Here is a 57,671-nt window from a genome sequence, read left to right as displayed (position 1 = left end):
GAACTGGATGTATTGAATTATCTCAATGAGAATGATGTAAACGCCTCCATACCAATCGCTCGAAAAGATGGCAACTTCATAAACGAATTTTGGGTCACTGAAGGTGTAAAACATGGGGTCATGTTTAGTTTTGCAGAAGGTCATGAAAAGCCGATTCATACCGTAGAAGATAGCTATTTATTTGGACAGTCCGTTGCTCACATTCATAAAGTGACTGAGCATTTTAGAAGTGAGCATGCGAGAGAGAATCTGGATTTGGAATATCTAATAGATAGACCGCTTGATATCATCAAATTACATATGGGGCATCGTCTGGAGGATTACTATTTTATTCATAAACGGATCTCAGAATTAAAGGAACAGTTGGCGAACAAGATCGAAGAAGGTTTGGATTGGGGGATTTGTCATGGAGACTTGCATGGCAACACAAATGCAGCCTTTACAGACGATGGGCAATTAACACATTATGATTTCGATATTTGTGGTTATGGGTGGAGAGCTTATGATATAGCAGAGTTTAGATTGGCAAGAGAAATTCACAGTGGTCATGATAAGGATGAAGTAGAAAGACTGTGGCAAGCATTTCTAAACGGATACAGGCAAGTAAGAGATTTAAGTAGAAATGATGTAGAAGCGGTCTCTATATTCGTTGTACTCCGACAGTTGTGGCTCTTTGGCTTATGTTTTACTGAAGCAGAGCTGATCGGTGGAGCGGACTTTGACGATGGATTTATAGACAGCAAGATGGAGTATTTCAGGAAAGTGATTTTCTGATCGTATGCATCGTTTTTCCGTAAGATTAGAGCTATCTAAGAAGAAAGGATGTCGTGAATGCGGAAGCATTAGCTGGAATTATTATGAATGATAAAAGGATGAGGAAAATGAATGAATTAAAAAAGGCTATTGAGTTTAGAGAATCGGGAAAACTATTGGAATCTAAAACTCTGTTACTTGATTTATTAAAGCTTTATCCGTCTAATCCAGATGTCTGGTACCAATGCGCTTGGGTACATGATCTGCTGGAATTAGAAAGAGAAGCGATACCTTATTACCAGAAAGCATTGGAATTGGGGCTTCAAGATGAAGATAGAAAAGGAGCATTACTAGGGCTTGGGAGTACTTATCGAGTATTAGGAATGTATGAACAATCCAAAGTAATTTTTGAAAAGGCAATACATGAATACCCAGAAGATAACGAATATCGTGTCTTTTTAGCAATGGCTAAATATAACTTGAAAGAATATGACCAGGCGATGGAAATATTATTAAAGTTGCTTTCTGAAACGAGCAGTGACACAGGAATTCAATCTTACAAAAAAGCGATACAGTACTATTCAAATAAGTTAGACAAGGTATGGAAATAAAGATGAAGAAAATAATGTTTACGTTGCACTAAGATCCGGACGTCTGACATACACCAAGCCATGAATACAGGAATCTTAGCAGATACGCTGGGATTAACGAATAGGAGCTAATCAATAATGTTTGAATTTCCAAATCAAATTCAAATAAACGATGAGAAAATAAAATCATTTGTTAGCTATTTGAAAAAAGAAAAAGTTGAAAGTTGTTTGATAAGTGTCGGAACAGACATTGTGCTTCAATATTCTAGAAATAATAAATCAAAAGACAAGCTCCACAAAATCAACTCATGCACCAAGAGTATTACTTCATGCTTGATTGGAATAGCGGTAGAGCAGGGATTAATTTCGGATATTCATACGCCGATTGTTCATTACTTCCCGTCGCTTCAGCAGGATCAAGACATCCGCAAACAAAGCATTACCATTGAACACTTATTGAGTATGAGTGCAGGATTTGATTGGCCAGAGCTGGGAGAATGGAATGGATGGCCCGCCATGATACATAGTCCTAACTGGGTTGATTATATATTAGAGCGCCCATTAAACGCCGAACCTGGTGAAAGAATGAACTATAATTCGGGCTGTAGCCATCTGTTATTAGCCATACTTCAACAGGTGTCAGGCATGAGTGCAAAAGATTTCGCAATAAAGGTTCTGTTCTCCAGTTTGAAGATCAAAGATTTCATATGGCATACAGATCCCCAGGGAGTTAATATTGGTGGGTTCGGGATACATATGTCTATACAAGATATGCATAAATTCGGCAGCTTCTATTTAAACAAAGGGCGCTGTGGGAAACGGCAATTACTGAGTGAGGAGTGGATATCCACTTCAACTCAACCAAAGTATTTAACCTATGATGGTATCGGTTATTACGGTCACCATTGGTGGGTAGCCGATGATTCATTAGATCCTTCTTTTTATTTCGCTATGGGTATGGGCGGGCAGTACATCTGTGTAGATCATTCCCAAAATATAGTTGTCGCCTTAACCAGTGATACGTACGGCGATACCTTCAAACCATTAAGAGCGATTACAGAACTTTTGCGATAATACGAAGAAATCAGCGCTTCTGCTAACAAAATTTTAATTCAGGAGGATTTTATATGATATTAGAAAAAGTCATAAATAAAATTGAAATACAAAGCGAATACAAGGATTTTGTTGATAAGTATATCGATAACCTTCTTACTGAATTCAAAGGCAAGATTCATAGCATCTATATGTGCGGTTCCATTCCCAAAGGAACGGCTACACCATTTAAGTCAGATGCAGACTTTACGATTGTATGTGAGGATCCCAAAGAGATTGATTACGAAAGACTATCAAAGATTAAAGACAGACTTTTGCAAGAATATCCAATACTCACTAAGATCGATACAATCATCTGCTCGATGGAGGATGTATTAAGTAAGCCCAATGAGTGGGGGTTCTGGGTGAAGGTCATTTGTATCTGCGTATATGGTCAAGACGTTGGTGAACAAGTACCACCGATCCAGATTTCTCCAAAGTTTATTTTGGACTTAAATACAGATACCAAGGAAGAAGTAGCTCATATACACCGTTTACTATCTACTGCTAGTGATCACACAATGCAAGTCCGATATATAAAAGGTTACTCTAAGCGATTACTTCGTGCTTTATACTGTTTGGTTTTGGAAGATACAGGTGTATGGGAAGATGATATGGTTACGATGAAGAATGCCATATTAGATTATTGTGAGATTGATCCTGCTTTAGTTGATTATCTGTATGCTTGTTACCTCGATAGTAATGTAAGTGTGGAAGAGTTTCTGGGAATTGCAGATGAAGTATATCGTTATTTCGAGAACGCTCTACGTGTAATGGCTACTTCTCGAGCTTCGTTGGATTAAAACTATATTTACACTTCGGATGACTCTTGAAAACGAGAGGGTATATTCAGTTACTAACAAAGTGTAGGTGAAATGGTAGAAGAGTTCTTCATTTGCTAGCGTGTATAATAGGTTGTCTTTAGAAATGCAGAATGGAAATATTGGGACCTGTATATTTAATTTCCCACTCAGGGGTTCAGAAAGTATAGTAGAAATAAAAATGGAAGAGGTACGACATATTTATGCAAAAACTATTACATGAAATCAATAATCAATTCGAACTCGAGGGTGATTCAGGAGCAGCTCCTATCGTTTCTCTCGAGTTATTTTTTGATGGTAATGAGGAAGAATCATCCATTGGATGTAATTTGTTAAATCATCCGGGTATTGATGTATTCTACGAGACATTGAAGAGTACCAAACAATTAATTGAAGTCCAAGATGTATTTGTGGAAATCTATGAGGTTGAAGAAAACGGATGGCCATTCTCTGAAAGAATATATCTATTATCCACTTTACATCAAGATGAATTAATGGATCGATTAAGGGTTCTGGAACCAAGTGATATAGAAGAAGGATATCAATTTGGTGAGCCGAAAGTAGCGCCATTATTGGAAGCCGGAATGAAGGTTTACTCCGTGTGGTGGGATTAATAGATGATGAGAGTAAACCAAGTGGACTTTATTTAGTAAGGAATTAATGTATGCAGATAAACAAATTATCATGGAGTGATTTTCAATTACTGAATGGAAAGCTGCTAGAACACTATGATTTTACTAATCAAATGAGGGAAGAAATCAATAATAAAACGAATAAAGTTATTGATCTGGATGAGGTAAAGTCCATTGATGTATTAGAATTGGTTCCCCATGTGTTAGGGGATGTGGAATATGAAAAGCAAGTAATCAATGCACCGCTGAATGTCTTTCATTTTATGCAGATCGAAGGATATATTGAGACATCAGTCAATGTAGCAGTAATGAATTTACAACAATTATCTGGAAAAGAAAAAAAGGGACAACATACCATATGATAATGAAGGAGATAATGTATGAAGGTTAAGATACTTTTATTGTTTTTTATTACGATAGTATGCTCATCTTGTCAAAATAGTAGTCAATCGAATATGTCGAATAGCGAAACTAAATCAATAGTGAATTCTGAACTTTCTCGTGATGAAGTGAGTACAGCTGACATAACAGAATCGAACAAAACAACTGAAGTTCATTCCAATTCTTCCAATAATGAAGTTTTACCTTTGAGCATCGGAAACTATGATTTGAAAGGAGAATTCTATGATGAAATGCTTCGAAATCCTATAGATCAGGATTATGAAGTGGAATTTAATAAATTACAAAATTCCAAAGAGTTCTCGACATTGGAATGGAGAGCGTTGGAGAGCAAATATACAGAGATTTGGGATAAAGAATTGAATCAAACATATAAAAAGCTTCTTGCTAAGTTAGATAAAGAACCAAGAAAAGCACTAATTGAATCACAGAAAGAATGGTTACAGTATCACTTAAAAGAAACAGAATTTGTAGAGAAGGCATTTATTAATAATAGTTACCTTGGTTCACAAGGATCTGTAAGCCTGGGCACAAGTATACGAGAGAGAATCAGGGAAAGAACGATGCAATTATTTGAATATCGATATTTGCTGGATGGTAAAGTTGAGTTTGTATACCAAGGTGAAAAATAAAATTGTATATCTGTTCCGCTTGCCCGCTCCGCACCTGATTACTGTGCAGGGATAATACTACCTTACCAATCAAACTTACATACAGAAGAGCGCAGAAGGCGAATTCATTTGTTTTTTGAAGCGTATGTAATTCCTGTTCCTAATAAACTTAAACATCGGATTACTGAAAGATTGACTATGTTATGCGATACTTTAAGTAAGGGTGCTGCAGATGGGAACCCTACTTTTCAAAAGATAGTTGATGAAGGACACTTGGCACACAATGAGGAACCTGTTTGGAATGGAGTGTGATACATATGGAATGCTTGGGATGCAGAATCGCCAACAATATTGAACCTAATCTAAACATCATTTATGAAAATGAATGGATTACGTGTGTGCTGGATATTGCTCCTTTTAATGAAGGGCATACTCTAATCCTTCCCAAACGACATTACCTCGATGTTGATGAGATTGATCCACAGACTTCATATGCAATCATGGATGCCTCACAAATGCTCTCAATTGTTTTGAAGAAAGTATTTAAACCCGATGGAATAAGGATTTGCCAAGATGGAGGAGTATTTAATGATCTGACCCATTATCATATGCATCTCATTCCAAGATACCAGGGCGATGGATTTACTTGGGGTGAACCTCTGCATCCGGACGGAGCTGAGAACCGACTAAGCCAAACCAGAGAACGGATTTTAAGAGCATTGATAGAGTAGTGAAAACTGTATATAAACATGATTAAAGCATACTATTCATGCGGCATACCTAGGTCTAGGCAGAGCACTCTATGCTGTGGCGAGAATAAAGAAGCACTACCTGAGAGATACGCAATTCTTATAGATAAGGGTGATCCATTTGAGACAAGGACTCATTGTACTGCTTAACGGAACCTCAAGTTCAGGAAAGACAAGTATTTCCAATGAACTGATTAATCAGAAAGAGATTTTATTCCACCATTTATCACTGGATGAGTTTTTTGATAATTATAATGACTTTGTTAATAATAAGTTGATAGGTACATCTCCAAAAGAAATAGATCATCAAGTTGTCTCACAAATTGTAGATGATTCGGTATTCTCAGTGTATCATTCGACAGTTAAGCTCTTTTCGGAGATGGGTTTGAATGTAATAGCAGATACTGTGATGGATAGTGACAAGCGGTTTAATGAATGCCTCGATATGTTTGCTGATCAGTCTGTATTGTTCGTAGGTGTACAATGCTCCAAAGAAGAACTTGCACGAAGAGAACAAAAAAGAGGAGACCGAAATATTGGACTGGCAAGTTTTCAGTTCGATCACATTTATCGTTTTGACGAATATGATCTTGAAGTAAATACGGAGGCATTGAACCCAGCAGAATGTGCGAAAGAAATTTTAAACTTTATACAATCTGGTCAAGATTACTCAGTATTTAAAAAGCTGAATAAGAGAAATGTTAACAAATACGAATAAGTTGTGATGTAAAAGACGACATGAAACTAAATAGTTTAAAAAAGTTGTCTTTTACTATTTTAGTGCATGATATAGGAGCCGTTCTGGATGTTAAACAAAATGTGGAGGATCTAAAATGGATTTTGATATCATACAAGTTAATCAGAAGCATAAAGAAGTATTGGAAAATCTCATGCAATTTTATATTTATGATTTCTCGGAGTTTCTCCAATTTGACGTAGAAGATGATGGGCAATATAGTCCGTATCCTTTAGAAGAGTATTTTCAAGAAGGCAATCAACGATTTGCTTATATTATCAAAAAAGAAGAGAAGTATGTAGGGTTTGTGTTGGTTCATTTCATTGATTCTGCAGAACTGCGCTATTATTCCATTGCCGAATTTTTCATATTGAAGAAGTATAGACGAGAAGGAATCGGTAGGTCCGCAGCAGCTCATATATTCAATATACATAAGGGGTTATGGCAAGTACATCAGATTGAGAGTAATCGGCCAGCCCAGATATTTTGGAATAGCGTAATTAATGAATACACAAAAGGCCAATTTGAGGAACGGATCGAGAATGGTAAAAGAATACAAACGTTTACCAGCTGATTGAGACAGACACTTTACCATACAAGTTGCGAGTATGTATTATTTGATGACTGTTTGGCAGGCGGTTTGTCATATTGGAAAATTTCATCTTGGAATTATGCGAATGAAGATGAAGGATCAAAAGATTGTATAACACTGTATTCATCTCTCGGCCGTTCGTCTTCAGCCCAAATTGGCAGGATCACGTCGTATTAGTCCCATCAATATGTCGCAAAAGTACATGGTAACGCCAAGTATAGATCGTTTATACTCCCTTTATAGTCGATAATGAAAATCATTATCATACATAAGGGGGATTTACCATGAATAGAGAAATGAAAGGGCGAGCGTCCAGAAGCTGGGGAAATGCTGCCTACAAATCGAGATTAGGGATAGGCTTACTGCTGGTCCTTATGCTTATATTGACTGCCTGCGGAGCCGGAACCGGTGCGGATAACAGCAAGCCGTCTGCGGCAGCCGCTAAGACCCCTGCGCAAACAGACACAAATACAGAAGCTTTTCCCGTTACCCTCAAGCATATGAAGGGTGAGCTGGTGCTGAATGAAAAGCCGAAGAAAATTGCCGTACTGGATGTGAAGTTTCTGGATCAGATGTTGGCGGTTGGTGAGAAGCCGGCAGGCAGTGTGATCGCCGGAGGCAATACCGGTTTCCCGGAATATTTGGGCGATCAGCCGAATGGTGTACAGATTCTCGGTACCCGGGATGAGCCTAATCTGGAAGCTATTGTATCTTTGGAACCGGATCTGATTATTATGACCGATTTTCAGGAGAAACAGTATGAGAATGTTAGCAAAATTGCACCGACTCTTGTATTGGACTTTTATGAAGATTGGCGCGATACACTGTCCACGATCGCCAAAGTGACGGACAAGCCAGCCGAAGCTGAGAAGGTGCGCCAAGCTTACGAGGATAAAGTAAACGGGCTAAAGGCGAAGCTAGCTGAGAAGCTGGGCGATGAGACGGTAGCTCTGATTCGTCCGAGAAAAGAAGGTATTCGCATTCACGGGATTCAACATCGGACTGGCGAAATTCTGTATCGGGATTTGGGCTTGAACATGCCGCCGATGATTCAGAAGGTTGGCGAGGAAGGTTCACTTGAAATCTCAATGGAACAAGTTCCCTCAATCGGCGCTGATCGTTATTTTGTACTCTCGGACGAGCTGTTTGCCGCAGAGGCTGAAGCAATGGCGAACAACCCGGTATGGAAATCGCTGGATGCGGTCAAAAATAACCGCGCTTACGACGTGAATTCCACCTTATGGATTGCCTATTATGGCCCGCTTGCCATCAATCTGATCGTAGATCAAGCGGCAGAAGCCCTGCTTGGATCGAACTAAGATGGACCATTATCTCTCGAACGATTTGTGGAAACAGACGGCATCCAAACATTCGATTTTGCTGGGTGAGCCGCCTGAAAACAGTGTCCGTATCGTTGCTTTGAGTGATCTGTACGAAGAAGCGGCATGTCGGGATTATATCCGCTGGCTTCAGACGTATATCGATGCGCCTGACCTGAAAGTTGCAGCTTCGATGTTAGTCAAGCGCATCGGCTATCTATGGACCGCTCCGCTGATGACGGCCCTGACTTTTCATCATCGACATGTTTCTTTCTCGCTGCAAGATAGCTTTCTGTATCACCCGGCGCTCATTGAGGAGGGCGGGACCCGTTTTCCTTTTCTTGCAGTCAGCGGTCTTCGGGCAGAAGCGCTCACAACAAACCGGGAAGTCCAGCGGGAAAGGGCGCTGGAGGAGATATTTGCGTTGCAGCTGACTCCGCTGTTCAAGATGCTTGCTGCAATCGCGCCGCTTCCGATGAGTATCCTTTGGGAGAACATTATGGTGCGGATCGGTCCGCTGTATAAGCTTGAAGCAGGTGAGACGGGAGAGGAGCATCAGCATGTACAGGCAGATTTCAGCTATTTGACCCAGGAAGCGCCCGGAGCTTTATTTGACCAAAGACGGAATCCATTTACCCGATTTACAACATGCAAGGACCAAATTCCGATTGCCAAAAACGAACGAATTACCTGCTGCTTCTATTATCAGATGTCCGGGGAATATTGCAGAAAATGTCCGAAAATTGACACTGAGAATAAATCTCAATTAAAATGACAACAGCAAGCATGTTACTTTTGCTAATTGTCAGGAGATGAGAGAGATGCCGCTGCTGCAGCAGACAAGTCCATGGAGTGAAACGACAATCAAGATGCTTGACGGGTACAGTGATACTTTGCAAGCAGGCGGTGTTCTTAATGTTAATAAAACCGAATTCGCCTCGAATGTGCTGCTGCTAGCAGTAGGCGGGGAAGGGGAGCTTGCAATGAATGGGGAAGTTTGCCGCATTGGAGCTTCTTTTGCTTGTCATATTGTAAAAGGTACTTCGTTTAGGCTGACGTGCGGAACAGATGAACTTTATTATATGGTGATTACATACGAGGCTTTTGCCCTGGATGGAGCGTCACCTGCCATGCCTTCGTATCGTAAACATCCGCTGCAAATCTCTTTTATTCAGAGTGCGACCATTCATACACAGTGGGTGCAGCAAGCCGAGAAAATCATCGCCAAATGGCGCCGCGGCGAAGGGTTGGAACATTTTCATGCCAATGCGCTGCTGCAAAGCATGATCTATGAGCTGATTATGGAGTATGAACGCGGTCAAGGTGACGCAGAGTCGGACAGAGTGGATGTAGTCGCATCCTATATCGCCTCGCATTATCGCCGGAATCTGGAGCTGCAGGAGTTGGCAGACCTTGCAGGATGCAGCATCCGGCAACTCCAACGGAGATTCAAGCAGGAGAAGCAGTTGGGACCGATGGAGTATGTAAGCAAGCTGCGGATGGAGAATGCATCGCGGATGCTGCAGTATACAGACGCTTCCATTGGAGAAATCGCTGATCGAATCGGTTATCGTGATATGTATTATTTCAGCAGGGTGTTCAAAAAACATTACGGCGTCTCCCCTCTGCGTTATCGACTTGATCATGTTTCCAAAGCGGATGAAGAATACACGAAGGCTTTGCTGCGCAATCGAATAGCTTCGTCGTACGACTCGGCGGAAGGAACGGTCATCTGCCATATGCGGGGAGAATATCAAGTGAAGAGACCGCCACAGCGTATCGCTGTACTCGATGTGCAGTATGCTGACCATTTGCTCGCGCTTGGACTGTCTCCAGCAGGAAGTGTCGGATCCGGCAGTGTGTCGATCCATTTTCCGTCATCGATTCGGGATAGACTTCAGGGCGCTGAACTGCTCGGAACGTATGAGTACCCGGATCTGGCAGCTGTAGAGCAGCTATCGCCGGATCTAATCATTTGCACCGAGGTTCATGATCGTCATTTTGAAAGGTTAAGCCGGATTGCTCCCGTCCTCATGTTCAGGCGCAACGAGAGCTGGCAGACGATTCTGGGAGTTTTCGGTGAACTGACTGGCAAAAGAGCGGAAGCCAAAATCATCCTGGCGGATTATTACCGACGCACTGCGCTGCTGTCCGAAGAACTGGCTATCGTATTGGCAGAACAAAGTGTGGCTCTAATCCGTCCGCTTGATTCGCTCATTCGCGTTCATTCGGTTGCCCATCGTACGGGTGCTGTACTGTACAAGGATCTTGGTTTGCCTATTCCATTATTTGTGGCGGATACTTCGGATACGGCGTATCATATTTCCGTAGATAGACTTCCGGCTGTACAAGCCAGCCACTATTTTCTGCTTAGCAATAGGGCGATGCAGGCCGGTATATCAGCGACCGAGCAGCAGGTGCTGGACATGCTCGATAATCATGCGGATCAGCATATCCACTGCGTCGATGCGGTAACCTGGATTGGTTGTTACGGACCGATTGGGATCAATAGCATCGTGGATCAGATTGAGCAGGCTTTGTTGACTGGATTATAGAAAATAAAGATTTTGAGAATCGAAATGGTAGCCGACAGACCAGCCAATCGTATAGAGGAAGATACTTATACTGCGTTCATCAAACCATTGCTTGGTATTTCTCACTTGCTAGCACAAGCAGGTCGTAAACATGGAATAGGAACCGAGATACCTTCAAATATATAGATAATAAATTATAAAGAAGGGTGAATCATGAAACGTACTCATAATCTAAAGTTAGCTTTTCTGTTTCCGGAGATTGCATATGACATCATTCAAAAGCTAAAATACGAAGAAAGAATGGATCTGTTAGATCAAGTACCCGAACTCAACATCATCAGTCTATGTGGATGTGAAGATCCGAGTTGCGGATCATTCTACACAGTAGAGCCTTCTATAACAGAAAATGAATCCTTAAGCCATGAAGGATATGTAACAAAATCAGGACTAATGGAAGTATTTGATGGACAGATTGGGTTTTTCGAAATTATGCCTAGTGAACGGGGGCGAGAAGTCAGAAGTAAAATAAATGAGGCATTTCGAAGAATTGCTGAGCAATAGATAATATCGCATCAATATTATAATAAGAATAAGGCGAATCCAACATAATGAAGGAGAATTATTTTGAATAATATTCAACTAAAGCGAATAACGAGATTTGGATTTGTTGACAGTTATGTTGATGGAGAAATAAAAAAATGTGAATATAATACGGACTTTTATGACATCATTATCGATGGCAATTCATTATATAGTATTTTTGAAAGTTATGACTACATATCAGTGTTGGGACAAATTAATGAAGAATTACAACAAAATGAAATTAAAAAACTTTTATTAGAAAGTCCGTCAGAATTAAGAGCGGGGCGATATTTTATTTTTGTATGTCCAATGTGTGCGGATCTTGGTTGCGGAGCAATCACAGTATCTATCAAGCGAGAAGAAGAAAATATCATATGGGATGATTTTAGATGCGAGAATGATGAAACAAGCAAGTCTTTGAATATGGGACCCTATAAATTTTTTTGGGAAGATTATTTAAGAAGTATATTAAGTGCAAGTCTTTAAGAAATGAAAAATAGTAATCCTGAGAGAGAAAACTAATTAGAGCCTAGTAACATAGTCATGAATTCAATTCACATACCGATCTATTAGCCTGTCTAGGAAAAGGGATACATATGTACTCTTGCTAGACATACTTTAAAAAGAAGGTGTCCGCATAATGAATTTTAACAACACAATCATTTACTTTGTGAGACATGCAGATTCTACCTTCATTCCAGATATGGAAAGAGAAAGAGGAATATCAGAAAAAGGAAAGGCAGATACAATCAGAATAATAGAAATACTACGCAATGAACATATTGATCTGTTCATATCGAGCCCTTATGAACGAGCTATTGAAACGATCCGAGGATCTGCAATTGAATATGAGAAAGAAATCAGCATAGTTGAAGATCTTAGAGAAAGAGCAATTGGTGTTATTCCAGATAACGGATTTACAGCAGCCAAGAGACGGGTATATGACGATTTTAATTTTGCTTATCCGGGTGGCGAATCAAGTAATCATGCACAAAAGAGAGCTGTTGAGGCTTTACGAATGCTATTAGATAAACATCAGGGCAGAAAAATGGTGATTGGAACACATGGAGATATCATGACGCTAATGATGAATTATTTCGATAAGCAGTACAGCTACGATTTTTGGAGTTCATCGACGATGCCGGACATGTACAAAATGGAATTTAAGGGCGATATATTAGTTGAAGTAGAGAGAATATGGAGCTAATCAATATCTACTATATAAAGAAAGGAATGATTTTTTGAAAATCTATAATTTTGATAAAGATACAGGGAGAGAAATTACCAATTTTGATAGTAAACAATCTGTCTTCTCAAGAATTATTCAACATAACGAATCATTACATATAGGCTGTATGTTTATTGGACCCGAAGGAATAGTCGGCTCACATCCAGCGACGATCAACCAGTTATTTTTAGTCGTTCAGGGTGAGGGATGGGTAAAAGGTAAAGAAGGAATACAATACCAGATTGAATCTGGAAAAGCAGCTTATTGGGAGCCAGGTGAAGTGCATGAATCTGGATCAGAACAGGGAATGACTGTAATCGTGATAGAGGGGGAAGATCTGCAACCTTTGATGAGCGAAGTGAAATTGACCGTTAAAAACACTTTATAGCCAAGCTATAAATATAAAGGATGGAATCATATTGACTAGACCTCCTATTTTTTCAATACATTCAATCGTATCGACATCCAATGAGGCAATACGAGTAAAAGGCAGGGCACTCGACATCATTGAAATAAAGTCTAAAGTATTCGATTCGAATTCTAATATTGGTACGATTGAAGAAATCACGATAGAAGACATACAGGTTCGAAAGCTCGATATTATGTCAGAAGGTATAATTACAATAACAGGTATTACAAAAGATTTTCAGATGAAAGAATTGTTATATGAAGATCGATTAGAGGAGTATAAAGAGACTATAACTTTTGAACAGGCCAAGAATATGGCTGAACATATGAGTCGTCAAGTTTTATTGGATTATGTAGACAATCCCAATATGTCCTTTTTGGATGAGCTTGTATTAGAGGCGGACTGTTGCTGGTTCTTTTTTTATAATCCCCAGATCATTATTCCACAAGATAAGTGGTTATTGCACATATTAAAAGCCTATGCCATTTCGAAAAAAGGCAGCGTGAGTCATACCTATAATTACTTGGATGATCCTGTGGAAGCAAAAGACTATTTGCATGCAATGTCAGGATACTTTAGGAAGAGAGGACTTTAAAAAAAGAGTAAAGCCTGAAACATATATTAAATAAACGGAACTCTAGAGACTTATAATATCTGATTTAAAAGAGAATGAAAAATATGTCTAGAACAATAGTTTTAAATAAACTGAAAAAGAAAGATCTATTATTATCGAAATCGAAGAAGAACTGGATATATTGTAGCGCAACATCTATACTGGCTGTGTCCGCTATTTGATTACAGGAATACTATAGCCAAGAGCCGTCTTTGAAGTAGTATCTATTCGAGACAACCTTCATAATTAATAGTAGAGTCTATTTTAAAATTAAAGAGTTGTAATCGAATTATTATATCTTATGACAGGAAGGTGGATTCGTATGATTACATTCGAAAGAGATAATAATAAGTTTAATTTCAGAGTGGCAGGCATTGTTGTTCATAATAATCGGGTTTTGCTACATACTACATTAAAGGACGACTTCTGGAATCTTCCGGGAGGTCGTGTTGAATTCAATGAATCGACAGAGCAAGCCGTCTTGAGAGAAATCAAAGAAGAGTTGGATGTGGAAGGTGAGAATCCAAAACTCCTTTTTATTAATGAAGATTTCTTTGAATACGATGGTTTGCAATTTCATGAGATTGGTTTTTACTATCTGGTTTCTTTTCCAGGAGGACATGAAATCACAAAGCATACAGACGAATTTCCAGGAGTAGAAGACGATGGCAGACTTATTTTCAAGTGGTTCCCTATCGATGAATTGCAAGACTTGGAAGTCTACCCGGAGATTCTGCGGACTGAATTGCTCCAATTGAAAAGAAGCGATCATATTCAGCATTTTGTGAATCTTCGGTAAATCGTTTAGTAAATAATTCAAATAGATAAGAGGGTTCGTTAATGAGAGCATATATTCAAACAAACAAAAATGGGGAGTTCTACAATGTAAATGCGTTTGTGGCATATGAAGGATTCATGTCATTGGGTTGGGAAACGGTTAAATTTTATGAGGTGAAAGACATCAAGGATCACCATCAGGAAGATATTGTAGTCGGTGGAATTGGTAATGTGAGAAGTCGGCTGGCACTGCTTGGTATTGAGAGAAATAAAGAAGAAATTGATTATCCTCATTCGTTATCTCCTTATTTTGGTAGAAGGATATGGACAACAACGATCCAGGAGCTTTTCGAAAATAATCAGAACTGGAATGTATTTGTTAAACCCAAGGATATCACCAAGAAATTTGCTGGTAAAGTAGTTAGAGAATATAAGGATTTCATAGGTCTCATAGAAGAAGATGCCAATACCACTGTCTGGTGTTCCGAGATTGTTGATTTCAGAACAGAATGGCGCTGCTTTATTCGCTATGGAGAGATTCTGGATATCAGACCGTACAAAGGTGCCTGGGATTCAAAATTGGACCTTGATATAGTGAATAACGCTATCAATGATTTTGCCGATGCGCCAGCAGCCTATGGATTGGATTTTGGCATAGATTACGATGGAAATATGAAGTTGGTAGAAATTAATGATGGTCATTCTCTCGGAACCTACGGAATAGCTCCTGTAAACTATGCGAAATTCCTCACCGCCAGATGGTCAGAGTTAACGGGAACGACCGATTATTTGAGACATTTGTAAGCGTAGGTGAAGAGACACTTCTTCATAACAGCGGAGCTCCAAGCTCTACTTCCGGAAAGCGGCGATCTGCGCCTCTCATCAAGCTGTCACTTTGTCCCTTCAGATACTCATCGAAAAAATCGAGTACACAAGCATTAATCACCGTATTCGCTCTCTCCGGTACAATCTGTCCGGTAATACCTACCATGCGGAACAGTGGAGAAATGAACTGAACATCGGTGAAATTCAAATGTTCAGTATGCTCGATATAGAGAACCTGCCCTCCTTCACTAATAGTCTCGCGCATTCGTTGCAGCTCCAACTTTTTATCTGCCGCTACCTGATCTTCCCACTCTCTAGTTGAACCCATTTGCTCAATCTCTGCATCCGTATAAGGCTTGTTTTCACGCACTCTTTTTAATTTTGTGAATTCGCTTTGTGAGGTGATAAATAAAAAGGGCTTGTGCAGCTGCTGTCGATCACGGAGTCGATAGAGTCCGCCATCCAAGTCGATTCCGGCCGTAATCCGTGGATCAAAAGAAGCATCATAAGCGGTTGCGCCACCGATCGAATGACCAAATACGCCGATATGATCGAGATCTATTTTCCCCTGAAGCTTACTTACGATCTGTCCGGATTGGATCAACTCCAATTGATCCAGTGTAAAAGCTACATCATCCGTAAGCACTTTTCCCAATGTATCGCGATTGCTGCGTTCGGTCTGATAGTCATGGTCAGGTGAGAATAATTGATTAGTAGTACTGGTCGTGATTTTTCCATCTGGAAATTTGGTTGCAAATGTATTATAGGTATGATCGATGGCTGCTACGATATAGCCGTGACTGGCAAGCTCCTCGGCCTGCGAGGTGTGGAGGAACCTGGAAGAACCATTACCGGGATTTACCAGGATCAGAGGATAGGCAGCCTGCGCTGGAGAGATAACGGCGCCTGTGTACGAATGACTGGATACATACTTCAGATGCTGAAAAGTAAAATCAGGAAGACCATAGTCTGCTGCCATATAATCCAAAATCCGGGTGTCCGGAATCCAGGGAGCATAATCACCAGCACCTGCTTGAGCCGGGTACCATACCTGAACCATTAATTCCCGCTTGCTGTCTCCGGTTTCGCCAAAAGTCTCTTTTCTATTCGTATCCACGAAGTGAAAAGCCTGTGTGCCTACCTTGAATGAACCAGTAGGTGATGGTAACGGAAATAGAGGGAAAGCATACAGCAGTCCTGCCGTGATAACCAGGCTAACTGCCATAGCACTATAAGCTATACCCCGCAGGATTCGCGAGATTTTCCAAGGAGCTGCTTTCTGGAAATAGGCATACGCCGAAACTGCTAAACAAATAAACGTGATGCCATACAGGAAAAGTAGCTGAATTCTGTACCCTTCTACTACCCACTGAATGACTAGAACCAGTGCAGTAATGCCGCTTGCAAAGAAGAGCGGTACTCTGCGGCGATCTTTTCTCAACACAATGCTCAAAGTAAACAGTCCGATAATGGAAACAAAAAGCAGCAGCTCAAACAGTCTCATCCTGATCTCCTTGTGAAAATGAATTTGTGTGTTCTTATGTGATATTGCCGGATGTATTTAAGTTATTGAAATACCTCGTTAATACGCTGCAATGTCATCAAGTGATCTGTTGGTATAGAATAAAAGATAAGATGTCCGAGAGAAGTAGTTATTAGATTGTTGAACGCATTTACATGAAGTAAATAATTAAGCAGAGACATCCCGGTTCTCCTGTTAAAGACATTCAAGAAACAACCAACATGATGTAGACGAAGATTTTTTTCATTTTATAACATTCGTAACAAAGAAAGATTCGGCATCTCATGCTGATGAATAGAAAAGATGAGAGGCTGATTCGATGAGTTTTGATATAAAAACCTATTTAGCAACCTATTTTGAAGATATACAAATAAAGTGTCCTTTGTTTTATAACGCACCGGTAGGCATTCAATTTGAACTGGGAGTAACTTATCGTGGGGTGGATGATCCCAAATACTTCATGACGGTTCATCTGCGCGCCAAATTAATTGTAGAAGCTTTATTTGATGAAAAAGATGAAGTGATCATACTGGTCCAGACTTTTAAATATGTAGAACCGTTTTTAGATTTTCAGGTCGGTGATTCCGTATTTTCCGCTTCGTATATTAAAGGTAATCTCGAGGGAAGAGTGCAGTTATATGATGAATCCCCGCAGTATGACGAAGATGATGGAACTCTTATTGGCTATTCCCAAACATTCTACATACAGTGCCTATGGTCCGAAGTGAATAATTCCAATTTGATAAGGGCCATTGGCAATCAGGATTTTGCTAGAGAGCCATTTACCAGAGATGATATATTTTTGCTAAATCCCAAACGTCATACGATCTGGCACATGTATGATGATAGAGGGCTTGATGTGATCGCGAATAATAAGAGCGAGTTGAAATCGTTATATACCACATTTAATGATTGGATCCTGGATTACGACCGGGAGAGAATAGACCATATTATGATATGAAGCGAGGAGACCCACCATGAAAATAGATATCGCTGTCGATACTGACTATGATTTTATTGTGACCAGAGATCACCATATTGCCAAAGAGCTAGTCGAAGCCAAGATCCATGGAAATGAGATTTATATTTTGCGAGAAGCGGATCAAGAAATCGGATGGATGAGGTTTAATTATTTTTGGGACAATACTCCGTTTATGAATATGATATGGATTGATGAAGAATATCGGGGCAGAGGATATGGCGCTCAAGTGGTGAAGTATTGGGAAGATCTTATGCGAGAACAGGGATTTACAGTAGTCATGACATCTACCCAATCCAATGAAGAGGCACAGCACTTTTATAGAAAGCTGGGCTATCAGGATGCTGGATGTTTACTGCAAGACAATGAACCTTTGGAATTGATTATGTCTAAAAAACTGTAGTTATATATGAATTTGGTTAAAGCAATTTGTCATTGTCGTTCAAGATACTAGGACTTCAGCAGATGATTGTTAATCCAGAAATGAGGTACATATCCGCATGATCACATTACGAAAGATTACATTGGAAAATAGACGTGATATCTTTAATCTGGAGGTCTTGGAGGAGCAGAAGAAATATGTGGCATCCAATTTGTCGAGTGTAGCTTCGTGTTATGTGCTTTCGATCAATGGAGGGAATCCGTTTCCGCTGGCAATCTATGCAGAAGAACAGCCAGTTGGTTTTGTGATGATTACCTATGGAATTACCGGATACGATCTTCCCCGGATAGCAGAAGGAAATTACTGTATATTACGATTAATGATCGATCAACAATACCAAAATAAAGGATATGGACGCAAAGCTATGAAGAGAATAATTGAATTTATTCGTACATATCCAGCCGGACCTGCGAAATACTGCTGGATTCCATACAGCCCTGACAATACTTCAGCCCGAAAATTATATGAAAGTTTTGGCTTTCGGGATAATGGCGAGATTTGCCATGATGAATTAATTACTGTGCTGCAGCTTTAGGTCGCTGAGAATTGAGAAGGAACATCTTTATTTTATTCACATATAAACACAATATAAGATGAACGAACATGTTCTTAAAGAGCTAGAGATGATCCGACAGCTGCATTTACCGGATGGATATATTGCTGCCGGATATGTACGATAGATAACGATCAAAGAAAACTAATTGGATAAATAGGAGGAATAGTAAAATGGAACACTTTTTCGAGAAGTTTCAAAAACAACTGGTAGACGCGTTACGTTCCGATTGTGCGGGACTGATCAAACATATAGGTGCAGAGAGACTGTATGCGGTTGCGCTGGTTACAGACAGCGATGCGGGTAGCGTATATCTGGGCATGAATACCGAGGAATCCCTGCAGCGACGAGTGGAATACTATAATCGGGAAATGGACGGAGGTTATTCATCCGATCATCCAACATTGCGCTGGATGCCGGATGAATGGGGATATAGTGACAGCGATCTGGGACGTTCATGTCTTGTTGAAGTCAGTAATATGTTATTGAACAGGGAAGACTATAGTGACGAATCCCGTGCAGCGTTTTATGAGACGGCTACTCAGGCACTACAGAAGCTGGATGAGGAAGGTGTATTTGCAAGCATACCACGCAGCAGCTTAACTTTGTTCGTATCGGTTACAGACGATGATGAGACAGAGCAAGTAGAAGATTACTCGGCGAAGTTGCTGAATCCCCAGGAAGTATATCAGCAGTTTGCAGAGCGATTCGATGGAATAGAAGATGCAGAAGAATAGGCTGAAAGGCTGTAAAAGCCAATTTGGCATAACGAAAGGTGCATTCAAACATGGGATATTATTTTAATGGAATTCTGACTTCGATCGAAGCCTGGGATGCCTATAAAGGGAAATATTATAATATTTGCGCGATCGAGCTGTATCCAAATATAATCGCTATACCGATAAGTGATGATTTTTATGATGAAATCAATAAAGAGCAAATAACCAAGGTACAGGATTATGAATATCTGACTGATGCACTCAAACAGTTGTGCTCCGATTTCTCCAAGATTGCTAGAACAGCCTATATTGAGGCAGAATATTTTGGGGGTGTAGGTACACAGAACGCAATAGTATGGGAGGCATCCAATATTATTTTTGAAGAAACTTTGAGTGGGAATGCTATAAATAAAGCACTGCAGCAACTGTGCGTGACCAGAACAGATGACCGAGACGAATTCGATACCGTGCAGCTGGGAAGACACCGATCGAATGAACGCTGGTTAAAGGAAGAAAAACATGTATAATAACGATCCAGGCATTGAATTCAATCGACTATGCACATATTTTGGGTGTCAAACAGTCACAAATACTTGAATAGGATTTGCTGGGCAAGCAATCGCCACAAATCATACTTGAGTATAAATTCCGATAAAGGAGAGAATTACATATGCCCAAAAAGAAGAAGACTTTACCCGAAAACTTTGAAGAGCTTATTGAAGCTGGAGATCTATCGGCTTTGAAAGAGGTATTTACCTTATGTGAACTGGATGCCCGAGGCGGTTACAGCAAATCAACAGCGCTGAGCTTCTACAATGTGCCGGCCGATTTGGTTCGCTGGCTGGTAGAACAAGGTGCCGATATTAATGCGGTAGATAGTTACAAAAAAACTCCTTTGCACAGTCATGCGATGAGTTGGTGTGGGCATACCGAGCTTATGCTGGAACTGGGTGCAGATCTGGAAGCATTGGATTACCGCGGCGAGACGCCATTGTTTGCTGCAGTATCCTCTTACAAACCCGAGGCAGTTCGTGTGCTGATCAATCATGGAGCAAATGTGAATGCCAAAAATGGCATAGGGCAGACTCCACTTGAAAAAGGATTAGCATACTGCAGAAATAACAATATTTCCGATATGGCAGAAATAGCGGATCTGCTGCTTGCTGCGGGAGTAGCCGTCACCCCAACAATGAAAGATTCTGTTCAAAATATCGGTAAAGAATTCGAATTCCATCGGGAAGGATTTAACAAAGATTCTCTGAAGCAAACCGATAAGGCACTGCAGCATCTGTATGAGCTGTTCGATGTTGCACCGGTTGGGAAGCGGAAAATTCATGATGGTGTCTCCCCGATCATTGTCTCTGCACAGACTTGGCGGGAGCAGCATGATGAGCTGTGGAAATGGCTGATTCCATCCAAGGGACATGCGCACACGGTTCAAGGTGAAGTGATACGGATTACCGGCAAAGTCCTTTATGAAATTAGGGATAACGGAGGCGGTAACTGGGATAATCAATTTCGTAAAATGCTTAGTAGCTTGATTCATCACTTTAATTTGGGGAAGCCATTGGACGCTACTGTCATCCAGGAAGCAGAAGAGTTAGTTCAACATCTGCATAACGGAGACAACGATATTGAAGCTGAAATATTGTGTGAGCTAGCTGTACAATGGGTGCTCCGTAATCCCAATCCAATACTGATGGAAGAGCCTGACTACAAGCGGTAATAGAAGTTTGCCTTATTCATATGATTGCTTTATTCCTATAAAAGATAATGATTGTGTTATATTCCTTTTTCGAAGCCTATTCAGCCCAGAGAAAGGGATATTTTTTTACAGAGAACATGTACTTGTACTACATATGACTAACTATTTGCTACATGTCGTCGTTTTGTTCGATAACGGATAGAAGGAGGAGCATTTATGAAGGTGCGTCTTACGGAATACGATACTCGCTGGGTGAAGATGTATGAAGATGAGACCCGACTATTGAAAGCAATATGGGGTGAGAAAATTATTTGCTTTGAGCATTTTGGTAGTACAGCGGTGCCAGGAATGAAAGCAAAACCGGTTATTGATATGATGCTTATGGTTCGGGACATTGAGACGATCGATAGGTTTAGTACCCGAATGGTAACACTCGGATACGATGCAGCAGGAGAATGGGGAATACCAGGAAGACGTCTGTTTCGCAAAGGTGGAGAGCAGCGGACGCATCATATTCACATATACCAGTGGAATAACCCGCATATATCCAGACATCTGATTGTACGAGATTATCTTCGGATGCATCCCGAAGAAGTAAAACGTTATAACGCAATGAAAGAAGAGTTGGCACAGCTTTATGAGGATACGAGCGGCTACAGCCAAGCCAAAAAGCCTTTTGTACAGGACATGGAGACGCGGGCACTGAAGTGGTATGCTACCTAAAATCGATCATAATTCAAAAAAATATTTGGAAATTTGCGGTAAATAGTATGTATAATTGGACCAAGCGGGATATATCCTATTTTGGAGGAGTGGATGAAATGAGCCTGGCATTTCTGATTGTTGATATGCAAAAGATTCATTTGCATAACCAAGTGGAGCAACGGATGGTAGATCATGCTTGTGAATATATCAATTATGTTGCAGATCTGCTTCGTTCCCATAACCATCTTGTCGTACATATCCAGGACATAGAAGGGCGTGAGGAATCCAATCAGCAAGAATATGAATTTATTCCAGATATTCGCATGGAGGAGAGCGATCTGACCGTAACCAAAGAGTATTCCAATGCTTTTTGGCAAACCGATCTGGAACAGATTCTGTTGGATCATCATGTTGAATTGATTATTATTGCAGGCCTTGCAGCGGAGCACTGCGTATTGTTCACGTATAATGGAGCGACAGAAAGAGGATTTCGACCGGTGTTGCTGCAAAATGGAATTCTGAGTACGCATAGTGATATTATTACTTCCACGTACAGAGACCGAAACCTGATTTCCTATCCGGTCATCAAGTATATGGTAGATCAATAAAAGATAGGAACCTTCCGGATGTAACGGTCGTATCTGAGCGAATTTTAATGCATTTCTATATTAGTGGATATTGGGCAAATAATGGAGATGCACCCAAAGGGAAAGGGACAATAAATGAACACCAAATTGATTATGGTCGAAGGACTGCCTGGCTCGGGAAAATCCACCATTTCACAGCTTATAGCAGATATGCTCAGGGAACAGGGAATGAACGTTCAACTATTCCAGGAGGGCCACCTGGAGCATCCTGCGGATTATGAGAGTGTTGCTTGTTATACAGAGAAGGAACTAGATCAGCTGTTATCTACATATGAGGAATACGCGGAATTATTGAAAAGTAGAGTGATTCAGAATGGCAATGACTTCTTGGTTCCTTACCAAAAAATAAAAAATGAGTTGGGATTGGATGAGCTGAATCAGCTGTGGGATGAAATATCCCAAAAAGATATTTACGAGCTGCCTTTTGAGCAGAATAGGAGAATTATTACAGATAAATGGGATCGCTTTCAACGAGAGGCATTAATTAGTGACTCTATATTTGTCTTCGAATGCTGCTTTATGCAGAACCCGCTTACCGTAGGTACAGTGAAATATAATGTGCAGAAGCAGGAAGTTATTGATTATGTGATGCAATTGGGAGAGCTTATGAAGCCGCTACATCCGTTGTTTGTCTATATTGATCAACCGGATATTCGATCTGTGTTTGGAAAAGCAGTACGAGAAAGACCGAAAACATGGTCCGATGGGTTTATTGATTATTATACCCGTCAGGGATTAGGCAAGGCGAAGGGGTATCATGGTTTGGATGGAACGATCCAGGTTCTCGAAGAACGAAAGAATATCGAACTAGAGATTTTTGATTTGTTGGATATAAGCAAGGCAAAGATAGATAATTCTGAGTATAATATTAAAACATGCAAAGAAGAGATAACAAAAATCCTTAAAAGTATTTAAATAAGACTGATTAAATGAATGAGAAAAACGATGGAATGGTGGTAGGTAAAGATGCTTCAAGATAAAGAAATAACAGTGAATGAATTTCTTGGATACATCCGATCAGGACAGAAAAACTTTTATCGGATTGAGGTGTTGGATATTGGAGAAGTAAAAGGTGAAGTATGCGATGATATCGTATTTAAAGAATGTGGCATGGCGGTAGATTTTTCCGGGTCAAGTTTTAGAAATGCCAAATTTATTGATTGTAATATTAAGACCTGCAGCTTTAAAAACACCAATTTAACAAATGCTGAGTTTATAGGTAACGGAGTTTGTTCAGTAGAATTTTATAATGCACAGATCGAAGGAATCCTTTTTCAAAATAATTATTGGCATAGTTTTGAATTGACTCAGAGAGACATTATGAGAATGGTTAAAGAAGAATTTTACGTTGAATAATTTATAAAATCATCTATATTATCTTCTGTTTTAACATAATAAATGAACCCAATTTTATGATCGGTAATTCATATATCTGAGATTTATTGAATGACGGTTTTTAAATTGAAAACAGATAACAAGCATAGTGAATGTGATTTAATGAAGCAAAGCCTAGAATTCTAATATAAAAAGCGAGGTAACAACCTGGTTTGTGGTAAACCAGAATGCAAAGGAAATACTAAAAGAAGAAGAAATAAAGTGAAGCTTGTTAAATGACCATGATCCAAATACATATCAGATGAAAGCAGGCGAGCAGATGATCAGCAAACATAACGCACCTCATTACAAATGGGGCGAAAATTGTGATGGATGGCGATTAGTGGATAAAGCGAATAAAAGTATTATCCATGAACATATGCCTGCAGGTACTTGTGAGGCAAGACATTTCCACAATAAAGCCGAGCAATTTTTCTTTGTTCTGTCTGGCATAATGACGATTGAATTAGATGGTGCAAAGTATCAGTTGAGTGCACATGAAGGGATCGAAGTACCAGCTTTGTTACTGCATCAGGTATTTAACCATTCGAACAGCAGTCTGGAATTTCTTGTGATCTCTCAGCCTAATACACGAGGCGATCGAATAGCTGCTGAGTAAGATTATTTGCTGTCATTCATAGAGTCTGCTCTTATGACAAAGCAGCATAATATTACACAGGAAAGGACGAGCAGCAAGTGACTATTATCAGTATAGAAGGAGCAAGTGCAGCAGGAAAGACAACCACTTCAGCTACGCTTGCGATTCGCAACAACGCTCTTCATATTCACGAAGTCGCTGCCTGTTGGGAAAAGCCGGAGCCCATCTATCCCAAATGGTTTTTTGAACGACAAGTAGATCGGTGGAATATGGCCACCAGGCAAGAACCGACTAAACAGGTGATTATCGATATCGATTTGTTTCAACCCTTTTGGTATAACTGATCATTTGATTTTACGTTGTTCGATGGACAGAGTCTCGAATTTGTGGAGCAATTTTATAGACTGTTTATAAGCCGGTAGGGATTAGGCAAGGCGAAGGAGTATCATGGTTTGGATGGAGCAATCCAGGCTCTCGAAGAACGAAAGAATATCGAACTAGAGATTTTTGATTTGTTGGATATGAACAAGTGGAAAATAGATAACGCCGAGTACAATATGGATCAGTGTCAAAAGAAAATAAGAGCCATTCTTGAAATGGGAGAGCAACTAGTGAGAAAATACGCTTTTATAACGGATCAAAGCAAGATACAGAAAGTTATGATCTATGAGAACGATCAAGACGTCTATCTGTTCACTTACGATACGAAGGAAGATCTTCCCTGTATACACGACTATTGGTTCGATAATCTGGAAGAGGCAGAAGAATATTGTAGCGTATTATTCGGAGACGGCGTATTGGAGTGGATAGATGTTGAAGATCCAGGTCAGGAAGAAGCACATGATTTAATCATTTCCAGAAAGCGATAGAAGGGATATGAAATAGGGCTTGAAGATACTTTTTATATGCAGCCGTAATAAATGGCGCAGTTTAACAGCAGAGAAAGTTTTTGATGGATATAACGGCTATGAAGTAAGGTCTGCAGGAACCGAAGATAGTGCAAGAATCAAAGTGACCGAAGGACATATTGGCTGGTCAGATTTGATTTTTGTGATGGAGAAGAAACACTCAAGAAGATTAAAGATGAAATTTTCGGATAGGTTGGCTGATAAAACATTAGTCTGTCTGGATATACAGGATGATTATGGTTTTATGGATGAAGAATTGATTGAAATACTGAAAGCCAGAGTGAGTGAATATATCGAAGTACCTGAATAGACAAAGTATCATATGTAGTTAGCAAGAGAAGGGAGCGTTTATGAATCGTAAAGGTATACAAAGAACAATAGTACTATTAGCTCTTATATTTATAATCGTTTATGCGTTTAAGAACTCTGGTTACTCTCTGGTGGAACAGGCAGCGATCAGGAATTCCTTTCCATTTCAGGATGGCACAAAGGTCTATGAGAACGAAGAGACAGACAATCAAACGGTAATATGGAAAACGGATAACGGATACTATGCAAAGTTGGTGGAATCGAAATGGGGATTTCTCTACCATGTATCGAATGTATCCATGTTACAAGTCTTATCACCTCTAAATGGGAAAGAGGGAGATATCGAGCGAACATGGTCGGCCAATTTAAATTCAGATAATAAATATGATACTATATTTGCCGTCAAATCAAATAATCCTGAAATTAAAAAAGTGATTATAAGCAACGATAATATTGATGATAACATTTCAACAGATATTCATGAAATAAAGAAAGAATCTACTTTATTTATGGAATTGAATCTGGAAAATGGTTTTGCAGCAACGTATAAAGAGCTAAATGTAAACGATGCAGGCGGGTTTGTATTTAGAGGAGTAAACGAGAAAGGTAAAGTGATAGTATTAGGAGTCTAAAATTTTTTTTGAATACTACCTGGACGAAAATAAAGAAGATTAGAACCTATTACTATTAAAGCATGGATGATGACAAAGCAGCATAATATTACACAGGAAAGGACGAGCAGGAAGTGACCATTATCAGTATAGAAGGAGCAAGTGCAGCAGGAAAGACAACCACTTCAGCTACGCTTGCGATTCGCAACAACGCTCTTCATATTCCCGAAGTCGCTGCCTGTTGGGAAAAGCCGGAGCCCATCTATCCCAAATGGTTTTTTGAACGACAGGTAGATCGGTGGAATATGGCCACCAGGCAAGAACCAACTACACAGGTGATTATCGATATCGATTTGTTTCAGCCCTTCTGGTATAACTGGTCATTTGATTTTACGTTGTTCGATGGACAGAGTCTCGAATTTGTGGAGCGATTTTATAGACCGTTTATAAGCCGGCAGAAAATTGGGTTTCCTGACAAGTATTTTATTCTCCATACCGAAGAGCAGAATCTTCGGGAAAGAAAGGCTAATGATGCTACACGGTTAAGAAGAGGCTTTGAATTAAACCTGAAATTTATCGAACCACAAAAACGATATTTTCAGGCTTTGAATACGTTTTGTCCAGGGCTGGTATGTTTTGTGAATTCGGTAGATATTGAGAGTAATATAGAGAAGATTCAGCAGGAACTGCCTGGTTGTAACAATGATCATCGGTATTCGATGGAATTGTTTGACTTTATGGTGGATTGGCTTCGAACTAATCAGGCGCATAGTCATAACAGAGACGAATAACAAGCGAATGTTATATCCGGAGAAGGGGAATATGATGAGCAGAAGAGAGACTTTGGCTGCCGTTGCTGAACAATTAGCTTCAAAGCCTTTAATAGGAAACGAACATAAATATGGGCCGGATCTGGAGCCGATTCTTAGGTACTTTCCCAGAGAAGATCCCCATATAGGTTTTGATTGATGTGCTGCGTTTGTCTATCACTGCTGTATAGAAGCTGGTATTAAGCTGCCTGTCCGATATGCAGCACCTGTTACGCGCAACTTTGCCTGGGTAGAAGCATGGATGGAATGGGGGCAGCTATATGGGTTCTATCATCCGATCAGCGAAAGGTCTTTTGTACCGGCACGAGGAGATCTTATTGTATTTGATAATGTTGTAGAGAATGGACCGAATGATCATATTGGAATTGTAGTGAGAAGAGAAGGAGAATATATTATTACGGCGGAAGGCAATTATTATAACAAATCCGGTATATTTCAAAGAAGACTGGAACAAATAAATGGATATATCCGAATCGACGATACCTATAAGTACGCTTCAGAGTGACATTTGGAAGGGATCGGGAGGGAAAATGAATACAAAAGCCATATACCAACTACTTCGGGATCATCAAATCACTCTGGCACCCGGCCTGTCTGATAAAGAAGTTAGTCAGATAGAAAGTATCTATAATATTCAATTCCCGCCAGATTTACAGGAATTGCTGCAATATATGCTACCTATAGGTCGTTCGTTTCCTATTTGGCGGGATTTCTCTAAATCTACGATAGCTGATATTCGCAGACAACTGGATGCACCCTTGGAAGGAATATTATTTGATATTGAGCATAACCAGTTTTGGCATCATTCTTGGGGAACAAGACCGAATAATCTGAAGGAAGCCCAAAAAATAGCCTGCCAAGAGTATTTAAAAGTTCCTCCATTGATCCCTGTTTATGGACATCGGTATATTCCGTCGACTCCGGCAGAAGTGGGGAATCCGGTATTATCTGTGCATCAGACGGATATTATCTACTACGGAAGTAATTTGGAAGAGTATTTTAAAATCGAATATAGACTTAAAGCGCAGAGCGAATTGGATGACGCTAAAATAAAATACATAACATTCTGGAGTCAACTGATAGAAGGATAGAGAAACGCATTATTCGGTTTATATCCATTACTCAATTACAGGAGGAATACATATGCCATGGCCAATGGTTCATTTTGCCGTATCCTATCAGTTATATTCCGGTAAGCCTACACCTCATCTACTGCTTGGCAGCATTGCACCGGATTCACTGCATGCAAGAGGACAGACCACCCGAGAAGAGAAAGGTCGCACACATCTGGTACAGAATGATCAGCTTGCCAGTCCAGCATTGATTATGCAGACGCTGCAGTCCTATCTTGATGAGCGCCCTCAGGTAGAATGGAAAGACTATATTGTAGGTTACTTTACGCATATCTATACCGATATGAAATGGACGCACAATCTGTATGCAGAGTACAAAGAACAGTATCACGGTGAGGATATACGGCACTCCTATCATCAGGAGGCGGCACAGCTTGAATTTGAACTGCAGCGGATAGTGCAGGAGCAAAGGGATGACCCAGTGTCTATGCTTTTGCAAGCAGAGGGTTATGCGGTAGAGCCTCTGGTAACAGCCTCCGAAGTAACCAAGTATCGTGATATGAAGATCGAGTGGTTGAATGATGCTGCGAATGAGCCACATATTGTTCCGATTTATTTTACGTTGGAAAGAGTAGAAGAGTTTGTGAGAGTAACAAGCGAAGAGTTGCAGAAGTTATTCAAACAGCATGATATAGAGCAGTTGCTACAGCCCATAAAGATCGATTAATCGGCAATTGGGAGTTATTCCATAGAAAAACGTATTAGTTTACAGCTTGGGATGGAGCGAGTGTAGATGAACCCATTATTGGAATTTGAAATTATCTCCAAGCACCGGATGGTCAATCACTATTACCCAAAGCTATGTACTGCTCTCAATTCCCTGGAAGAAGACCAGCTATGGAGCCGAGAAGCCGGAGCAGCTAATAGCATAGGTGGAATTGTGGTACATATCGTAGAGCATATCAGGCGTAATACTCAGAGAATGTTGACCCCAGAGATTCGATATGAGACTGGTATCGAGTCGACGTTTACCGATCTGAATATCAGTAAAAGTGAGCTGCTGGCACTACTAGAGAGTACATTCAGATAGTTCGAACAAGTCATTCATCAGACGGCAGCTGTGAATATGTATGATATCTATCATCTGGTAGAGCATACAGGCTACCATCTGGGACAGATCATAGATCGTACACAGCGAATGACAGGTAGAAGCTTCCAATTCGTTCAGCAAGGAATCAATGAAAAAGCATTACAACAGTTGATAAAGCAAGATACTTATGATGAGGATCGCTAATAGGACATTCATCATAAACAGAGTAAAGTATAAAGCTATTTCAAAAATAGAAACAAAAAAAGGCAGCCGGAATGCGAATACATTCGGCTGCCTTTTCCAACTAGTGCATCATAACCATCCATATTTGCAAAGTCTACTTCCAGTTACAAAGATCTAAGCTTTATTTCAGAGAGAGCTGTTTGGACAGCTGCTCAAACTTTTGCAAATGCGGCGTTACCTGTGTAGTGATACTTTTCAGGTATTTGATCGATGCCTGACGTTCACGTTCTTTTTTGGCGGATTCTTCAGGGAATAGGGAATAGCTGTGTGACGTAGTCCCCTTTTTGTACGTTACACTGAACAGGCTACCTTTTTTCCAGAGTGGGAGCAGATTCCCCTGATTCTCCAATACATTCAGCGTCATGTTATTAGTCTGATAAGTGAAGCTGTATTCCGGATCGGCTTCGGCACGTGTAACACTATAGCCGGACAGCAGCGCATTGTTCTTAAATGTGCCAGTCTGGATTTGGTTCGAGACCATATGATCTTTTTCCAGAAAACGTTGTTCCGTTAAAGTACCATCACCATTCATCCGATCATTGTTCCAGGAACCGTTATATACGACTTTATAGCGGTAATCAGAATCGCTGTACTCGTTTATGTATTTCCCTGTCCCCGAGCGCAAGCCATTTGCAAATCTGCCGGAATAGGTTTTGCCATTAGGCCATTTGACTGTGCCCTTGCCATGGGCTTTCCCATTTTCGACCTGTCCGTAATAGGAGCCACCACCTACAAAAGTCAGAGATTGTTTGGCTGCAGCCGCATGTGTTGTGGAAGCAATAGGGGAAGCTATTGTTCCACCGAGAGCTAGCGCGATGGTTAAAGTGCAAAGAAGGGCAGAACGTTTTTTCATAAGTAGAGTCTCCTTTATCGTTTGAAAATTGGGCCGCCTTTGATCGGCACAATGGATAGACGAATAATATTCTGAAAATGTTACGTATTCGTGCAATATGAATTAGTAATAATCACAAAATAATATAAAGTAAAAAACTCGCCTTTACTCAGGCGAGTTTTATTTCATATCCTGCGCTTCTTGCTATTCAATCATATTCTTGCTGGCCTGGTACATCTTTTCAGTATAGGTATCAATATCATCCCTCGACATGCGCAGACGCTCTGCAGAACTGCCATATCCAATTTCAGCCAGTCCTTCTTTGAGTCCTGCAAAAATTCCATTTGCAAAAGCATCCAGTGGTTCACCATGCGTATGCAGCCCCGCGCCGCCCAGGTCGGTATTCACTGCTGGTGGTGCGATCTCGATCACTTCCACAGCTGTGTCTCCCAGCTGATGTCTCAGACTCATGGTAAACGAATGCAGTGCTGCTTTGGTAGCGGAATAGATCGGAGCAATTGCAAAAGGTGTAAATGCCAACCCGGAAGTAACATTGAGAATTGCGGCCTTATCCTGTGCTGCCAAAAATGGTGCAAACAGCATCGCCAGATGGATCGGAGCTTCCATATTAGTCGTGATCTCTCTGTTAAAGTCACTCCAATGGTTCCGGGCATCTGCAGTCAGTACATTAAAACGTTGCTGAATCCCGGCATTGTTAACCAGTACATTGACATCTGGATACTGGGTTGTCACCCAGTCAAATAAAGCAATACGTTCGGATTCATTATCCAGATTGCTCACCCGGGTAATCAGATTCGGATATTTAGTCTGAGCATTACGAAGCGCTTCTTCACGTCTTCCACAGATAATTACAGTATTACCGAGTTGCAAAAAGCGTTCAGCAAAAGCGAGTCCAATACCGGCACTACCGCCGGTAATCAGTATAGTATTTCCAGTAAGCTGCATGCCGATTCCTCTTTTCTAGATGTTTTGGTGTTCCATACGATTCAGATAACGGGAAATTTTGGAGTCGATCCCTGTAAGAGCATCGTTCATGACAGAGATCTCACTCAATACTGCCTGTTTGTGCTTTTGCATCATCTCCAGCCGTAATCCGGTGGTATGGTCTCCTTCAATAACCCAATCTACATACTGTCTAATCGTACGGATAGGCATATGGGTGTGTTTGAGATGGAGAACGATTTTGAGCAAGGTCATCTGTTCCTCCGAGAACAATCGTCTTCCGGCAGCATCTCGCTCTATAAGCGGTAGTAATCCTTTTTTCTCGTAATATCGAAGTGTAGATTCTGGTATGTCAAAATAAGCAGCTGCTTCGCCAATAGAACAATATTTCATATGAAGGCCTCCAGGGGTGAATATAGAACGTCGACAAGTTCATGATAGAACTTAAACCATAGTTCATGTCAATATTAATTCATAGAGAAACGGGAATATATGGAATCTGCAATTGATTCGGTGTATTCGATACTGATATACTTTTCGTATACTACTGCATTGGGGGTCATACCGTTGGCAATGTTGGCAGCAGTGCTGTGTTGCTCGTTCACTAGAGAGGCCTTGCGCAGAGCCTGAGTAGGGGCGAGTCTTTGTGCAGGGCGCGATTTCGATAGAGGATTTCGCCCAGTTTATTTTATTCGTTACCATGTGCAGGCTTTGCACCTTATGGATTGTCCAATACAAATAAGGGGCGGTTAGCTATGCAAACACCATTTATTCAAAATCACCAATTAAATGTGATTCACAAACAAGCGGATTTTCTGCTAAAAACGATGCGGACTGTAGCCGATCGTAAAGTGCTGGAGACCGTCAAAGGCACAGCTGTTATCAATGCTATTGACGCATTTGATCAATTGACGACGGAGCAGAAAAATCTGCTGGAGCAGATGTCCAAGTACGAAGCAGCCTACGAGCTGCAGAGCTATCTGGATGAGCTCGAGGCGCATGTAATTCCTTTTCCGGAAGTCACAGTCAAACAGATTCAAAAATTATTTCCCAAATCCAAAAAGCTGAAAACGCCGGATCTGGCATCTGTCGATTACAAACGTACAACGTATCTGAGATGGATGGATGTGGCTACGAATCGACTGTACATTGTATATCCATATCAGGGGCAGTTGCTTGGTATAGAGGGACAGATGACCTCCACCAACAAAAACGGATTCTGTATGTTCTGCAATCGGCATAGAGAACTGGGATTCTTCAATGTGAAGACCCGAGGCAGCGGACCGGATCAGTTTGCTTCGGCAGGTCAGTATATTTGTATCGATGATGAGGCTTGTAACCATAGTATTACCGATACCGCTCCGCTAGAGAGATTTCTTCTGGCAATAGGCAAATAAGACAGTCAGAAAATAATAAAAGTCGCTCTGCGGAGCGGCTTTTTGCATACGTAACTCTGGTGCTGAGAGTGATAAAGATACTAGCTGGTGTCGATTCCTGTTGGAAAGAACTTGGTACAGAAAAGTCCTTTTCTTCTTGGTAATTATCAGAGATCAAGACTACAAATTATATAAAAGAATGGAGGGTTATTATGCAAAAAATAGCAATCATAGGTTCAGGTGGATCGGGTAAATCCACCTTGTCCAAGAAACTGGCAGCCAAGCTGCATCTGCCTCTCTATCATCTAGATTCCCTGCACTGGAAAGCTGGTTGGGTGCCTACACCCGCTGCAGAATGGGATCAATTGCTCACAGAGCTGATAGCGCAAAAAGAATGGATTATCGACGGCAATTATGGAAGAACGATGGACATGCGCCTGCGGGAAGCAGATACTATCATCTATCTGGATTATCCAACGCGTATCAGTCTGTTCCGTGCAATCAAGCGGAGATTTCAGTATAAAGGCAGGACACGTCCTGATATGGCAGAGGGATGCGAGGAGAAGCTTGACCTGAATTTTGTAAAATGGATCTGGCGATACCGCAGGGATCAGCGGCCGAAAATAATAAAGAAGCTGGATCAGTTGAAAAATGGTAAACAGGTTTACATATTTACATCACCCAAACAGCTGGAACGATTCCTGAATGAAGAGCTCCCAGACAGAATATAAGACATACAGATATAATAATTGAACAATGACAGGCACTCTTTAAAAGGAGACAAAAGGATACTTATAATCGTATTCTTTGTACATATGAATGGTCTATTTAACAAATCTCAGACAGCGTACATTTATTAGGAAGCCAAATAAAAATATCATATCCATTTATTACTAAAGATGATATATTACTGGTGTTATTAGTTAATTGTTTTAAACAAACTATTATAGAAGGGCGATGATTTCAGACGTCAGTCAGATTGCTCGGCACATAATGCATACTATAATTGAAAAACGAGAGGGGTAAATTATGAAAATTTCTGCTTTTCGGCTTAAGAATCTGTCTGTCGCTGCTTTGGCACTGAGTCTGTGCTCTTCATTGTTCATTACAGGTCAGTCGTCTACAGCTTTTGCTGAGAATATTCCTGCCAATCTTGTGCCAGGCAGTGTACAGGTGAATTCTGCTGCCCTATCTGAATCGCCTCAGCCCGATGATACCGGACTCCATCTGGATTACGATATGTATTGTGCGTTTGGTTCTGTTTCTTCACCTCTTATTGCCAATGATATCAAAGCAGAAGGCATTACTCAGGTGCAATTTATTATCTTTCCTTTTCCGGGGCAAAATAAACAGGGTGTAGTGTTCAGTCTGGAAGCCGAAACAGAAAAGGGATGGGAACCTGTATTTGTCAGCACATTCCAGCCCAGCTCTAAAACACAGCAGCAAACGATGAAATTGCCGCGAAGTGACTACAAGAAATTCCGCCTTGTACTTACAAGTACCAACGAGAACTATATCGTCATGGAATACAAACAGTGGACCAATTAAGTCAATAAAACAAATGCTGCCTCAGATGCATAGGCAGATAGGAAATCAATCATTCTGCCTGTAAGGTACCAGCCATATTGCCGCATTATCGAAAAGGAGCTGATCTCAAAGACCAGCTCCTTTTTGATATCAACAGGTATCCTCAAAATGTATCCCAGTAGTTATTTGGCGTAATATCCGCCATCTACCGGCAGTTCTACACCTGTAATATAGGAAGACTCGTCCGATGCGAGGAACAGAACGGCATTAGCAATATCTTCAGCCTTGCCCAGTCGCGGCAGTGGAGTCTGAGACAGGAACCACTGGGTCATACGCTTATCCTTCATCAAGTCAGTCGTCATTGGTGTCTCGATATAACCGGGATGAACAGAGTTGGCCCGGATATTATGCTTGGCATAATCTACCGCCGTTGCTTTGGTCAGCATACGCACTGCACCTTTGCTGGCTGTATAGGGACCAGTACCGCTTCCGCCTGTAAGACCGGCAATCGAGGAAATATTAATAATCGAACCGCCGCCCGATTTGATCATATGCGGAATAACATATTTCTGACCTAGAAAAACACTGTTCACGTTGATCGCCATCGTCTTCTCCCAGCCTTCTAGAGTCAGATCCAAAAAGCTGGTCGCATTGGAGACTCCAGCATTATTTACGAGGATATCGATTTGGCCAAACCGGGCTATGGTTTCATCCACGATACGAATCCAGTCGGTCTCTGATGTTACATCATGTCGGAAACCGATCGCTTCACCGCCACTGCGGTTAATTTCAGCGACTACTTCCAGAAGCTTGTCTTCCTGTACATCGGAGATGGCTACTCTTGCACCTTCTCTGGCCAGTAGCAGTGCATCTGCTTTGCCCATGCCTCCGGCGGCACCAGTAATCATCGCTACTTTATGATCCAGTCTACCCATTTAGTGATCCTCCTCATCCAGCATATAGTCAAGTTTAAAATTCAATCGTTCTTGCAGACGCTTGACCATCTTGCCATATACAGACAGCAGTAAATCGGTCTCCTTCTCAGATAGATCATCCCATAATCCTGCAGTCAGTTCCTTGTAACGTGCCTGCAATCGATGTTCGGCTTCATGGCCTTGTTCTGTCGCTTGCAAATGTGTCTGGCGTCGATCCATCGTAGAAGGCAGGCGTTCGATATAACCTTTTTGCACCAATTTATTGGTCAGATTCGTAATAGCGGCCGGGGTAACGTCCAGCACCGATACAAAATTGGTACTGATCATCGGCCCCTGCCGAACCAGCATTTGCAAAATCAGATATTGTGGAGCCGACAGACTGTCATCGACTAACTTGGCATGCCCTGCTACGATCATCTGCATCTGGCAGCCGACTAACGCGGATAGTCGCTCTTGTTTGTTCAGCTTGGTTGCCTCCCTTGATAATGTTACGAAATTAAATATTTAACACCTTTAAAATAATTTTATTGTAAGTTGTGCAGATAGCAACGTCAAGTCGAGCACAAAAAGATACAGCGAAAATGAATTTAGGTATCTCTATATCATTAATAATGGTATATTGTTGGTTTGATTTATTGATTGAATGGGCTGGAGAAGCCTAGCGACGATAGAATGAGTAAATAGAGAAGATCCAACCGAAGGCTGAATCTGAAATATGTATTGAATCAGAACGACGAGAGGGGAAATCATGAAAACTTCAAATGGTGGATTCGCAATCTGTCGACAGCTGCTGTGGTTCTGAGTCTGGTATTTATGTTATCTGTTCCTGGTCATTTCTTTGCCGCTTTTGCGTAAAGTCTTCCATCAGTGTGCCGACAAGAACAGTTGAGTTGCTGATCCGTTGCAGTTTAATGATCTTATGCCTGATCTAAATTATTATGTGCATTATATTTGTATACAATGTAGAGGTTGATGTGAAACTTTTATTGAACAGTATAGCATGGTATAGTAATTTTACTAAAAAAAGGAAGGGATAAAAAGAATAATGAATAAAGAAGTACCTGAAAAAAAGTTGTTTTATTTAGATGGTGCGAGAGGTGTAGCAGCACTATCTGTAGTGATTTCACATTACATACAAGTATTTTATCCGGCTGCATTAAACGGAAATTCACAGCAAGCTCATTTTCAATGGGATACTTTATATGGGTATTCGCCCCTTAATTTATTTTATAATAGACAATTTGCTGTTTGCTTGTTTTTTGTACTGAGTGGTTATGTGCTTAGTGTAAAATTAAAGCAGCTATTTTTGATCCGTTTTTCTATTTTGATGCTTCTCCTTATAATCCTGTACTATGGACTATGAGTTATGAATTATCAGGTTCATTTTTGATTTTTGGATTCCTGGCTTTATTTGGGCGATTAAGGCGAAGATGGATAGCGTATGCTATTTTATCCATTGCTTTAATTCAAACTTATTTTATCGCCTTTTTATGGGGAATGCTATTAGCTGATCTGTTGAAATACAAATGGAACAACACTAAAACAATAAGAATATGTACTTTATTAATTGGAATATATTTGGGTTCGGCTCCTTATACCTCTTTAGGCGGAACTATATATGAACCTATAGAAATAGGCACGAAAATTATTAATCACTGGTTTCAATTTAATATCGATCCAAGGCAGTTATCACGAACTTTGGGTGCCACTATGATTTTATTTACTCTGCTTCGCTCAAGATTTCTACAGCATATATTTGGATCGAAGCCGTTTGCTTACTTAGGTAAAATTTCATTTTCTTTGTACCTTATTCATTTTACTTTCATAAATACGTTCTCTGCATTTTTGTTTAGTCAATTAATTCATAACTTCAGTTATAACCTAGCATATGCTATTACGTTTATGACATCTATACTTCCTTTATTTATTCTATCTCATTATTACATGAAATATATTGATCAAGGTGCATTAAAGCTGGCTTGGAAGTTCGATAAAAAAATGGCAGCGTCTCAACTACCTATACAAGAAAAAACACAATAAAAGTTAATAAACTAAGATAATATCTGCTAACCAACTATAGAATTTAAAACACTATAAGCAAGAAATCATACTATCGTTTTATAATTCTACATATAGCTAGGATACGATCATTACATTCGTCTCTGTTTATTTTCTATAAAATATGCAATTGAATTAATATATTAAGATAGATATTCATATTTATTAAACAAATTTACAAGTTGGATACAATTCGGTTCCAGGATCGATACATTTGGTGGGTAAGATAAGCACATACCAAGAAAACACATATACGAAGGAGATGGATGAATTATGCGTTACCCACAATGGATAGCAGCTTCTCTCGCCGCAGGCGTACTTTTGACAGGAACCGTATCTACTCCGACCGTCTCGGCGGCCAGCACGACCAGCAAATCAACAGCCGCCGCTACAAGCTCTGCTTCATCTTCGCAGAAAATGAATTTCTCCCTGAGCGACGTTCCCTACACCGCTGCTCAGTACAAACAAATTGTCAAAGCTTTTGCTGCCTTTGACGGATTCGAGACACCGTATGTACCTTCACGTATGATCACCGGTGATGCTTTCAAAAAAGTAGGCGTTGGTGGCGATAGTGTGACCTTCATTTTCAAATATATGAGAGTGTCCGTATCTCCGCGTGATGATTCCTACAGCTACAAAGGCACGGTAGTTACACTTCCAGATTCCAATAATGTAAAAGGCAAATGGTATAAAGTAAACGGTACCGATATGCTGACTTTCCCTCTAAAAGACCGCTTTGTTACCATCTATGCACCTGCTCATTCATTAAGCAAAACGAAACTTGAGCATGTAGCGGTAGACGTTACCCGCTATGCTCCGCAAGCCAAGTGAGTATCTAGAGGCGAGAACTTTGGAACATCGTGTGGTATCTGCAAATAGAATTGCATTTCCAAAATCGACAGTGTTCAATCCAAAAGAAGAAACCTGTGCTTACAGCAGGTTTCTTCTTTTTTATGTTTACCAATGCTATGTATTGTCCTGCACCGTCTTTGTTCTCTTGGTGCTTGTATTAGCATGCGACATCCATATAATGGTATATTGTTAAAGTGTCAAAAACAGAGAAGAAGAAAGGTGGATGAAATGATCAATCGATTCATAAAAACAGTAGGTATTACTACTTTGTCAATTATGCTTCTTGCTGGATGCTCCAGGCACAACTGAAGTCTTTGTAAATAATGATAACGTACCGAAAGTTCCATCTGGAGACTATATTATAACGATTTACGGTGGAAAGAATATGCCAAAAGGAACTATAGTACTGGAAAATAGTGAGCATCGCTTATAGAATTTGGCTGGAGAAGCTGTATAAACATGCGCAAAGTAGTAAATGATGCGTAGGCTACATAACTAGGAGAGCAAGCGATGTGATTTCCTACTGGAAAGGAGATTGAAAATAATGAGAAGAGTCGATGTAGCCTATTGCCTGATTACCGATCCTGCCCATTCCAAAGTGCTGATGGTGAAAAATATCGATGAAGCAGGTGATCGGTGGTCTCTTCCGGGTGGAGCTGTAGAAGAGGGAGAATCCCTGGAGCAGGCAGCGATTAGAGAAGCCAAGGAAGAAACCGGACTGGATGTTACTATTCATGGCATAGTAGCTATAAATGAATGTGTATTTTCCGCCAAGCAGGAGCATGTGTTATTTATTACGTTTAAAGCTGAAACATGCGGTGGTGACGAACAAATCATCAGACCGGATGAGATCGCCGAGTTAGCCTGGGTCGATCTGGAGGAAGCGGAGCAATTAATGCCTTATTATCAAGGTGGATTGCGAAAGATGATAGGCAGTCAAAGCGCCATCTATTTTAATGAAGGCGAGAAGTAGATGAGTAGATAATAGATGAGTAAGGAAGTGTATTTGAAAAAGATTTTGGTTAAACAGCTGCACGGCCAGATCATGATTCTCTGGCCGTGCAGCTGTTTTTTTGAGTAAATCAACATTCGTATTATAAAGATTAATCTGCTCACATAGATAGTCGCTTAAGATGTAGTCTGAGTCACTCGAATATCAGGAAGCTGCTGCTTACTGTCGGCGACATGACCAATATGAGCAAACAATTTGCGTAAAGGGCCAAAACTGGCAATCCGCAAAATGGTCTGTATGGTGCCTACGCCGGCTTTGCTTTGGGGGAAAAATAGATCTGGAGCGCCTGGAGGCAGTTTCTGGGCTTTATCTACCATGGGACGCATCCACTGCTCATACTTGCTTAGACAACTGTTTAGGCTTTCTGGTTGGTTGGACTCGGACTGAGACAGAAAGGCTGCAAGAACATATCCGCCAATCAATGCCAGCGATGAACCTCCTCCGCCTATAGGGGTGACACACCATGCTGCATCGCCAGTGACACACACTCTGCCTTCCGACCAGGTCGGCATCATAATCTGTGTAAGATAATCAAAGTAAACATCCTTCGAGGTAGCAAATCCGCTAACTACGCGTTCGTCCTGCCAGCCGGCTCCGATGAAAATATCTGGCAGTTCAGCACGAGCCTGATCGGAAGGAATGTCTGCCAGATTGCGCTCTCGATCTTTGAAGGCCAGCGTTGCCCGCATCGTTCCCTTATTATCCGGACGAATCGAAATTTGGCGCCTACCTGCAGCATTATACCAACGCCACCAGCGGTCATCTCCATCTTGCTTTTCAATCGTTCCATAGATCATATTCAATCCCAGTTCATTGCGGGAGACACGATCTCCGAATACCTTATCCCTTGTTCTCGACCGGACGCCTTCTGCGATAATGAGCAGGTCGTATCTTTCTTTGCTGCCGGAGTGCAGTTCGATCTCGACATATTCATGCTGATCGTTCACTTGTTCAATCCATTCTCCATAACGAACCGAAATACCTGGCGGCAATGCATCCAGAATAATACGCGCCAGATCGCCTCGCAGAATCTCGATTTCAGCGGTGAGCCCATCTGAATCCTCTACAGGGAAAGCGCCTATCACCTGTCCTTTGTCGTTGACAAATGCAGTCCCTTCTTCGGTGGTAGTCTGCTTGCGTACCTGTTCTTCGATGCCCATTTTTTGAAGAAGCTCACGCGCCACTCCGCGTACATCAACATTCTGTCCACCCTCACGGAAGACGCTTGCACGTTCAATAATTGTAACTTCCCAGCCTGCCTTGCCCAGCCAGAAAGCAGTGCTGAGACCGGCAATACTTGCACCTGAAATAAGTGCCTTTTGAACTGTCATTATGTTGCTCCTCTCGGCATTTGCGTATGTGTTTATAAATAAAATAGAGCAGGGAAGCAGGAAGAAAGAGCATTAAAAAACCACATCTAACACTTGGCAAACAGTGAAAAGATGTAGTTAGATGTTCCTTACCCTGTAAATAGAGGTTGAAACGAGCAGGATGAATCGGCGAGAAGAGAGAGGTAGTTTGGCGTTTGTGTATACTTATACATCAACAACACATTTGTTCAGACCATAATGATTTGTAGGGGTACACTGTTTCTTCATTATTATAGTCTATTTCTTTTCGATAGAAGTTATAAAGTACGTATTATGACGTATACAGTTTGGTCAGTTTTTCAGTGTCTAATTTCGCAAAATAGGGCAATTGCCATTTCTGTGTGGCAATTGCTTGTTTACTGGTTACTTCATCCCAACTTGGATATACGCGCATAGCCATCTTCCCTTTATTGTCAGCGGTTGATAAAATGCCATGTTTTTTGAGTACATCTTTGGGGAAAACAAACTGACCATTTTCACCCGTTGCAGGATGGATCACATGAATAACCAGCAGGTCGGCTGATTCTTCATAAGTAAAAGGCTGATTTTGTTTCTCGGCATTTTTTTGCCAAAATACAACGAATTGTCCTGCTTTGGTAGGTGTGGTTTTTGCGACTCTGAATCGCACTGACAGAGATGTATCTGATCGTTGGTGAAGCTGAAATATGCCTGCTCCATATTCCGCATTCTGCTTTTCTTCATGCAAGTGATCGATATGCCAGCCTGCTGGTATGTATACCACTTCTTGGATATGAGTCAGCGTCTGTTGAAAAATACTCATAATAGGTTTAGTCTCCCGGCTATAGTTACTAATTTTGTAGGTATTCTATTTTAATGCAGTGCAAACCAAGTCTATTTTAGCACATCAATGAAAGGGCCATGGTTTTTCATCACTTATAGAAAAACTATATTTTCACGAGCTTTACTGCTTTAAATTATTTTATACATCTTTACCAGTCGCAATCGGGTTCTCCTCATAACTAATCCACTTCACTCCAGTTGTCGCTATTCGCTGAAAGCATATCTCTGCAGGTACAGTGAAGTTGGAGTTTCCGAGGTGTATGATGGAGAGAGAGTGCGGCTTTAGCGTTTGACTTTTTAAATATTAGAAGATATTATAGATACGTTAAGTCTTTAATAGAAGCGAGATTTATGTATTTCTTGGCTTACGTGACTTATCGTATCGAGATCGAGCAGATTAATATTTTTTATTCTAATTAAGGATATAAGAGATCTTCTTTGTCTTTAATAAAAAAGGGGAAAAATTATGCATATTTTCATGACAGGAGTCACCGGATATATTGGAAGCTCTGTAGCAAAAGTATTACTGGAAGCGGGACATTCGATTTACGGCTTGACGCGGAAAGAAGAAAGCTTCAACGCGTTAAAACAATTGGGAGTGGAACCTGTATTGGGTTCGCTGGAAGATGAATCTCTTTTAATCAAATACGCTCGGATGAGCGATGCGGTCGTTCATACGGCGGATGCCGGTCATCGATCTTCGGTGGAGGCGTTCGTGCGTGCTCTGCGTGGAACGGATAAAGCGCTGATCCATACCTCCGGTTCCGGAATCGTTGGCGACGATGCGCGGGGAGAGTACGAAGCGGAACACATCTATCAGGAAACGACGACGCTGAACCGGGATCTGGAACATATCCGCATCAACGAACAGGTACGCAAAGCCGGTGAGGAAGAGGGCGTGCGCGGAATCGTTATTGTCCCGTCCATGGTATACGGAACATCGCTTGGTCTTCCCGCCGAAAGTGTACAATTGCCTGTCATTGTTCGCAAATCAAAAGAAAAAAGCACAGGTGTCTATATCGGTCAGGGACTCAACCGCTGGTCCAACGTTCATATCGACGATCTAGCCCGGCTGTATCTGCTCGCGCTTGAAAAAGCGCCGGCTGGATCTTATCTGTTTGCCGAGAACGGAGAAGAATCGTTCAAGGATCTGGCCCGTTATGTAAGCGAGGCTCTTGGTTACGAAGGCCGAACGGCTTCATGGCCGCTGGACGAAGCAGTGGCGGAATTCGGACCGATCGCGCAGTATACGCTTGCTTCCAATTCCCGGGTGCGTTCGGTTGTGGCACGGGAAACTCTGGGCTGGCGGCCAGCCGGAGAATCCATTCAGTCCTGGATCTCCCATATTTATCGGAGGAGCTGATCGTTATGACCCTTGTAAAATCGATTTCCCCCGCCACGTTCGCCCGGCCGGGTTGGATCGTTTCTTCTTTGATCGCCGCAAACTTCCTGGCTCAGTTGATGCAAACCATGTTGAATACGGCATTGCCTCGCATGATGAGCGATCTGGGCATTCTAGAAAACCAGGCGCAGTGGCTGGTTACTCTATATCTGCTGACCAGCGGAATCGTCGTGCCAGCCGCCGGATTTCTGCTCGGGCGCTTCTCGACGCGGGCTTTATTCTTCGCTTCCGCAGGCGCTTTCCTGACCGGTTTGCTGATCGCCACCGTTTCTTCCGGTTACTCGCTCCTGCTGATCGGACGCCTGGTGCAGGGCATCGGAGCGGGCCTGCTCATGCCGCTGTTCCAGACGACGATTCTCCGCGTATTCCCCCGAGAAAAGATCGGTGCGGCGATGGGCACGGTCGGGATCGTGATGGGCCTTGCTCCCGCGCTCGGTCCCGTCTTGTCGGGAATCATAGTGGAAGATCATTCGTGGAGAATGCTGTTTTATGCGATGCTGCCCGTTGCCGTTCTTAATCTCGCGCTGTCTTTTGTCAGTTTGAAAAATGTGGGTGAACGAAGTCCGGCGAAGCTGGATCTACGTTCTCTGCTTTATTCATCGGCGGGGTTCTCCAGTGTGCTGTACGGGTTAAATTCGGTTGGACGGCAGGGAAATACGCTTACCGCCTGGGCCGTACTGCTTGCCGGAATCGTGCTAGTTGCCATATTCGTCATGCGCCAGTTGAGACTACCTGAGCCTTTTCTGGATATGCGGCTGTTCCGGAATCGGATATTCACGCAGACGACGCTCATCAGCATCGCTTTATTTTTCGCCATGATCGGCGTCGAAATCTTTCTGCCGCTATATGCGCAGAACGTTCGCGGCATGACGCCGAGGGAATCCGGGCTGACCTTGCTCCCGGGAGCGCTGCTGATGGGCATTTCCGGCTTTGTCTCGGGGCGGCTGTACGATCGCTTTGGTGCAACCCGGCTGATCCGGTTTGCGCTGCTTAGCATGACGGCCGCTCTGCTGCTGTTCGCGCTGCTGATTGGACCCGCCACTCCGATCTTCCTGCTCGTTTTGTTGTTTGCCGTTTTTATGGTCAGCGTCGGTTTTATCATGTCGCCGGTTACGGCCTACGCGATGGCAACCATACCGCCCAGTCTAATCAAGCATGCTTCGCCGATGATGATTATGATCCGCGCTTTCAGCGGTGCGCTGAGCGGAGTCGTGCTGGCCGCCGTGCTCACTCCGTTCGCTGCGCAAAGTTCGTTGCCTTTCCCGGCGAATACGCTGCCGGGTATTCGCGCCGTATTCTGGATTCTTACGGCCGTGGCCGGAGCAGGAGCCGTTTATTCCTTCTTTATGCGCTCGTCCAGACCTTCTGTAGAAGAAACGTCCAGAGGCGAGGCACTACTCTCCGATCGTCGAGAAGAGGAAGCCGAGCGGAAGATCGACTGATTTTGGGATATCGAGCAGCTCTTCGCAAAAAAGCCCGCGTCTACCGTGACCGCGGGCTTCTCTATTCCAACCAATCTCACACTTCTTCCCCTGTCGCCACCGGATTATTCTCGTAACTGATCCAGTCACTCCAGCTACCACTATACAATTTCACATTCGTATATCTAGATCCTTTCAAAGCCGAAATATTCGGACAAGTAGAGACTCCAGAACCTAAAGACTCTCAGTAAAAAATGGATATTGGATGTATCAAATAGGTATGGAATTATCAAAAAGAAATAGAGTGAGAATATTAGAAAAATTGAAACAGTACATGAACATACAGAAGTTGTGATTATTCGAAACAAGAAGCAACTCTGTACATTTATGAGTCGATTAGCCAAAGTGTAAAACGAATAAGCTTTAGCTGAATAATGAGCCTATATTCAATTCAAAGTGAGTTTTTTAAAGAAAAGTGAATGGACCTCTAACCACATTACATAGCGAAAACCTCATATTTAATTAATGTATAATATAGAAAATGCTACACATTAAAAAAGAACCGTCCAAGAAAATAGGACGGTTCTTTTTGGTTATATTAAAGTGCATCTGCATCTTTTGCTGTATAAAAGGAGGGGTAGATCGGACGATAGTGTAGTTCTTTTCTAATTCGAGTAGTGTCCATAATCATATCCCATGGATCAAACTCCTGTTGCGATGCTTCTGCAGGAATTACAATATTATAAAGTTCAAGCAACTCCGCAACAGAAATAGGGGCATCATCAGCAACATTATAAATTTGTCCATCTATACCTGATGAGGTTGCAGCTAGCATTAAGCCTTGAGCGACATCTACATGATGACCCATATGCATTCGTTTGGCTGGATTCCAATCACGCAAAAAGGGAATGATTTCTTCGATATGGGGATCGTTATCGCCATACACGAAAGGCAGCCTTACAATACGAAGTCCTAATCCTTGTTCATGATGAAGGGTGAGTAGTTCTTTTTCAGCTTCTATTTTGGATACTGGATAAGCATCTGTAGCTCGTAACTCATCGTCTTCACGGTTGGGTCGTGTGTGCCCATTACCATATACATTACTGGTGCTGGCAAATACAAATCGGGGGACGCCGATTTGAAGTACCGTCTGAGCTAATGCTAGACTACCATCCAAGTTGGTGATTTTGGTTGTATGTTCATCCACCCCACGGAATTGAGCGGCTAAATGAATAACAACATCTGTACCTCGAAGAGCATCTTTATAAGATTCAGGGTATAAAAGATCGCCTTCTACGATTTCTACTCCTTGCTGTTGAAGCTTTTTGACTTTAGTCGCATCTCGCACCAGTATTTTGACATGATGACCTTGCTGTAAAATACGTGGAATCAATCGACTGCCTACTTTACCGGTAGAGCCTGTTACAAACATCTTCATTTTTCAAACCTCCTCTTTTTTCTTGCTACACCCTTATTATGATTGAAGAGCAGTATAGTTTCCTTCCTGTATTTATCGTATGATAAAGAGTGTCAGGATAAGGAGGTAGGATCGATGCAAAAGATGTCTTCAGATATGTCATTAGGCGAATTTCTGCGCTCACGTCGGGAAAGGCTTACTCCAGAAGAAGCAGGAATCGTATCTTACGGAAGACGACGAACTCCCGGTCTTCGGAGAGAAGAAGTCGCACAAATGGCTCATATTGGTGTATCCTGGTATAGCTCTTTGGAACAAGGAAGAGATGTACAGCCATCAGAAGATGTGCTTAACCATATCGCTAGAGCACTGCAATTGACTGAGAGCGAATGTCGTCATCTTCATTTGCTAGCCAAGCCTGTTCCATTTGAAAATACAGAAGAAGACCAGATAGAGATAGGTTTGGTACGAATGATTCAATCGCTTGAACCGAATCCAGCAGTTATCCTTGGAAGAAGTTGGGATATATTATTGTGGAACAAAGCCGCAGAGTTGGTTTTTGGATTACCTTCATATACCAATCCTCGAAACGAGAAGATAAATTGGATCAAGCATTTGCTGATAGATAGTAAGTTAAAGTTGGATACAACCGATTGGGAAGAAAAAATGCAAATTTTGATTGCACGCTTTCGCGCAGACTACGCCTATTTTCCCAATGATCACAAGTTCAAAGAGCTGATTGAAGAATTGATGCAAAAGAACTTATTGTTTCGTGAAACATGGCCTAAACATGATGTACAGGTGATGACCAATTGTCATAAGGAATGGTATACACCAGTACTCGGACATATGGATTTTGAACATGTTACATTACAACCACCGAATCATCCAGATTGGAAAATTATGATCTATACAGCTTCAGAAGATACAGCTATACGTTTGCAACAGGTGATGAGTGCGCAGCAATATGCATAAGCTAATTGAAGTCGACATTTTCTTTATGATGACTTTATTGTAATGCCTATATACTGGTTGTATTAAGAGTCATCCCGTGGCAATGTTGGTTGCAGTGCTAGAGTGCTCGTTCACTACAAAGGCTTTACGCAAAGCCAATACCATTTATTCATAATAATCAATTAAATCTAGTTAAAAATAAGCAGACTTGCTGTTAAAAACAATGCGGAATGTAAGCGATCGAAAAGTATTAGAAAGAAGAATTATAATGAGGTGGAAATAGGGGGATATCAAACAGACCTTTACAGATCACATAAGATCATAAAGGTCTGTTTTATTTATTGTCGTCTATCTTTTTACTCTTCTCCAGTAGCCACCGGATTCTCCTCATAGCTAATCCAGTCACTCCAGCTCCCCGGATACAGTTTCACATTCTCAAATCCAATCTGTCTTAAAGCAAACACATTCGGACAAGCAGATACACCAGAACCGCAGTACACGATAATCTCAGCTTCTTTATCCAGCCCGGCAAATTGCTCTTCCAGCTGTTCGGCAGATTTCAGGCTTCCTGCTTCGGTCAGTACATCCTGCCAAAAAAAGTTGACTGCGCCGGGAATATGACCAGCTTTTTTGTCCAAATGTTCTTCCAGTCCCAGATAGCGGTTATGGGCGCGCGAGTCGATCAGTACTAGATGTACAGTGGAGTCTGCTTCGTGACTGCTGCTGGTATGATCAGCCGCCGTATGATTAATACTATCAGCTTGCCCGGCATTGGCACGGCCCGATCCCAATAGGCGCTCTGACACCTGACGTACATAATCGACATCCACTACCATGTCTCCCTGTGGACGCGCTTCGAATATTTTCGGTACGACTACCGGCTGCTCATCGGTCACCGGATAGCCTGCCTGCTTCCAGGCGCTGAAATCCTGCTCCAGTATGTACACCTGATTGTGTCCCAGATACGTCAGCATCCACCACAAGCGGGATGCATTCATGCCGTTGTTATCATCGTAGATTACAATCCGGTCATCCTGGCTCAGCCCAGCACGACCGAAAATGCGCGCCATTTGTTCCGGCTCCGGCAATGGATGACGGCCGCCGTGAGTGCTGACGGGGGAGGAGAGGTCTTCCTCCAGATCAAGATAGATTGCTCGCGGAATATGAGATTCGGCATATTTTTGGCGTCCAGCTAGTGGATCGTTCAGCCAGAAGCGGCAGTCGGCGATAACCAGATCCGGTTCGAACATCCGGGCGAGCAGCCATTTGATAGATACGGTATTTTGCATGTGTTGTGCTCCTTCCATGTACAGGATTAGATAGATTTCGAGTTGGATAAGCTTAGTAACCTAGAGGGAAGCAAGGAGTACTACTTCCAATCTGTCTCTATTTTACACTGTATTACTAGCTGGATAATAGAAATAATCATTTATCCTATTTGGCAAGAGCAGAAAAGAAAATGTGATAGCAGATTATTTAGAAAATAAAGATTATTAGAGAACAAAAGAGCTGCTCTACATAAAAAGCCCACTATATAGTGGGCTTTCCTGTATGCAATCCAATACTATTTTAAAATATACTTCAAGCAGCACAGTGCTGCTATACCACCTCAAGGCTGTTATACTACCTCAATGCTGCTGCACTGCTTTAACACTTCTATGCTAGCCTTGATCTACACTTTGGATAACATGGATTGAATCCTATTATACTTTAGACCTGTTCTTCCCACAGCTTGGCCTGATACTCCTTGACCTGCTGTTCGGAAGCTTCCGGATAGACATTGCGGAACGCATGATGCTTGGCGTCGATGATTTCGACCATTTTGTCGATCATATCCTGCGGATCGAACTGTTGGGCGAGCATCTTTTCACCTTTCATCATGTCGGAGCGTTTGGTGAAGTTAGTTTTCTCGTCGTACCATTTTTCTTTCTCGGCGAACATCATATCGTTGAAGCCGGTTTTGAAAGGACCCGGGTTGATTGTAGCGACCTGTACACCGAATTCGGCCAGTTCATCTTTGAGCGCCTGAGCGATCGCTTCAACTGCATGCTTGGATGCGCAGTAAGGACCGAGATATGGTGTTACGCTCAGTCCGGCAATCGAGCTGATAAAGATGATTTTACCTTTTTTCTTGGCGACAAATTGACGCGCTGCGATCTGTACCAGCTCCAGGGAATTAAATACATTGGTATCGAAAATCTGGCGCAGGTTCTCGACCGGCAGTTCAGCCAGCGGGCCGCCTTGACCAATCGCTGCATTGGCAACAAATACGTCGATATCGTATTTCTCCAGCTGTGCTCGATCCAGTGGATTGTTGACATCCAGCTTGAACACTTCAATATTCAGTCCCTGTTCTTTGGCATAGTCCTGCAGAGGGGGAACCTGAGAGATTGTTTCGACGGTAGCGATGACTTTATGTCCTTTTTGGGCGAGACCAATAGCGGCACCTTTGCCCAGTCCACTGCCTGCACCTGTAATAAAAATTGTTTTTTTGCCCAGCATATAATTGTCCTCCTTGAATTTAAAATGATTTCGTACATGTCACTAATATTGCATTTACCCGGACTCATCGGCAGTCAACCAGCGGTAAATAATGGGAAAGTGCATATAGGCAATAATCCATAACAGTTGTAAAGCCGTTCTGGAGTCGTATGATGTCATTGCCAGATGGGGTATAGCGACGGATATAAACGTAGTAATGTAGCGAGCAGGAAATCGCTCAACAGTAAGGCATCCAGAGAAATAAGCAGCAAGCAGAATCAGGTGAACAACCCTGCACCCATAATCGGACAGGCTTCTGCTTCCGCATCTCAAGTCTATCTGGTATAGTTACTGCGAGATGCAAGTGATAAGGAACCAAGGAACGAGAACAAAGAGAGGACAACCAGAAGATGACAGATGATTTGTGGATAGGGCAACCGCTCTGGATGTATGGACTGACAGCAGTTGTTATTGTAGTCATACTTATACTACTAATCCGGGGACTAAAGCGGCGGAGTGCACGTATTCGGCGGGAACAACTCGATCCAAAACGGATTACCATCCAGGATATTGATCAGATGGAGGGCGCAGAGTTTGAGCGGTATCTGTACCGTCTGTTCAGCGAATTGGGTTACGAAGATACATATAAGACCAAAGACAGCAGCGATTTTGGTGCGGATCTGGTCTTCACGGATCGTCTGGGAGTACGTAACGTGCTGCAGGCCAAGCGTTATCAGGAAAGCAGTGCGATTAGTCTGGATGCGGTTCAGGAAGTGTATGGTTCCATGCGATATTACCAAGCCAAACGTTCGATTGTGCTGACCTCTGCAGCACGATTCACGGCAGCCTGCGAGACACTCGCCGGGGTAAACGGAGTTAAGCTCCTGAATCGGGAAGATCTGATAGAGCTGATCGAGGACTTCAAGTCCGGGCATTATGAGGATGCAATGGATCGTATCGAGGCAGAAGCCTATACTGAATTGTCGCCCTGGGCTGAGTATATGGATCAGCCTCTTCATTCTCCAGGGAGGGATCGCAAGGCAGAGAAATGGCTGCGTAACCGTTCATGACGGGAACGCGGCTTTTTCGCGTATGCACGATGGGTCGCATCATCAATAAGGAATCAATGAACAAGGGAGCGTATAAATACGGATCACACGGCATTACCATAGCTTAGTCATTTATTTACTATAGAAAGTAAAGGATCTGCATTGACAAAGAGAAGGTAGAGCTTCATAATCCATAATGATAATCATTATCATTATCCACATAAAGCATACCTATACAGGGGGACGGAAATAGTGATAGCAACAAGCATACATAAGTATAAACGCACTTCTTATTTGACAGTGCACACCGTTCAGACGGTTGGAGTGATTATACGATGAGCTCTGTTTCATTGACAGGCTCTGCATATCCATGGCGTGTTATTAGTATTTATGGAGGCGGGCTGGCTGCGCTGGTCATTCTTTTTTTCGTAAGTCTGTGTTATGGGGAAGCAGCCATTTCGCTGCATACGGTGATGGAAGCGTTAACCGGACGACAGGACACACTGGAACATAATATGATCTGGGATCTGCGGATGCCGCGTACGATGATCGGCATTTTGGCAGGCGGCGCGCTGGCGATTGCCGGTGCACTGCTGCAGACAATTACACGTAATCCACTGGCTGCATCCGATACGCTAGGGATTAACGCAGGTGCTTATTTTGTCGTGGTATTAGGTACTGTGATGTTCCCGAACTTGTTGCATACTTCTCCCTTTCTGTTCGCAGTATTGGGGGGATTGATCGCAGCGGGAGCAGCTTATCTAATGGGCGGAGGTCGTTCATCCAGTCCGGTACGACTCGCGCTCTCGGGTATGATTATTTCCATGGTGCTGGGGTCATTTACGAGCGCACTGCATATTTTCTTTGCACTGGAGACGCAGGGACTGTTCCTGTGGGGCTCGGGTACGCTGGTCCAGAACGATTGGAGCGGCGTTCATTATGCCTGGCCATGGGTGGTATTTATTACGATTGGTGCACTGCTGCTGTCCAGACAGTGGGATGTGCTGGATCTAGATGAATCAACTGCGTCATCGCTCGGACAAAAGGTCGGTGTAGCACGTGCAGGCGGTCTGCTGATTGCTGTGCTGCTGGCTGCTATTATCGTCAGTGTGGTCGGCCCGATCGGCTTTGTGGGTCTGGTGGCACCGCATCTGGTTCGCTTGAGTGGAATCCGTTCCCACCGCTGGCTGCTACCGGGTGTATTCATCTGGGGAGCAGCGCTATTGATTGGAGCGGATGTACTCGCCAAAATGGTGCATAACTCCAATATGGAGCTGCCAACAGGCGCAGTGATGGCTTTGATCGGTGCTCCGTGGCTGATCTGGCTCGTACTGGTCAAAATGAAAGCAGCCAATGGAGTCGGGGGAGCTACCTCGATGAGTACTGGCACATCTGTTCAGCGCTGGCCGTTTGGTCGTCTGGCTATTATTTTTACGATACTGACTGTGATATTGATTGTAGGTAGTACGATGTTTGGTGGTTTGCGCATCCCGCTGGGGGATCTGCTGCCTTCATTATTCAGCTCGGACGGATTATATTCGGCACTGCTGCAGTTCCGTATTCCGCGTACACTGGTGGCGGCAGGAGCAGGTGCAGCGCTGGCCATCAGTGGTGTGCTGATCCAGATGTCCGTGCGCAATCCGCTCGCTGACGCCTCTATTGTCGGTGTATCCTCGGGAGCAGGACTGGCAGCGATGATGGTTATGATCCTGTGGCCTGCCTTGCCGGCTTACTTCGTTCCGGTAGCTGCTATTGTCGGCGCCGGAGCAGCGGCATCCTTTATTTTCTTCCTCTCGTGGAACAAGGGATTGAATCCATCGGCTGTCGTACTACTCGGTATCGCAATCTCGGCAATTGCCGGAGCTGGTATACAGATTCTGATTGTACAAGGGACGCTGTGGGGAGGAAGCAGTTACATCTGGTTGACAGGCAGTACCTATGCCCGTACCTGGGATCAGGTGAAGATGATAGCTATTTTCCTTGTATTGCTTGTTCCGGTCGCCTGGTGGATGGCAAGACGCTTTGAACTGCTCGTGTTTGATGATCAGAGTGCTGCCGGACTCGGATTATCGGTACGCCGAACACGCCTGCTGGCGATGGCGACAGGCGTTCTGCTGGCTGCAGGTGCGGTAGCCTGCGTAGGTACAGTCGGTTTTATCGGTCTGATTGCGCCGCATATGGTGCGTCTGCTGACTGGTCATCATATGCGCCGTTCACTGCTATTGTCTGCGCTGACAGGCGCAGTCATGCTGGTACTGGCGGATACGATCGGACGTACAGTCATTGCGCCGACAGAGATTCCTTCGGGTCTGCTGATTGCACTGATCGGTGCTCCGTACTTCCTGTATCTGATGTACCGTTCCAATTGGCATCGTCCAACAAAGTAATCTGATAAGAGTGGAATCAAATAGAGAATTGACTGCAAGGTGAGAATGGATCCGGTTATCCGGGTTGACTACATTATCTATCAAAAAAAGCTGTCCCTGTTCATCGTGGAGATGAGGGACAGCTTTTTTGGTTTTTCTAGGAGTACACGAGCAGCAGATCAGCGAAATTCAATGCTAACCAATCCAATATATTGAATCACAAAATTAATAGAAATTAGCGCTGTATTTCCAATAAAAATACTAGTGGTTTTTACCGGAAGCGGGTGTCAATTTCTCCTGCTGCTGATCGGCAGTCTCTCCTTCGGGAGCCATAATATCGGGCGGTACCAAGGATTCTTCTTTGTCCTTGCCAAACTGGATAAATACCCAGACACCGATCAGGATCAGTGTACCTGCTCCCAGCTGCATACCGGTCAATGCCTCTCCAAGCAGCCAAAAAGCCAGCAGGGATGAGAAGACCGGTTCGCCCAGTACGGCCATCGATACGGCGCCGGCGTTCATATACTTGAGCAGCCAGTTGAACAGATAATGACCGAACAGTGTCGGTACCAGAGCCAGCAGCCAGAATACGCCCCAGTCCCTGGCTTCATAACCGGTAAAAGGAATCTGGTTGACCAGATTGTAGATAGCAAGTACTCCTGCTGCCATAAAGAACACCCAGAAATTATAGACAAGCGCCTCCATATAGGAGCGGATATGCTTGCTGATCAGCATATGAATAGCAACTGCAATCGTTCCGAAAAAGGACAGCATATCTCCCTGCAGCGCCGTCCCGGATAACCGGAAATCACCGAATCCGATCGCTACGGAACCGATCACCGCCATGGCCATACCAATAATCATATAGCGGTTGGTACGGGTCTTGAACAGGAAATAGGAACCGATCACGACCATAATAGGCTCCAGCGTCAGAATAACGGTGGAGCTGGCGACTGTCGTCAGCCGCAGCGATCCCATCCATAGCAGGAAATGCAGTGCCAGCATCAGTCCAGAGACAAACAGCAGCAACCATACTTTCGGTGGAATACGGAACAGTTCGCGGTAATAACGAATCGCCAGCGGCAGCAGCAGCAGGTCGGTAAAGTACAGCCGATACATGGCGATTACCGATACATTCGCGTCAGACCAGCGTATAAAGATGGATGAAAATGAAATAGCCAGAATACCGATAACGTAAAGCACTTCCAGTGGAATCCAGTGCTCACGGGTCTTGATAGATTGATTCATGTCTGTTCTCCTACTCCTATGCTGCCAGTACAGCTTGATTTGCTTTTTACATTACATATTTGTAACCGGTACCCCATACTGTCAGAATATGCTCGGGGTTTTTGGGGTCCCGTTCGATTTTTTTACGCAGATTGGAAATATGTACATCAATCGTGCGCTCCAGATAGGCGCGGTCATCGCCTTTGATCCGGTCCATTAGTTCATTACGGGTGAATACCTTGCCAGGGGAATGATACAGCTCCCGCATAATCGCGAATTCAATCTGTGTCACTTCAACTTCCTGATTTTCTACAAATAGACTGTGGCGGTAATCATTTACCGATACTCTGGAAGCTGTCTGTGTGGCCTCCGGAGCAGCTGTAGTTGTATAGCCGTGCAGTCGCTGTGGGCCACTGCGACGCAGTAGCGCCTTGATTCGTGCATCCAGCTCTTTGAGGCTGAATGGTTTGCAGAGAAAATCGTCTGCGCCGTTATCGAGCGCTTTGAGACGCTCATTCAGCATCGTATTGGCAGAGATCATCAGTACGGGAACCGTCGATTGTCTGCGAATCTGCTGTACCAATTCGCTGCCGCTCAGATCAGGCAGCATCAGATCCGTCACAATAATATCAGGCTGATAGTCATTGAGTTTGCCAATCGCCTCTTTGGCATCATGAATAAGCTCTGTATGGTAGCCTTCCTCCTGAAGGAAAAATGCAATCATATCGGCGAGACTTTTCTCATCTTCAATAAGCAGAACTTTGATGGGCATGCCAGTCACTCTCCTGTGCGAAAATTATAAGCTTGATGAGTATGCATGACGATCAAGCCCATTAGCTGTTTTAAGTGAACTATTCTTTAGGAACATACGAATAAACCGGTATAAAAGTTCAATTGTACAAGCTGCCCGGTTCGCAGCCTGGTATGGAGGCTCTGCAGAATCATGGATTAATGGGTTAAATGAAGAAAAATTTTGTTGATCCCATGGTAATTTTGTTCAATATGTAAGATAGTAAAGTTACTGAGGTTATAGTTTTATACATCTGAACATAATATGAATTATTTTCCAAACCGCCTCTTGACGTTATAATAAAACAAGTTGACAGCAATATACTTTACATACAGATTTCGCTAACGAACCTTCTGACAAATACGGATATATTGTACCATTGTTAGCGGATATGGTGGATAAGGAATATTTTATGCTGATAAAAGTAACAGACAGATCATGTCATACTCGCAATTTTTAATCAGGTATACATGCACTCAGACGTACGATGACTAGGAGTCAGACGGTCTCTCGGGTGAAGCTGCTGTCCGCGTGAGAAAGGACCGTTCGTTATGAATTACAAATTACTTCAATGGTTAAAACATCCTTGGTTGGGAACCAGCGTCCTGACGATTTTGGGAATAGCAATAAACTGCTTCAAGCTGGATTTATCGGTTGTTCTTCAATTTATTTTTGGCGGTACGGCTGCTCTGATCATTTTAAGATTATATGGACTGAGGTTTGCTGCCCCGGCAGTGATACTGATTAATCTTCCATTTCTGTGGACAGACTATTATGGATTCCTGCTGATAGTGATGGAGCTGGAATTAATCTTCGTATGCATAGGCTCACGTCTATTCCCCAAAAGCAGTCTGCTCAGAATGGATGCGGCTTTTTGGGTACTGGTGGGACTACCTCTGTTATTTATAGTGTACCAGTACGTAATGGAACATACCGATCGCCGGTTGATTGGCCTGTTGACCATGAATAATGTACTAAATGGCATTATGAATGGACTGGCAGCTTCCATTATTGTGGAATCACTGCTGAGCCGGATAGCGATTGGGCATCGGCCCTTTTATCCGATATCGCTGGGACGTATTATTTTCAAATATTTGCTGGCATCGGTTGTGCTGACTTCTGTGCTGGTTATGTTCGTTAACGGACGTCAGCAATTTGAAGATATAGTGGGATACGGCTCGGAATATATGACTCGTTCATCACGGCTCTATATACAGCAGATTCAGCAGAATTTGCTTGTACGCCCTGACCGGATTCAGCTGTTAATGATCGATTACAAAAAGGACTTTGCTATTGATTCGCTACTGGTCGATGATACCGGCCAGACGCTGTATACTACGATGAAAGCACCAATGGCAGAACGGTTTGCAGAAAATACAGGATATCAGACGCTGCTGCTGGAGCATCAGCCTATGCACGGAAGCATGTATCAGCAGTTTCCTGACAGGCCCCTGTACAAGCTGGAACGATGGCAGGAGTCTTATCTGGTAATGAATGTACCATTGTTGCAACAATATCGTCTCATCTTAACTATGCCGCTTAACTTTTATTTAAACCCATATTATGCATTTTATCTATGCAGTATTATAAAAATACTACTTGTCGTTATTTTGGCACTTATTCTGGCCTGGCCGATCAGCCGCAAACTAAACCGTCCGCTGATGCAGCTAGCACAGGCTTCCAATAATATTCCGTCCAAAATCAAAGAGAACCGCGCTCTTCACTGGCCGGAGACGAATATTCTGGAAGTACGGAGGCTGATTCGGAACTTCAAGTCTGTTGTCAGTACGATGGAATATCAGTATTTGCAGATCAAGAAGGATAAAGAATTGCTGGAAATACGGGTAGTGGAGCGTACGTTTGATCTGGCGGAGAGCGAAGCGCAAAAAAGCGCTATTCTGCAGATGGCTATTGATGGAATTATTTCGACAGATAGTCAGCTGCGGATTACCGAGTTCAATCCGGCTGCCGAGCAGATGTTTCGCTGCAGACAGGACGATGTCATAGGTCGTCCTTTGTCGGACATTATTCTGCTTGAACCTGCAGATGACGGTGAGAGCTGTATTGCGGTACAGGCGATTCGTCTGGACGGAACCCTGTTCCCGGTAGAACTCACACGCAGCAAAGTGCTGGCGGAAGGCAATTCATTCCGTACCTTTTTTGTGCATGATCTGACAGAGGAGGAACATCTAAAGCAGCAGCACACCGAGCAGGAGCGCCAGCTGCAACTCCTCAGTGAACGATTGCTGGAAGAACAGGGAGCTGCCGAAAAGCAGAAAAGTATTACAGGCAATCTGCTGCAGTCTGTTGAAGAAGGAGTTATTATGTGTGATTCCCAACAGCTGATTTCCTTTATTAATCCGACTATGCAGACCTGGTTCGATCTGGATGATTATACAGGACGGCCCATCACTGAGCTGTTAATTCATATGGATCAGCTTACAGGTAGCACCTTTTCCCTGAATGACAGACTGGAGCATTATATGAACAGCGGGGAGCACTGGGAGCAGGGCGAACTGATCCGCTTGAACAACAATCGCATTCTGTCGCTTTACGTTACACCGGTGATCGATCCGATAGCAGAGATCAAGCATGGATTTCTACTGGTCTTCCGTGATTGTACGGAAGAGAAAAGGGTACGTCAGATGCAGGATGAGCTGATTACCGTTGTCTCACACGAGCTGAGAACGCCGTTGTCGGCGATTATGGGCTATATTGAGATGCTGACCATGTATGAGGATATGCCGGCTGCCAAGCGCCAGGAGTTCATGCATACGATCCAGCAGGAAGGGAACCGGTTGTCCAGACTGCTGGATGATTTTCTGGACAGTCAGCGCATCGAAGCAAGGCATATCGAATATCATATGAGCTGTCTGCCGGTACGTGAGTTGGTCCAGACCGTGTGCTATCAATGGGACATTCATTCACGACATCGCATTCATATACATGGTGATGGTGAGGAAATGTATATTTTGGGTGATCAGCACCGTATGATTCAGGTCATTCATAATCTGATCAGCAATGCGCTCAAGTATTCACCGGACAGCATGGCTGTTGATATCAGTGTCAAAGAGGAAGCAGATTCTGTAGTTATTGCAGTTGAAGATTACGGAATCGGTATTCCGGAGCAGGATCAGCCGCATGTGTTCCGCAAATTTTTCCGTTCGCATTCGGCTGCTTCCCGCAAAGTAAGCGGCACCGGTCTGGGATTATATATCGCGAATCTTATTGTAAATGATCATCAGGGTCAGCTTCAGGTACTCTCCAATCC

General features: G+C 42.5%; 64 protein-coding genes and 3 pseudogenes (2 of these 67 cut by a window edge). 53 read left to right on the top strand and 14 right to left on the bottom strand.

Going from position 1 to position 57,671, the window contains the following annotated elements; genetic code table 11:
• From WH46_RS13145 to WH46_RS13045, 20 genes are all read left to right on the top strand, one after another.
• Positions 1-774: the 3' portion of a phosphotransferase enzyme family protein gene (locus WH46_RS13145; protein WP_046226970.1), read on the top strand. It extends 207 nt beyond the left edge of the window; 774 of the gene's 981 nt are visible here — the last part of the coding sequence; its start codon lies beyond the left edge, outside the window; the stop codon is at positions 772-774.
• Between the two features lie 107 nt (positions 775-881).
• On the top strand, positions 882-1,364 hold the full coding sequence (locus tag WH46_RS13140; RefSeq protein WP_046227266.1) for a tetratricopeptide repeat protein: 483 nt from the start codon (positions 882-884) through the stop codon (positions 1,362-1,364).
• 117 nt (positions 1,365-1,481) lie between these two features.
• Positions 1,482-2,417, top strand: coding sequence for a serine hydrolase domain-containing protein (locus WH46_RS13135; RefSeq protein WP_046226969.1), 936 nt, complete (start codon positions 1,482-1,484; stop codon positions 2,415-2,417).
• 53 nt (positions 2,418-2,470) lie between these two features.
• A complete protein-coding gene (locus tag WH46_RS13130; RefSeq protein ID WP_046226968.1) occupies positions 2,471-3,238 on the top strand; it encodes a nucleotidyltransferase domain-containing protein in 768 nt (255 codons plus the stop codon).
• 221 nt (positions 3,239-3,459) lie between these two features.
• Complete coding sequence (locus WH46_RS13125; RefSeq protein WP_046226967.1) at positions 3,460-3,870, top strand: hypothetical protein; 411 nt, start codon at positions 3,460-3,462, stop codon at positions 3,868-3,870.
• A gap of 50 nt (positions 3,871-3,920) precedes the next feature.
• Positions 3,921-4,250 (top strand): hypothetical protein, encoded by a 330-nt coding sequence (locus tag WH46_RS13120; protein ID WP_052714223.1) that lies wholly within the window; start codon positions 3,921-3,923, stop codon positions 4,248-4,250.
• A gap of 18 nt (positions 4,251-4,268) precedes the next feature.
• Complete coding sequence (locus WH46_RS13115; RefSeq protein WP_046226966.1) at positions 4,269-4,919, top strand: lysozyme inhibitor LprI family protein; 651 nt, start codon at positions 4,269-4,271, stop codon at positions 4,917-4,919.
• Positions 4,920-5,215: 296 nt separating this feature from the next.
• Positions 5,216-5,629 carry an HIT family protein gene (locus WH46_RS13105; protein WP_082208399.1) on the top strand — a complete coding sequence of 138 codons (414 nt, stop codon included), beginning with the start codon at positions 5,216-5,218 and terminating at the stop codon, positions 5,627-5,629.
• A 139-nt stretch (positions 5,630-5,768) separates the two neighbouring features.
• Positions 5,769-6,365 carry a chloramphenicol phosphotransferase CPT family protein gene (locus WH46_RS13100; RefSeq protein ID WP_046226964.1) on the top strand — a complete coding sequence of 199 codons (597 nt, stop codon included), beginning with the start codon at positions 5,769-5,771 and terminating at the stop codon, positions 6,363-6,365.
• 115 nt (positions 6,366-6,480) lie between these two features.
• A complete protein-coding gene (locus tag WH46_RS13095) occupies positions 6,481-6,957 on the top strand; it encodes a GNAT family N-acetyltransferase (protein WP_046226963.1) in 477 nt (158 codons plus the stop codon).
• 302 nt (positions 6,958-7,259) lie between these two features.
• The gene (locus WH46_RS13090; RefSeq protein ID WP_046226962.1) at positions 7,260-8,294 is read left to right on the top strand and encodes an ABC transporter substrate-binding protein; all 1,035 of its coding nucleotides are present in this window, start codon (positions 7,260-7,262) and stop codon (positions 8,292-8,294) included.
• A gap of 1 nt (position 8,295) precedes the next feature.
• Positions 8,296-9,069, top strand: coding sequence for a (2Fe-2S)-binding protein (locus tag WH46_RS13085; protein ID WP_046226961.1), 774 nt, complete (start codon positions 8,296-8,298; stop codon positions 9,067-9,069).
• A 46-nt stretch (positions 9,070-9,115) separates the two neighbouring features.
• Positions 9,116-10,849, top strand: a complete 1,734-nt coding sequence (locus WH46_RS13080) for a helix-turn-helix domain-containing protein (protein ID WP_046226960.1) — start codon at positions 9,116-9,118, stop codon at positions 10,847-10,849.
• A gap of 192 nt (positions 10,850-11,041) precedes the next feature.
• Positions 11,042-11,389 (top strand): hypothetical protein, encoded by a 348-nt coding sequence (locus WH46_RS13075; RefSeq protein WP_046226959.1) that lies wholly within the window; start codon positions 11,042-11,044, stop codon positions 11,387-11,389.
• A 63-nt stretch (positions 11,390-11,452) separates the two neighbouring features.
• The gene (locus WH46_RS13070) at positions 11,453-11,896 is read left to right on the top strand and encodes a hypothetical protein (RefSeq protein WP_052714221.1); all 444 of its coding nucleotides are present in this window, start codon (positions 11,453-11,455) and stop codon (positions 11,894-11,896) included.
• A 154-nt stretch (positions 11,897-12,050) separates the two neighbouring features.
• Complete coding sequence (locus WH46_RS13065) at positions 12,051-12,617, top strand: histidine phosphatase family protein (protein WP_046226958.1); 567 nt, start codon at positions 12,051-12,053, stop codon at positions 12,615-12,617.
• A 34-nt stretch (positions 12,618-12,651) separates the two neighbouring features.
• Positions 12,652-13,026 (top strand): hypothetical protein, encoded by a 375-nt coding sequence (locus WH46_RS13060; RefSeq protein WP_046226957.1) that lies wholly within the window; start codon positions 12,652-12,654, stop codon positions 13,024-13,026.
• A 31-nt stretch (positions 13,027-13,057) separates the two neighbouring features.
• Positions 13,058-13,642, top strand: coding sequence for a hypothetical protein (locus tag WH46_RS13055; RefSeq protein WP_046226956.1), 585 nt, complete (start codon positions 13,058-13,060; stop codon positions 13,640-13,642).
• 340 nt (positions 13,643-13,982) lie between these two features.
• Positions 13,983-14,459, top strand: coding sequence for an NUDIX hydrolase (locus WH46_RS13050; RefSeq protein WP_046226955.1), 477 nt, complete (start codon positions 13,983-13,985; stop codon positions 14,457-14,459).
• A gap of 41 nt (positions 14,460-14,500) precedes the next feature.
• The gene (locus WH46_RS13045; RefSeq protein WP_046226954.1) at positions 14,501-15,241 is read left to right on the top strand and encodes an ATP-grasp domain-containing protein; all 741 of its coding nucleotides are present in this window, start codon (positions 14,501-14,503) and stop codon (positions 15,239-15,241) included.
• Positions 15,242-15,263: 22 nt separating this feature from the next.
• On the opposite strand, the gene WH46_RS13040 is transcribed toward WH46_RS13045, so the two are convergent.
• Positions 15,264-16,766, bottom strand: coding sequence for an alpha/beta hydrolase family protein (locus WH46_RS13040; protein ID WP_046226953.1), 1,503 nt, complete (start codon positions 16,764-16,766; stop codon positions 15,264-15,266).
• Between the two features lie 337 nt (positions 16,767-17,103).
• Between WH46_RS13040 and WH46_RS13035 the strand changes: the two genes are divergently transcribed.
• The 21 genes and pseudogenes from WH46_RS13035 (at position 17,104) to WH46_RS24415 (ending at position 29,531) form a co-directional block, all read left to right on the top strand.
• Complete coding sequence (locus WH46_RS13035; RefSeq protein ID WP_046226952.1) at positions 17,104-17,745, top strand: DUF3885 domain-containing protein; 642 nt, start codon at positions 17,104-17,106, stop codon at positions 17,743-17,745.
• Positions 17,746-17,761: 16 nt separating this feature from the next.
• Positions 17,762-18,166: a GNAT family N-acetyltransferase gene (locus tag WH46_RS13030; RefSeq protein WP_046226951.1), complete on the top strand. Its 405-nt coding sequence runs from the start codon at positions 17,762-17,764 to the stop codon at positions 18,164-18,166.
• A gap of 97 nt (positions 18,167-18,263) precedes the next feature.
• Positions 18,264-18,740 carry a GNAT family N-acetyltransferase gene (locus WH46_RS13025; RefSeq protein ID WP_046226950.1) on the top strand — a complete coding sequence of 159 codons (477 nt, stop codon included), beginning with the start codon at positions 18,264-18,266 and terminating at the stop codon, positions 18,738-18,740.
• Between the two features lie 191 nt (positions 18,741-18,931).
• Positions 18,932-19,495, top strand: a complete 564-nt coding sequence (locus tag WH46_RS13020) for a DUF4303 domain-containing protein (protein WP_046226949.1) — start codon at positions 18,932-18,934, stop codon at positions 19,493-19,495.
• Between the two features lie 50 nt (positions 19,496-19,545).
• Positions 19,546-20,004: a hypothetical protein gene (locus tag WH46_RS23395; protein ID WP_052714220.1), complete on the top strand. Its 459-nt coding sequence runs from the start codon at positions 19,546-19,548 to the stop codon at positions 20,002-20,004.
• Between the two features lie 143 nt (positions 20,005-20,147).
• Entirely contained in the window at positions 20,148-21,203 is a 1,056-nt protein-coding gene (locus WH46_RS13010) for an ankyrin repeat domain-containing protein (RefSeq protein ID WP_046226948.1), read from the top strand.
• Positions 21,204-21,398: 195 nt separating this feature from the next.
• Positions 21,399-21,905 carry a GrpB family protein gene (locus tag WH46_RS13005; RefSeq protein ID WP_046226947.1) on the top strand — a complete coding sequence of 169 codons (507 nt, stop codon included), beginning with the start codon at positions 21,399-21,401 and terminating at the stop codon, positions 21,903-21,905.
• A gap of 98 nt (positions 21,906-22,003) precedes the next feature.
• Entirely contained in the window at positions 22,004-22,495 is a 492-nt protein-coding gene (locus tag WH46_RS13000) for a cysteine hydrolase family protein (protein WP_017811927.1), read from the top strand.
• Positions 22,496-22,609: 114 nt separating this feature from the next.
• Entirely contained in the window at positions 22,610-23,449 is an 840-nt protein-coding gene (locus WH46_RS12995) for a P-loop NTPase family protein (RefSeq protein WP_046226946.1), read from the top strand.
• 51 nt (positions 23,450-23,500) lie between these two features.
• Entirely contained in the window at positions 23,501-23,890 is a 390-nt protein-coding gene (locus WH46_RS12990) for a pentapeptide repeat-containing protein (protein WP_046226945.1), read from the top strand.
• Between the two features lie 298 nt (positions 23,891-24,188).
• Positions 24,189-24,527, top strand: a complete 339-nt coding sequence (locus WH46_RS12985; protein WP_046227262.1) for a cupin domain-containing protein — start codon at positions 24,189-24,191, stop codon at positions 24,525-24,527.
• A gap of 77 nt (positions 24,528-24,604) precedes the next feature.
• A complete protein-coding gene (locus WH46_RS12980; protein WP_052714219.1) occupies positions 24,605-24,850 on the top strand; it encodes a hypothetical protein in 246 nt (81 codons plus the stop codon).
• A 108-nt stretch (positions 24,851-24,958) separates the two neighbouring features.
• On the top strand, positions 24,959-25,375 hold the full coding sequence (locus WH46_RS12975; protein WP_046226944.1) for a hypothetical protein: 417 nt from the start codon (positions 24,959-24,961) through the stop codon (positions 25,373-25,375).
• Positions 25,376-25,394: 19 nt separating this feature from the next.
• A complete protein-coding gene (locus WH46_RS12970) occupies positions 25,395-25,724 on the top strand; it encodes a low molecular weight protein tyrosine phosphatase family protein (protein ID WP_046226943.1) in 330 nt (109 codons plus the stop codon).
• Between the two features lie 40 nt (positions 25,725-25,764).
• The gene (locus WH46_RS12965) at positions 25,765-26,355 is read left to right on the top strand and encodes a hypothetical protein (RefSeq protein WP_046226942.1); all 591 of its coding nucleotides are present in this window, start codon (positions 25,765-25,767) and stop codon (positions 26,353-26,355) included.
• 113 nt (positions 26,356-26,468) lie between these two features.
• Positions 26,469-27,125 carry a hypothetical protein gene (locus WH46_RS12960; RefSeq protein ID WP_046226941.1) on the top strand — a complete coding sequence of 219 codons (657 nt, stop codon included), beginning with the start codon at positions 26,469-26,471 and terminating at the stop codon, positions 27,123-27,125.
• A 190-nt stretch (positions 27,126-27,315) separates the two neighbouring features.
• Positions 27,316-27,669, top strand: a pseudogene (locus WH46_RS23390) (CHAP domain-containing protein); the annotation flags it as partial.
• Positions 27,670-27,694: 25 nt separating this feature from the next.
• A complete protein-coding gene (locus tag WH46_RS12950; protein ID WP_046226940.1) occupies positions 27,695-28,255 on the top strand; it encodes a hypothetical protein in 561 nt (186 codons plus the stop codon).
• Between the two features lie 52 nt (positions 28,256-28,307).
• Complete coding sequence (locus WH46_RS12945) at positions 28,308-28,964, top strand: hypothetical protein (RefSeq protein ID WP_046226939.1); 657 nt, start codon at positions 28,308-28,310, stop codon at positions 28,962-28,964.
• A 66-nt stretch (positions 28,965-29,030) separates the two neighbouring features.
• Entirely contained in the window at positions 29,031-29,327 is a 297-nt protein-coding gene (locus WH46_RS24420; RefSeq protein WP_231584334.1) for a hypothetical protein, read from the top strand.
• 36 nt (positions 29,328-29,363) lie between these two features.
• Complete coding sequence (locus WH46_RS24415; protein ID WP_231584333.1) at positions 29,364-29,531, top strand: hypothetical protein; 168 nt, start codon at positions 29,364-29,366, stop codon at positions 29,529-29,531.
• Positions 29,532-29,691: 160 nt separating this feature from the next.
• Here the strand turns inward: WH46_RS24415 and WH46_RS12935 are convergent, their stop codons facing one another.
• The 3 genes from WH46_RS12935 to WH46_RS12925 form a co-directional block, all read right to left on the bottom strand.
• Positions 29,692-30,423 (bottom strand): MORN repeat-containing protein, encoded by a 732-nt coding sequence (locus WH46_RS12935; RefSeq protein WP_052714217.1) that lies wholly within the window; start codon positions 30,421-30,423, stop codon positions 29,692-29,694.
• Between the two features lie 183 nt (positions 30,424-30,606).
• Positions 30,607-31,368: an SDR family oxidoreductase gene (locus WH46_RS12930; protein WP_046226938.1), complete on the bottom strand. Its 762-nt coding sequence runs from the start codon at positions 31,366-31,368 to the stop codon at positions 30,607-30,609.
• 15 nt (positions 31,369-31,383) lie between these two features.
• The gene (locus WH46_RS12925) at positions 31,384-31,758 is read right to left on the bottom strand and encodes a MerR family transcriptional regulator (protein ID WP_046226937.1); all 375 of its coding nucleotides are present in this window, start codon (positions 31,756-31,758) and stop codon (positions 31,384-31,386) included.
• Between the two features lie 362 nt (positions 31,759-32,120).
• On the opposite strand from WH46_RS12925, the gene WH46_RS12920 reads away from it, so the two are divergent.
• The 3 genes from WH46_RS12920 (at position 32,121) to WH46_RS12910 (ending at position 34,289) form a co-directional block, all read left to right on the top strand.
• The gene (locus WH46_RS12920) at positions 32,121-32,762 is read left to right on the top strand and encodes a FusB/FusC family EF-G-binding protein (protein ID WP_046226936.1); all 642 of its coding nucleotides are present in this window, start codon (positions 32,121-32,123) and stop codon (positions 32,760-32,762) included.
• Between the two features lie 191 nt (positions 32,763-32,953).
• The gene (locus WH46_RS12915) at positions 32,954-33,472 is read left to right on the top strand and encodes a DNA topology modulation protein (protein ID WP_046226935.1); all 519 of its coding nucleotides are present in this window, start codon (positions 32,954-32,956) and stop codon (positions 33,470-33,472) included.
• A 298-nt stretch (positions 33,473-33,770) separates the two neighbouring features.
• Entirely contained in the window at positions 33,771-34,289 is a 519-nt protein-coding gene (locus WH46_RS12910; protein WP_046226934.1) for a hypothetical protein, read from the top strand.
• 161 nt (positions 34,290-34,450) lie between these two features.
• On the opposite strand, the gene WH46_RS12905 is transcribed toward WH46_RS12910, so the two are convergent.
• Together WH46_RS12905 and WH46_RS12900 are read right to left on the bottom strand one after the other, a co-directional pair.
• Positions 34,451-35,203 (bottom strand): SDR family NAD(P)-dependent oxidoreductase, encoded by a 753-nt coding sequence (locus WH46_RS12905; RefSeq protein ID WP_046226933.1) that lies wholly within the window; start codon positions 35,201-35,203, stop codon positions 34,451-34,453.
• On the bottom strand, positions 35,204-35,626 hold the full coding sequence (locus WH46_RS12900) for a MarR family transcriptional regulator (RefSeq protein WP_231584332.1): 423 nt from the start codon (positions 35,624-35,626) through the stop codon (positions 35,204-35,206). It lies immediately after the preceding gene.
• Between the two features lie 622 nt (positions 35,627-36,248).
• Here WH46_RS12900 and WH46_RS12890 point away from each other — a divergent pair.
• From WH46_RS12890 to WH46_RS12880, 3 genes and pseudogenes are all read left to right on the top strand, one after another.
• Positions 36,249-37,243 (top strand): annotated as a pseudogene (locus tag WH46_RS12890) (acyltransferase family protein).
• A gap of 291 nt (positions 37,244-37,534) precedes the next feature.
• Complete coding sequence (locus WH46_RS12885; protein ID WP_052714216.1) at positions 37,535-38,092, top strand: hypothetical protein; 558 nt, start codon at positions 37,535-37,537, stop codon at positions 38,090-38,092.
• Between the two features lie 565 nt (positions 38,093-38,657).
• The gene (locus WH46_RS12880; protein WP_046226930.1) at positions 38,658-39,086 is read left to right on the top strand and encodes an NUDIX hydrolase; all 429 of its coding nucleotides are present in this window, start codon (positions 38,658-38,660) and stop codon (positions 39,084-39,086) included.
• Positions 39,087-39,241: 155 nt separating this feature from the next.
• Here WH46_RS12880 and WH46_RS12875 read toward each other — a convergent pair whose 3' ends face one another.
• Both WH46_RS12875 and WH46_RS12870 read right to left on the bottom strand, forming a co-directional pair.
• Entirely contained in the window at positions 39,242-40,456 is a 1,215-nt protein-coding gene (locus tag WH46_RS12875; protein WP_046226929.1) for an FAD-dependent monooxygenase, read from the bottom strand.
• Between the two features lie 310 nt (positions 40,457-40,766).
• On the bottom strand, positions 40,767-41,276 hold the full coding sequence (locus WH46_RS12870) for a MepB family protein (protein ID WP_046226928.1): 510 nt from the start codon (positions 41,274-41,276) through the stop codon (positions 40,767-40,769).
• Between the two features lie 486 nt (positions 41,277-41,762).
• On the opposite strand from WH46_RS12870, the gene WH46_RS12865 reads away from it, so the two are divergent.
• Both WH46_RS12865 and WH46_RS12860 read left to right on the top strand, forming a co-directional pair.
• Positions 41,763-42,659 (top strand): NAD-dependent epimerase/dehydratase family protein, encoded by an 897-nt coding sequence (locus WH46_RS12865; RefSeq protein WP_046226927.1) that lies wholly within the window; start codon positions 41,763-41,765, stop codon positions 42,657-42,659.
• 5 nt (positions 42,660-42,664) lie between these two features.
• Entirely contained in the window at positions 42,665-44,140 is a 1,476-nt protein-coding gene (locus WH46_RS12860) for a DHA2 family efflux MFS transporter permease subunit (protein ID WP_046226926.1), read from the top strand.
• 76 nt (positions 44,141-44,216) lie between these two features.
• On the opposite strand, the pseudogene WH46_RS24410 reads toward WH46_RS12860, so the two are convergent.
• Both WH46_RS24410 and WH46_RS12855 read right to left on the bottom strand, forming a co-directional pair.
• Positions 44,217-44,354, bottom strand: a pseudogene (locus WH46_RS24410) (sulfurtransferase); the annotation flags it as partial.
• Between the two features lie 363 nt (positions 44,355-44,717).
• Positions 44,718-45,557, bottom strand: coding sequence for an NAD-dependent epimerase/dehydratase family protein (locus WH46_RS12855; RefSeq protein WP_046226925.1), 840 nt, complete (start codon positions 45,555-45,557; stop codon positions 44,718-44,720).
• 114 nt (positions 45,558-45,671) lie between these two features.
• Here WH46_RS12855 and WH46_RS12850 point away from each other — a divergent pair, with 114 nt between their 5' ends.
• Positions 45,672-46,508: a helix-turn-helix transcriptional regulator gene (locus WH46_RS12850; RefSeq protein ID WP_046226924.1), complete on the top strand. Its 837-nt coding sequence runs from the start codon at positions 45,672-45,674 to the stop codon at positions 46,506-46,508.
• Positions 46,509-46,843: 335 nt separating this feature from the next.
• On the opposite strand, the gene WH46_RS12845 is transcribed toward WH46_RS12850, so the two are convergent.
• Positions 46,844-47,776: a sulfurtransferase gene (locus tag WH46_RS12845; protein WP_046226923.1), complete on the bottom strand. Its 933-nt coding sequence runs from the start codon at positions 47,774-47,776 to the stop codon at positions 46,844-46,846.
• Between the two features lie 421 nt (positions 47,777-48,197).
• On the bottom strand, positions 48,198-48,989 hold the full coding sequence (locus WH46_RS12840; protein ID WP_017811901.1) for an SDR family oxidoreductase: 792 nt from the start codon (positions 48,987-48,989) through the stop codon (positions 48,198-48,200).
• 389 nt (positions 48,990-49,378) lie between these two features.
• Here WH46_RS12840 and WH46_RS12835 point away from each other — a divergent pair, with 389 nt between their 5' ends.
• Together WH46_RS12835 and WH46_RS12830 are read left to right on the top strand one after the other, a co-directional pair.
• Positions 49,379-50,038: a restriction endonuclease gene (locus WH46_RS12835; RefSeq protein ID WP_046226922.1), complete on the top strand. Its 660-nt coding sequence runs from the start codon at positions 49,379-49,381 to the stop codon at positions 50,036-50,038.
• 314 nt (positions 50,039-50,352) lie between these two features.
• Positions 50,353-52,404 carry an iron ABC transporter permease gene (locus tag WH46_RS12830; protein ID WP_046226921.1) on the top strand — a complete coding sequence of 684 codons (2,052 nt, stop codon included), beginning with the start codon at positions 50,353-50,355 and terminating at the stop codon, positions 52,402-52,404.
• A 240-nt stretch (positions 52,405-52,644) separates the two neighbouring features.
• Here WH46_RS12830 and WH46_RS12825 read toward each other — a convergent pair whose 3' ends face one another.
• Together WH46_RS12825 and WH46_RS12820 are read right to left on the bottom strand one after the other, a co-directional pair.
• Positions 52,645-53,631: a DMT family transporter gene (locus WH46_RS12825; protein ID WP_046226920.1), complete on the bottom strand. Its 987-nt coding sequence runs from the start codon at positions 53,629-53,631 to the stop codon at positions 52,645-52,647.
• A gap of 46 nt (positions 53,632-53,677) precedes the next feature.
• Complete coding sequence (locus WH46_RS12820) at positions 53,678-54,382, bottom strand: response regulator transcription factor (RefSeq protein WP_017811897.1); 705 nt, start codon at positions 54,380-54,382, stop codon at positions 53,678-53,680.
• A 569-nt stretch (positions 54,383-54,951) separates the two neighbouring features.
• Here WH46_RS12820 and WH46_RS12815 point away from each other — a divergent pair.
• Positions 54,952-57,671 carry the 5' portion of a sensor histidine kinase gene (locus tag WH46_RS12815; RefSeq protein WP_046226919.1) on the top strand. It continues 64 nt past the right edge of the window, so only the first 2,720 of its 2,784 coding nucleotides appear in the window; its start codon is at positions 54,952-54,954; the stop codon falls past the right edge of the window.

The sequence above is a fragment of the Paenibacillus dauci genome, assembly GCF_000971985.1.
GTDB classification, from domain to species: domain Bacteria; phylum Bacillota; class Bacilli; order Paenibacillales; family Paenibacillaceae; genus Saccharibacillus; species Saccharibacillus dauci.
This window is presented reverse-complemented; position numbering and strand designations above follow the sequence as displayed.

What these genes read in the sequence shown, in the direction of transcription:
- WH46_RS12885 (WP_052714216.1), top strand. Translation starts at nt 37,535, where the DNA reads ATGCGTTACCCACAATGGATAGCAGCTTCTCTCGCCGCAGGCGTACTT.
- WH46_RS12985 (WP_046227262.1), top strand. Translation starts at nt 24,189, where the DNA reads ATGATCAGCAAACATAACGCACCTCATTACAAATGGGGCGAAAATTGT.
- WH46_RS12830 (WP_046226921.1), top strand. Translation starts at nt 50,353, where the DNA reads ATGAGCTCTGTTTCATTGACAGGCTCTGCATATCCATGGCGTGTTATT.
- WH46_RS13020 (WP_046226949.1), top strand. Translation starts at nt 18,932, where the DNA reads ATGGAACACTTTTTCGAGAAGTTTCAAAAACAACTGGTAGACGCGTTA.
- WH46_RS12910 (WP_046226934.1), top strand. Translation starts at nt 33,771, where the DNA reads ATGAAAATTTCTGCTTTTCGGCTTAAGAATCTGTCTGTCGCTGCTTTG.
- WH46_RS24420 (WP_231584334.1), top strand. Translation starts at nt 29,031, where the DNA reads ATGAACCCATTATTGGAATTTGAAATTATCTCCAAGCACCGGATGGTC.
- WH46_RS13065 (WP_046226958.1), top strand. Translation starts at nt 12,051, where the DNA reads ATGAATTTTAACAACACAATCATTTACTTTGTGAGACATGCAGATTCT.
- WH46_RS12835 (WP_046226922.1), top strand. Translation starts at nt 49,379, where the DNA reads ATGACAGATGATTTGTGGATAGGGCAACCGCTCTGGATGTATGGACTG.
- WH46_RS13050 (WP_046226955.1), top strand. Translation starts at nt 13,983, where the DNA reads ATGATTACATTCGAAAGAGATAATAATAAGTTTAATTTCAGAGTGGCA.
- WH46_RS12990 (WP_046226945.1), top strand. Translation starts at nt 23,501, where the DNA reads ATGCTTCAAGATAAAGAAATAACAGTGAATGAATTTCTTGGATACATC.
- WH46_RS12920 (WP_046226936.1), top strand. Translation starts at nt 32,121, where the DNA reads ATGCAAACACCATTTATTCAAAATCACCAATTAAATGTGATTCACAAA.
- WH46_RS13025 (WP_046226950.1), top strand. Translation starts at nt 18,264, where the DNA reads ATGATCACATTACGAAAGATTACATTGGAAAATAGACGTGATATCTTT.
- WH46_RS13000 (WP_017811927.1), top strand. Translation starts at nt 22,004, where the DNA reads ATGAGCCTGGCATTTCTGATTGTTGATATGCAAAAGATTCATTTGCAT.
- WH46_RS12905 (WP_046226933.1), bottom strand. Translation starts at nt 35,203, where the DNA reads ATGGGTAGACTGGATCATAAAGTAGCGATGATTACTGGTGCCGCCGGA.
- WH46_RS13090 (WP_046226962.1), top strand. Translation starts at nt 7,260, where the DNA reads ATGAATAGAGAAATGAAAGGGCGAGCGTCCAGAAGCTGGGGAAATGCT.
- WH46_RS12875 (WP_046226929.1), bottom strand. Translation starts at nt 40,456, where the DNA reads ATGACAGTTCAAAAGGCACTTATTTCAGGTGCAAGTATTGCCGGTCTC.
- WH46_RS12925 (WP_046226937.1), bottom strand. Translation starts at nt 31,758, where the DNA reads ATGAAATATTGTTCTATTGGCGAAGCAGCTGCTTATTTTGACATACCA.
- WH46_RS13140 (WP_046227266.1), top strand. Translation starts at nt 882, where the DNA reads ATGAATGAATTAAAAAAGGCTATTGAGTTTAGAGAATCGGGAAAACTA.
- WH46_RS12825 (WP_046226920.1), bottom strand. Translation starts at nt 53,631, where the DNA reads ATGAATCAATCTATCAAGACCCGTGAGCACTGGATTCCACTGGAAGTG.
- WH46_RS23395 (WP_052714220.1), top strand. Translation starts at nt 19,546, where the DNA reads ATGGGATATTATTTTAATGGAATTCTGACTTCGATCGAAGCCTGGGAT.
- WH46_RS12865 (WP_046226927.1), top strand. Translation starts at nt 41,763, where the DNA reads ATGCATATTTTCATGACAGGAGTCACCGGATATATTGGAAGCTCTGTA.
- WH46_RS13040 (WP_046226953.1), bottom strand. Translation starts at nt 16,766, where the DNA reads ATGAGACTGTTTGAGCTGCTGCTTTTTGTTTCCATTATCGGACTGTTT.
- WH46_RS12845 (WP_046226923.1), bottom strand. Translation starts at nt 47,776, where the DNA reads ATGCAAAATACCGTATCTATCAAATGGCTGCTCGCCCGGATGTTCGAA.
- WH46_RS12870 (WP_046226928.1), bottom strand. Translation starts at nt 41,276, where the DNA reads ATGAGTATTTTTCAACAGACGCTGACTCATATCCAAGAAGTGGTATAC.
- WH46_RS13095 (WP_046226963.1), top strand. Translation starts at nt 6,481, where the DNA reads ATGGATTTTGATATCATACAAGTTAATCAGAAGCATAAAGAAGTATTG.
- WH46_RS13030 (WP_046226951.1), top strand. Translation starts at nt 17,762, where the DNA reads ATGAAAATAGATATCGCTGTCGATACTGACTATGATTTTATTGTGACC.
- WH46_RS12820 (WP_017811897.1), bottom strand. Translation starts at nt 54,382, where the DNA reads ATGCCCATCAAAGTTCTGCTTATTGAAGATGAGAAAAGTCTCGCCGAT.
- WH46_RS24415 (WP_231584333.1), top strand. Translation starts at nt 29,364, where the DNA reads ATGTATGATATCTATCATCTGGTAGAGCATACAGGCTACCATCTGGGA.
- WH46_RS12935 (WP_052714217.1), bottom strand. Translation starts at nt 30,423, where the DNA reads ATGAAAAAACGTTCTGCCCTTCTTTGCACTTTAACCATCGCGCTAGCT.
- WH46_RS13075 (WP_046226959.1), top strand. Translation starts at nt 11,042, where the DNA reads ATGAAACGTACTCATAATCTAAAGTTAGCTTTTCTGTTTCCGGAGATT.
- WH46_RS12965 (WP_046226942.1), top strand. Translation starts at nt 25,765, where the DNA reads ATGAATCGTAAAGGTATACAAAGAACAATAGTACTATTAGCTCTTATA.
- WH46_RS13115 (WP_046226966.1), top strand. Translation starts at nt 4,269, where the DNA reads ATGAAGGTTAAGATACTTTTATTGTTTTTTATTACGATAGTATGCTCA.
- WH46_RS12880 (WP_046226930.1), top strand. Translation starts at nt 38,658, where the DNA reads ATGAGAAGAGTCGATGTAGCCTATTGCCTGATTACCGATCCTGCCCAT.
- WH46_RS12900 (WP_231584332.1), bottom strand. Translation starts at nt 35,626, where the DNA reads ATGCAGATGATCGTAGCAGGGCATGCCAAGTTAGTCGATGACAGTCTG.
- WH46_RS12850 (WP_046226924.1), top strand. Translation starts at nt 45,672, where the DNA reads ATGCAAAAGATGTCTTCAGATATGTCATTAGGCGAATTTCTGCGCTCA.
- WH46_RS12995 (WP_046226946.1), top strand. Translation starts at nt 22,610, where the DNA reads ATGAACACCAAATTGATTATGGTCGAAGGACTGCCTGGCTCGGGAAAA.
- WH46_RS13135 (WP_046226969.1), top strand. Translation starts at nt 1,482, where the DNA reads ATGTTTGAATTTCCAAATCAAATTCAAATAAACGATGAGAAAATAAAA.
- WH46_RS12855 (WP_046226925.1), bottom strand. Translation starts at nt 45,557, where the DNA reads ATGAAGATGTTTGTAACAGGCTCTACCGGTAAAGTAGGCAGTCGATTG.
- WH46_RS12860 (WP_046226926.1), top strand. Translation starts at nt 42,665, where the DNA reads ATGACCCTTGTAAAATCGATTTCCCCCGCCACGTTCGCCCGGCCGGGT.
- WH46_RS13085 (WP_046226961.1), top strand. Translation starts at nt 8,296, where the DNA reads ATGGACCATTATCTCTCGAACGATTTGTGGAAACAGACGGCATCCAAA.
- WH46_RS13130 (WP_046226968.1), top strand. Translation starts at nt 2,471, where the DNA reads ATGATATTAGAAAAAGTCATAAATAAAATTGAAATACAAAGCGAATAC.
- WH46_RS12950 (WP_046226940.1), top strand. Translation starts at nt 27,695, where the DNA reads ATGAATACAAAAGCCATATACCAACTACTTCGGGATCATCAAATCACT.
- WH46_RS12930 (WP_046226938.1), bottom strand. Translation starts at nt 31,368, where the DNA reads ATGCAGCTTACTGGAAATACTATACTGATTACCGGCGGTAGTGCCGGT.
- WH46_RS13120 (WP_052714223.1), top strand. Translation starts at nt 3,921, where the DNA reads ATGCAGATAAACAAATTATCATGGAGTGATTTTCAATTACTGAATGGA.
- WH46_RS12915 (WP_046226935.1), top strand. Translation starts at nt 32,954, where the DNA reads ATGCAAAAAATAGCAATCATAGGTTCAGGTGGATCGGGTAAATCCACC.
- WH46_RS13035 (WP_046226952.1), top strand. Translation starts at nt 17,104, where the DNA reads ATGAGTTTTGATATAAAAACCTATTTAGCAACCTATTTTGAAGATATA.
- WH46_RS12840 (WP_017811901.1), bottom strand. Translation starts at nt 48,989, where the DNA reads ATGCTGGGCAAAAAAACAATTTTTATTACAGGTGCAGGCAGTGGACTG.
- WH46_RS13080 (WP_046226960.1), top strand. Translation starts at nt 9,116, where the DNA reads ATGCCGCTGCTGCAGCAGACAAGTCCATGGAGTGAAACGACAATCAAG.
- WH46_RS13005 (WP_046226947.1), top strand. Translation starts at nt 21,399, where the DNA reads ATGAAGGTGCGTCTTACGGAATACGATACTCGCTGGGTGAAGATGTAT.
- WH46_RS13125 (WP_046226967.1), top strand. Translation starts at nt 3,460, where the DNA reads ATGCAAAAACTATTACATGAAATCAATAATCAATTCGAACTCGAGGGT.
- WH46_RS13045 (WP_046226954.1), top strand. Translation starts at nt 14,501, where the DNA reads ATGAGAGCATATATTCAAACAAACAAAAATGGGGAGTTCTACAATGTA.
- WH46_RS12945 (WP_046226939.1), top strand. Translation starts at nt 28,308, where the DNA reads ATGCCATGGCCAATGGTTCATTTTGCCGTATCCTATCAGTTATATTCC.
- WH46_RS13010 (WP_046226948.1), top strand. Translation starts at nt 20,148, where the DNA reads ATGCCCAAAAAGAAGAAGACTTTACCCGAAAACTTTGAAGAGCTTATT.
- WH46_RS13105 (WP_082208399.1), top strand. Translation starts at nt 5,216, where the DNA reads ATGGAATGCTTGGGATGCAGAATCGCCAACAATATTGAACCTAATCTA.